A 47,103-nucleotide genomic window follows, 5' to 3' on the forward strand; every position below is an offset into this window, starting at 1 on the left:
GGCGGACCCGGTGAGGTCATCGGCGCGGTCGTCTCGGTCACGCTGTCGGTGATCGTGCACCTGTGCTTCTGGGTCACGCTCGTCTTCGTCGTGCTGGAGCGCGCCGGCGCCGACACCGGCGTGCGATGGAACGTGGACCAGCTTCCGGAGCCGACGGAGCACGGGGCCGCCCGCGCCGACGTGATCGCCTCGCTCGTGTTCCTCCTCGCCGGCATCGGCGCGATCGTGTGGGACGCGACGCTCGGATTCTTCCCGACCGGCGGCGACCCGATCCCGATCCTGGCGCCCGCGCTCTGGCCGGTGGGCATCGGCATCCTCCTCGCGCTCATGATCGCGGAGGCCGTCCTGGCCGTCGCCGTGTACGCGCGTCGGCGGTGGACCGTCGCCGCGGCCGTCGTGAACACCGTCCTCGCCGTCGCCTTCGCCGTGTGGGCCCTCACCCTGCTCCTGCAGGGCGAGCTCCTCAACCCGGCCTTCCTGGAGTTCGTGTTCACGGACAACGGGGTGGATGCCGACACGATGCGCGTGCTCACGGTGATCACCGGCGTCGGCCTCGTGGCCTTCCCGGCCTGGGACATCGTCGACGGGTGGATGAAGACGGCGCGTGCCCGGGGAATAGGCTGAAGACCGTGACCGATGCCTTCGTCTCCGACCTGTTCGATCCCGCCGAGTGGGAGCTGGCGCCCGGCGCCGAGCACTACACCGACATCACGGCGCACGTGAGCCGCGACGGCGGGGTCGCCCGCATCGCCTTCCACCGACCCGAGGTGCGCAACGCCTTCCGCCCGCACACGGTGGACGAGCTCTACCGGGCGCTCGACATCGCGCGACAGGACGCGCGGATCGGGGCGGTGCTGCTGACCGGAAACGGACCGAGCGCGAAGGACGGCGGCTGGGCGTTCTGCTCCGGCGGTGATCAGCGCATCCGCGGCCGCGACGGGTACAAATACTCGGACGCCGAGACCGCCGTCGTCAGCGGAGCGTCCGCGGCGGCTGTCGGGCGTCTGCACATCCTCGAGGTGCAGCGGCTCATCCGGTTCATGCCGAAGGTCGTCATCGCCGTGGTCCCCGGGTGGGCGGCGGGTGGCGGGCACTCGCTGCACGTGGTGTGCGACCTGACAATCGCGTCGGCCGAGCACGCGCGCTTCAAGCAGACGGATGCCGACGTCGGCAGCTTCGACGCGGGATACGGCTCCGCCTACATGGCCCGGCAGACGGGACAGAAGTTCGCGCGGGAGGTGTTCTTCCTCGCCGAGGAGTACTCGGCGCAGCGGGCCTACGAGGCGGGGGCCGTGAACCGCGTGGTGCCGCACGCCGAACTCGAGCGCGAGGCGCTGAAGATGGCGCGCACCGTGCTGACGAAGTCGCCGACGGCGATCCGGATGCTCAAGTTCGCCTTCAACGCCGTCGACGACGGGCTCGTCGGGCAGCAGGTGTTCGCGGGCGAGGCCACCCGCCTCGCGTACGGCACGGACGAGGCCGTGGAGGGGCGGGATTCGTTCCTCGAGAAGCGCGCCCCCGATTGGTCGTCCTTCCCCTGGCACTACTGAGCCGGAGAGACGATCGTGAACGCCCTCATCCCGACCGACGCGGAAGACACCGTGCTCCTGCGGGAGGCGCTGCTCCGAGCTCTCGACGAGGGACCGGCTCTCGGCTTCGGCATGCTCGCCGACGCTCCGGCGGAGGTGGACGACGGCATCGCCGCAGTGATCGCGACCTCCGGATCCAGCGGCGTCCCGAAGCGGGTGGCGCTGAGCGGCGAGGCCCTGCGGGCGAGTGCGGAGGCCACCGCCGCCCGGATCGGCAGCGGTCGCTGGCTGCTCGCCCTGCCGGCCGGCTACGTCGCGGGGCTGCAGGTGATGGTGCGCTCGATCCTCGCGGGCACGGAGCCGACCCGGATCGAGGGACGGTTCACACCGCGGGCGTTCGCCGAGGCCACGCGGAGCATGCGCCACGCCACGACCGCGGGCGTCCTCCCGGCCCTGTACACCTCCCTCGTCCCGGCGCAGATCGCGACGCTGCTCGACGCGAGCGCCGAGCCGGGTGTGCTCGCGGCGCTGCAGGCCTATGAGGCCATCCTCGTCGGGGGTCAGGCGCTCCCGGAGCCGCTGCGGGAGCGGGCGGCCGACCTCGGGGTCCGTCTCGTGCGGACCTACGGCTCGACGGAGACCAGCGGCGGCTGCGTGTACGACGGCGTCCCGCTCGACACCGTGAACGTCCGGGCGGTCGACGGCGAGCTGCGGATCGCCGGCCCCATGCTCGCGGAGGGCTATCTGGGCGACCCGGCGCTGACCGCGCGCACCTTCGCGCGGGACGAGCACGGCATCCGCTGGTACCGGACGGGCGACCTCGGGCTCCTCGAGGACGGCGTGGTGCGCGTGCACGGTCGCGCGGACAACGTGATCGTGTCGGGCGGCATCAACATCTCGCTCGACCGGGTGGAGCGCATCGTCCGCGCCGTGCCCGGGCTGCATCAGGCCGTGGTCGTGGCTGTCGACGACGAGCGCTGGGGGGAGGCCTCGGTCATCGTCGCGGCGCGCGGCGAGGCCCTGCGGCGCAGCGAGTCCGAGCAGCTCGCCCAGGCCAGGGAAGCGGTGGCCGGCGAGATCGGCGCGCACGCGCGTCCGTCCCGCCTGATCCTCGTGGACGAACTCGACGTCCTCTCCTCCGGCAAGCCCGACCGCGAGGCGATCCGCCGGATGGTCTCCGCGCTCTAGCCCGTCGACCCACCCCTTTCGCGCCGCCCCGGCCCTTTGCGGCCGTCCGGAAGGGGCCGGGACACACGGAAAGGGGTGGGTCGGCGGGAGTGCCAGACTGAGGGCATGGCCTCGTACACGCATGGACACCACGAATCCGTCCTCCGCTCGCACAGTGTGCGGGACATCGCGAACTCGGCGGCCTACCTTCGACCGCACCTCACGGCAGAGACCCGGCTCCTCGACGTGGGAGCGGGACCCGGATCGATCACGGTGGACTTCGCGGGGGTGGTCGCGCACGTCACGGCGACCGAGATCGACGACGCCGCGCTGTCCCTCTCCCGCGACCTCGCCAACGCGCGGGGCGTCACGAACATCACCTTCTCCGTCGAGGACGTGCACGCGCTGAGCTTCGCCGACGACTCCTTCGACGTCGTGCACGCGCACCAGGTGCTGCAGCACGTCGCCGATCCGGTGCAGGCACTGCGGGAGATGCGCCGCGTCGCGAAGCCCGGGGGACTCATCGCCGCCCGCGACGCCGACTACGCGGGCTTCCTGTGGTTCCCGGTCCTGCCGGAGCTCGACCGGTGGCTCGCGCTGTACCGCGCCGCCGCCCGGGCGAACGGCGGAGAGCCGGATGCCGGCCGCCGCCTCCTGGCCTGGGCACGCGCCGCGGGCTTCGAAGACGTCACGGCGACCGCGTCGACCTGGTGCTATGCGACGCCGTCCGAGCGCGCCTGGTGGGGCGGGATGTGGGCCGACCGCATCCTGGAGTCGGCGCTCGCCCGGCAGCTCGTGGACGAGGGGATGGCATCCGCGGCCGACCTGCAGGAGATCAGCGACGCCTGGAAGCGCTGGGCCGACGACGGCGACGGCTGGTTCCTCGTGCCGCATGGGGAGATCCTCGCCCGCACCTGACGGATACATCCCGCGACGGATGCCGCGCCCGAGCCGCTCGCGTAGCGTGGGGGAGTGATCCGTCCGCTGTCCCGTACCGGCCTCGTCCTCGACATCGTCGGGGCGGTGCTGCTGTTCGCGCTTCTGACGCCGCTCGGGGTCGTGTTCTATGCGCCCCAGCCGGACGTGGCCGGGTCTTCCGCGGTCAACGTCATCGGTCTGATCTCGTCGTCGGTGTTCCTGTTCGGCGGTGTCGCGATCGGTCGTCTGGCACCCGGTCTCGCGCTGGCCGCGGCCTGGGCCGGAGCCATCGTGCAGATGCTGGCCGGGTTCGGGCCGCTGCCGACCGACTTCGCGATCCTCCTCGTGCTGTACGCGACCTCCGCGTGGGGCACCCGCCGCGTGCTCTGGTGGGGGTTCGGATCGGTGATCGTCGGCGGCATCGTCGCCGCGCTGTACATGGTCGTCGTCGGGGGCGTCATGTTCGGCTCCGGCAGCGGCTGGGAGCTCGTGACCGGAGGCACCCTGCTCGTCGCGGCCTCCATCATGGCGCTGGGGTTCGCGTGGGTGTGCGGCCTCCTCTGGCGGGTCGTGCTGCGCAACCGGCGCACGCGTTCGGCGCAGCTGCAGGCCGAGGCCCTGGCCGCCGAGGAGCAGGAACGGGTGCGCATCGCGCGGGACATGCATGACGTCGTGGCCCACTCGCTCGCCGTCGTCATCGCCCAGGCCGACGGTGCCCGCTATGCCGCGGCGGTGAAGCCGGAGATCGCGACGGAGGCCCTCGGCACGATCGCGCAGACCGCCCGCGGAGCCCTGAGCGACGTGCGGATGCTCCTCACCCAGCTCCGTCATCGTCAGGGCGACGGTCCGCAGCCGACCCTCGCCGATCTCGAGACGCTGTTCGCCCAGGTGCGCCAGGCCGGCATCGAGCCGCGGGTCACGGTCGACCCCATGCCTCCGGGGGAGCCGCCGGGGGCCATCCAGCTCGCGGTCTACCGGATCCTCCAGGAGGCGCTGACGAACGCGATCCGCCACGGCGACGGCGCGGTGGACGTGCATCTCGCGTGGCTCCCGGATCGCGTCGACATCGAGGTCCGCAACACCGTCTCGCCCGAGTCGACGCCGGGGACCCCCGGGGGACACGGGCTCATCGGCATGCGCGAGCGGGCGCAGCTCGTGGGCGGTAGTCTGCAAGCCGAGCGCCGTGGTGCGCAGTTCATCGTCCAGAGCAGCCTTCCGATCGGAGCCCCGCAGTGATCAGAGTCGTGCTGGTGGACGACCAGGCGCTGTTCCGGGCGGGGATCCGCATGCTCGTGGCCTCCCAGCCGGACCTCGAGGTCGTGGGGGAGGCGGGCAACGGGCGCGAGGCTCTCGACGTGGTCGCCGCGACCCGGCCGGACGTGGTGCTCATGGACATCCGGATGCCGGTCATGGACGGGCTGACCGCGACCGCGGAGATCCTGTCCCGCCCGGAACCCCCGCGCATCGTCATGCTCACGACGTTCGACCTCGACGAGGCGGCGGCGCGGGCGATCCGGCAGGGGGCGAGCGGCTTCCTCCTCAAGGACGCCGATCCGGAGTTCCTGCTCGCCGCGATCCGGACCGTGCACGCGGGGTCGAGCGTGATCGCGGCCTCGGCGACCCGGGAGCTGTTCGAGCACTTCGCGGAGGCTCCGAAGCCCGTGCCGCCGCAGTACGCCGAGCTGACGGAGCGGGAGCGGGAGATCTTCGCGCTCGCCGCCCGGGGTCTGTCGAACGCCGAGATCGCCGCGCGGGAGTTCCTCAGCGAGGCCACGGTGAAGACCCACATCAGCCGCATCCTCACGAAGCTCGCGCTCCGCGACCGCGTGCAGCTCGTCGTGTTCGCTTTCGAGCACGGCCTCGCCTGACGCCGACCCACCCCTTTCCGTTCGACCCGGCCCCTTGCGGCGGTCCGTAGAGGGGTGGGAGGAACGCAAAGGGGTGGGTCGGGAGGACGCGGGATCATCCTCGCGATGTAGCGGGATGCTCCCGGGGGGCGACGCGACGAGCGGGAGTGCGGAAATAGCGTCGTGGACATGGAGATCACGACCACCGACCTCGGGCTCGCCGCCCGCGTCCAGCACCTGAAGAAGACCTACGGCTCGGGCGAGGGCACCGTCCGCGCGCTCGACGACGTGAGCGTCGGCATCCGCCGCGGACAGTTCACCGCCATCATGGGTCCGTCCGGCTCGGGCAAGTCCACCCTCATGCACATCATGGCCGGCCTCGACAGCCCGACGGAGGGGCGGGCGTGGATCGGCGACACCGAGATCACGGGTCTCGGCGACCTCGACCTGACCATCCTGCGCCGCCGCCGCGTCGGGTTCATCTTCCAGGCGTTCAACCTCGTCCCCACGCTCGACGCCCTCGGCAACATCCTGCTGCCGTTCGAGCTCGACGGCCGCCGCCCCAGCGCCATCGAGCGGGCACGGATCGACGGCCTCATCGAGACGCTCGGCCTCGGCAAGCGCCTCGGCCACCGGCCGCACCAGCTCTCGGGAGGGCAGCAGCAGCGCGTCGCCATCGCCAGGGCCCTCGCCACCGCCCCCGACCTCGTGTTCGCGGACGAGCCCACGGGCAACCTCGACTCCCAGACCGGACGGGAGGTGCTGCGCCTGCTCGCGGCCGCCAGCCGGGAGCACGGCCAGTCCATCGCGATGGTCACGCATGACGCGATCGCGGCGAGCCACGCCGACCGGGTGCTCTACCTCGGCGACGGCCGGATCGTGGCGGATCACCCGCGGCAGACCGCGGAGCAGATCTCGGCCTACATGCTCGCCGCGGAGGTGTCGGCATGACCGCGCTCGCCACGGTCGTCCCGGAGACGCGGACGACCGGACCCCGGCTGGCCTGGCTCCGCGACCGCGGCATGGGCGCGAGCGTCCTCGTCGCCGCGCTCTCGTCCGCGTTCGGCGTCTTCCTCGTCGAGATCACGGCCTACATCGGCGCCGTGCTCCAGGCCGATCCGTTCATCGGCGACAGCGGCACGCTCGCGGTCGTCGTCGCGATCCTGTCAGTGCTGCTCACCGCCGTCGCGATGTATGTGGCCGCGATCGTCACGGCGAACACGTTCTCGACGATCATCGCGGGCCGCACCCGGCAGATCGCGCTGATGCGTCTCATCGGGGCGACGGCTCGTGCGCAGCGGGCGGAGGTCGGCCGGCAGGGGCTCGTCGTCGGGCTCCTCGGCGCGGGGCTCGGCCTGCTCGCCGGACTCCTCCTCTCCGCGGCGGCCGTCCAGCTCGGCGGGCAGCTCGTCGCCACCTCGCCGTCGTCCTTCTCGCTCGCCCAGCCCGCTCTCGCCCTCCCGGCGATCGGCGTCGCGCTCACCACCTGGGCGGCCGCCTGGGTGGGGTCGCGTCGCGTGCTCGCGGTGACGCCGCTGCAGGCTCTGGGCGGTGCCGTCGAGCGCACCCGTGACGAGGTCTCCGGGCGCAAGGGTCGCCATGTCGGGGCCTGGGTGCTGCTGATCTCCGGCGCGGCTCTGCTCGCGGGCGGCGTCGTCCTCGGACTCGTCACACCGCTCGGTGTCGTGGTCGCGTTCTTCGGCGGCATCCTCTCCTTCACCGGGCTCGCCCTGGGATCCGTGCTGTTCATGCCGCCGGTGCTCCGCCTCGTGGGGCGCCTGTTCGGCTCGAGCGCGACCGCCCGACTCGCGGCCGAGAACGCCCTGCGGTACCCGGAGCGGTCGTCGCGGATGGCCATCGGCGTCGTCATGGGCGTGACCCTGGTGACGATGTTCGCGGTGGCGCTGGAGTCGTCGAAGCGCCTGATGACCAGCCAGACCACGGAGGAGATCCCGGCGGAGTTCTTCGCGCCGTACGACGCCTTCGCGGCCATCATGATGGTGCTCGTCGCCGTCTCGGCCGTGATCGCAGCCGTCGGCCTCGTCAACCTCCTCACCATCGGCGTCGTGCAGCGGCGCCGCGAGCTCGGACTGCTGCGCTCGATCGGTCTGTCCAACCGCCAGGTGCGCCGCATGGTGCTGCTGGAGGCGACGCACATCACGGTGGCGGCGACCCTCACCGGTCTCGTGCTCGGGGTGCTCTACGGGTGGATCGCGGCCCAGTCGCTGCTCGGCTCCGTTCCGGTCCTGCCGGAGTTCACGCCCGCCGGGCTGATCGCCCCGCAGGTGCCGTGGCTTCCCGTGGTGATCATCATCGCCGCGACCGCGCTGCTCACGCTCGTGGCCGCCGCGACGCCGACCCGGCTGGCGACCAGGGTGGCTCCGGTCGAGGCACTCGCGGCGGACTGACGGCTCTAGGCTGGACGGATGCCGTCGCCGTTCGATCAGTCCCCGTACCAGGTCCGACTCGACTGGGGGGTGTCCGGGCTCGCCCGTCTCGCCCCGGCCGACGTCGTCGTGGTGATCGACGTCCTCCGGTTCTCCTCGACGGTCGCCGATGCGGTGGCCGCGGGAGCGGAGATCGAGCTGGCCGGAGCGCTCGACTGGTCGCGGAACGGGGCGGCGGTGGCGGCCGCCGCCCCGACCGGGGCCACGGTCCTGCTGGGCTCGATCCGCAACGCCGGTGCCGTGGCCAGGGCCGTGCAGGTGGAGCAGGAACGCCGCCAGGGCCGCACCTCGGTCGCGCTCGTCCCGGCCGGCGAGCTCGATGCCGCGGGGGAGCTGCGCGTCGCCGTGGAGGACCAGCTCGGGGCCGGAGCGATCGCGGCGGCGCTCACCGATCTCGGCATCGACCACACGGCACCGGACGCCGCCGTGGCCGCAGAGGGCTTCCGCGCGCTGCGGCGTGCGCTGAAGCACCTGATCGGGGCCACGGGTTCCGGACGAGAGCTGCAGGCCGGGGTCTCCGCGACCGATCGCATCCGGGCCGCCGGACTGGTGCCGACCAGCACCGCGGACGCCGCCGTCCTGGACGCGGTGGACGCCGTCCCCGTTCTGCGCGGCGGGCGGTTCACGCGCTTCGAGTGAGCACGCGATCCGCGTAGGGTCGAGGAATGAGGTTCCTCCCCGCTCTCCTCGTCGACGCCGTCCTCGTCCTCGTCTTCGCCGCCATCGGTCGCGCCTCCCACCAGGAGGACCCGGCAGGGTTCCTCCTCACGGCGTGGCCGTTCCTCGTGGCCCTGCTGCTGGGGCACGCCGCTGCGCTGCTGCTCCCCGCACGGCCGCGGCGGCCGTGGTCGCTGCCGTGGGGCGCGGTGGTGTGGGTGGTGACGGTCGTCGTCGGCATGCTGCTGCGTCTGCTCAGCGGAGACACCGCGGAGGTGCCCTTCGTCATCGTGGCGACGCTCGTGCTCGGCGTGTTCCTGCTCGGCTGGCGGGGTCTCACCGCGCTCGTTCGTCGACGCCGCCGTCACCACGAGACCGCAGCCGAGACCGAGACGGAGTCCGGGCTGACCCCGTCGACCGAACCCGCGGCACATCGAGACGCGGCCGCCGGTCAGGCACCCTCGGACGCGGAGGAGGACGCCGCGCCTGCTGAGGAGGACGCCGCGCCGGCCGAGGAGGACGCCTCCGCGTCCGAAGAGCAGCCGCGCTCCGGCGGTTCAGCCGTCTGAGCAGGCGACCCCGCTCCCTCGGCCCTCAGCGCGGGGCCTGCGCGGCGAGGCGGGCGTCGGTCGTGATCTCGCGACGCGTCCAGGCGAAGAGGTGCTGGGCATCGAACGTGCGGGAGCAGCGGGCGCAGGACGTGGCCCGGCTCGGGCGGCGGTGTCGATACGTGACGTGACCGGCCGGGCAGCGGCCGACCCACGGAGCGAGCTCGACGGCGGTCTCCCCGCGGTGCGTCGTGCCGCCGACATAGCCCAGGTCGCGCGCCACGCGCTTCCAGGCGGGGCCATGGGCGGCCTGGTGTCCGGCGAGGGCGTGGGCCACCTCGTGCAGGAGCACCTGGTGGATCTCGTCGTCCTCGAAGCGGGCGGCGAGATACCGCGACACGGTGATGCGCTTGCGCGTGTAGTCGCACTGGCCGGCGCGACGCTTGGCATGGTCGAAGTCGAACGACCAGCTGTCGTCGAGATGCAACCGGATCAGTGCCTCGCCCCAGACCCGCACGCGGTCAAGTTCCGCCATGCGCTCAGGCTAAGGCATGCCGCGGACACTCGGGCGCAACGACGTCAGCCGGCGACGAGCTGCGCCGGACGACGGCGCTCCACGGCCTCGATGGCGAGGAGCACGGTCTCCAGCTCCCGGTCCTCCGCGCCGGACTCGCGCCGCAGGAACAGCGACTGCTTGAAGCTCTCCCGCGCGGTCTCGTAGTCCTCGGCGTCGTAGGCGTTCTTGCCGTGGTGCTGATAGGCGAAAGCGGCGATCGACAGCCAGCGCTGCCCCTCCGCCTCCGCGGCGCACGTGGCCAGCTCCTGCTCGGCGGCGGCGTATGCGCCCCGGTACTGCAGGATCGTCGCGTGCAGCACACGGGCGCGGAGCACGTCCTTGCGGGTACCGGCCATCCGGGCCTGCCGCACGGCTTCGTCGGCGAGCGCGAGGGCGTCGTCGAGGCGTCCCAGCACCTTCAGCAGCCAGACCCGCTCCAGCAGGGCGGGAAGGCTGCGCTGCTCCTCGATCTCGGCCAGGCGTGCCGCGCACTCGTCGAGATCGACCTGTTCGCGGAGGCTCTCCCGGTCGTATCCCCGGATCAAACTCATTGCTCTCCTTCCGCGCGTCCCCGCACCTGTCCCCGTCCAGTCTGCCTGCCGCTTCCGCGCTCCTCGGGGCGGCGCGCCCGATCAGCGCAGGAACAGCGAGGCATCGGGTCGCGGGGACGCGACGGCGTCGGCGTCCGTGACGATCCGGGCGCCCTGGAGGAAGGCGCGGGCCTCGTCCCCCTGGGCGATCTTCGCGGGATGCGGACCCGCGGCGAGCATCCGGGGCAGCCACTCCGTCGGGAGAGGGGCGGCGGATGCCGCGACCACGAGGTTGCCGAAGCGGCGGCCCTTGAGCACCTGGGTGTCGGCGAGGATCCCGATCTCCGGGAGCACCTCGGCGATGGTCGCGGCCTGTCGACGGGCGAACGCGAGACCGGGACCGTCGGCGACGTTGACGAGCAGGACGCCGCCGGGGGCGAGCAGCGCGGCGAGCTCCCGGTAGAACTCGACGCTCGTGAGGTGGGCGGGTGTCTGCGCGCCCGAGTACACATCCGAGACGACGAGGTCGCACGCGCCGTGCAGGGCCGCCGGAAGCTTCCGGACCCCTTCCCTCGCATCGCCGATGCGCAACCGGATGGCCGCCCCCTTCGGCAGGGGGAGGTGCTCGCGGACGAGCTGCACCAGCGGGGCCTCCAGTTCGATGACCTGCTGGCGCGACCCGGGGCGGGTCGCGTCGATGTAGCGGGGGATGGTGAGGGCCCCGGCGCCGAGGTGCACCGCGGTGAGCGACCCGGGGCGGAGTTGGTCGATCACCGCGCCCATCCGCACGATGTACTCGAAGTGCAGGTGCGTGGGGTCGTCGAGGTCGACGTGCGACTGCGGGGTGTCGTCCACGACGAGCTCGTAGCCGCTCGTGAACTCCGAGGGGACGATCCGGGCGAGGCCGCCATGGTCGAGGCGGGTCTGCGGGTGCTCGGCGTCCCGTGATCGCGTCCGTCCCATGCTGTCGAGCCTACGCCGGGGCGGTGGCGATCAGCGCTGGTTGCCCACCGCGCAGGTCTCCTGCTCGAGGGTCTGCCCCGACACCTCCGGCGGGAGCGTCGCGCGCGCGTCCGGCGTGGCGCTCGCCTCGGGAGTGGATTCCGACTCCGGCGTCTCCGGCGCCGTGGGCGCGGGGGTGACCAGCTCCACGCCGCGGTGCGTCGTCACGTCGCCGGTGAGCTGGAGCGGCTGTCCGGCCCGCACCGCGTCCCACAGCGCGGCCGCGGCCTCCTCGTCCGGCACGACCTTGTCGTCGTCGAACGGATCGGCGATGTTCGGGTACTGCACGAACACGAAGTCGCTGAAGTTCACATCCTTGAGGGCGAGTGCGAGCTGGGCCAGGCGCAGCGGGTCGGCGAGCTCGTCGCTGGGATCGATGTTGTCGGCGATGGCGTTCGTCAGTCGCAGCACCTTGGGGATGTCGGTCAGAGTGTCCTCGCTGAGCACCTTCTTGGCCAGCCGCGACATGTACTGCTGCTGGTTGGAGATGCGCGCGAGGTCGCTCTCGTCCCCCACGCCGTGCCGGGTGCGGATGAACTGGAGGGCCTCCACGCCCGAGACCGTCCGCAGGCCCGCCGGCCAGTCGATGCCGGTGTGGCGATCGCGGATGCCGTCGCCGGCGATGCAGACCTCGACGCCGCCGATCGCGTCGGTGACGGCCATGACGCCGTCGAAGCTGATCTTGGCGGCGAACTCGATGGGGATATCGCCCAGTTCGCTCACGGTCTTCGCGATGCAGGAGAGGCCGGCGTGCTCGAACAGCGCGTTCATCGACGCCTTCTCCATCGCGGACGCGACGGAGCCGTCCTCGCGGGTGCACTCGGGTACGGGGACGCCGAGGTCGCGGGGGAGGGAGACGACGGTCACGTTCCGGGGCGCCGCCGAGACGTGCACGAGGAGGTTGACGTCGTTGCGGCTCCGGCCGTCGGCTTCGGCGCAGCGTTCGTCGAAGAGCGCGGTCGCCTTCGGGCCGCACTCGTCCGTCCCCACGATGAGGATGCTGAACGCCTTGTCGTCCGGGTAGGCGCCGACCGTGGGCGGGTCGACCTGCGGGGCGCCCTCCAGGGTGACGGCGCCGTCGCCCACCCGGTTGAACACGTCCCACACGAGGAATCCCGCGACCGCCGCGGTGGAGACGAGGACGACGGCGAGCCCGATCCCGAGGCCCCGCAGGACCCGGGAGGTCCGGCCGCGCGTCGACGGCGGTGCGTGCCGGGGGAGCGGAGAGCGGTCGGCGTCTGATCCACGGCGGGGCATGCGGGGAGCCTACCCCGGAGGCCTGATGTTACGGGGGTATGACGATTCTGGGAGGAACTTGCAGGGAATTAGTTAGTCGTGAATACTTTTTCCTATCCCCGGTACGCACCCGATGCACACCTGGACTTTCAAAGAGGAGATCCCCCCATGCACAAGCGCATTCTTCCGGCGGTGGCGCTCGGCGCCGCTGCCACGATCGCTCTGGCCGGCTGCGCCGGCGGCAGCGGCGACAACGGCTCGACCAATGGCGAGGGCCAGGAGCTGACGGTCTGGATCATGAAGGGGACCAACCCCGACGCGACCGCCTTCTACGACAAGGTGTCGGACGCCTTCGAGGAGGAGACCGGCGCGAAGGTCACCATCGAGGAGATCCAGTGGGCCGACGCCCACGACCGCTTCGTCACCTCGATCGCCGGCGGCACCACCCCGGACATCGCCGAGACCGGCACCACCTGGACCGCGGAGTTCGCCGACGCCGGCGCGCTCCTCCCGCTCGACGAGTACGTCGACGCCGAGGACGGCCTGCGTGACGACCTCGTCGAGGGCCTCGCGGTCGCGGGCACCTACGAAGACGAGCTCTACGGCATGCCGTGGTACGCCGGTGTCCGCTCCATCGTCTACCGCACCGACGTCTTCGAGGAGCTCGGTCTCGAGGCTCCGAAGACCTGGGACGACATCGTCGCCGCCGGTGAGGCCATCAAGGCCGCCAAGCCCGACATGCTGCCCTTCCCCGTCGCGGGTGACGCCGAGTTCCAGGTCTACCCCTGGGTCTGGGGCGCCGGCGGCGAGATCGCCACGAAGGACGGCGACACCTGGACCAGCGAGCTCGACAGCGCCGAGTCGCAGGCCGGCATCGAGTTCTACACGGGCCTGGCCACCGAGCACGGCTTCTCGTCGGCCGGTGCGACCACGTGGAAGGAGACCGACCTCCGGGACGCCTTCACGCAGGGCAACGTCGCGATGATGCTCTCCGGCTCGTGGACGCCGAACGCGCTCATCGAGGCCAACCCCGAGCTCGAGGGCAAGATCGGCGCGGCCGTGATCCCCGGCCAGGACGGCGGCATCGCTCCGTCCGTGCTCGGCGGCTCGCACCTGTCGGTGTTCAACACCACGAAGAACGCCGACCTCGCGTGGGAGTTCGTCAAGCTCATGACCACCGGTGAGTTCGCCGAGCAGTGGTCCGACGAGACCGGCTACTTCCCGGGCGTCCAGTCCGCGATGGAGGAGGCCCTCGCCTCGACCGACCCGCTCGTCGCTCCGTTCGCCGAGCAGATGGTCGACGGCGGCGCGTCCGTCCCGGTCACGCCGAACTTCGGCGCCGTGCAGGCGAAGAAGACCACCAACGCCATGATCCAGGCCATCCTCAGCGGGCAGAAGGACGTCGCGACCGCGACGAAGGACGCCGCCGCCGAGATGACCGAACTGCTCAACCAGTAAGGAACCATTCCTTCCATGTCGATGGTGCAAGCGCCACTGCCGGCCACGAAGGCGGAGCCCTCCTCCGCCTCCGTGGCCGGCGGCCGGAAGCGTCGCGGTCTCTCGATCGTCACGGCCCGCCCCTGGCTCCTCCTCGCCCCCGGGCTGATCATCCTCGCGGGGCTCATGCTCTGGCCGCTCGTGCAGGTGTTCCTCTACTCGCTGCAGGACTACGGTCTGCGCGAGATCAACACCGGTGAGAGCAACTGGATCGGGCTGGCCAACTACGCCGAGGCGCTCACCAATCCGACCCTGTGGACGGTGGTGCTCCCCAACACGGTCGGCTTCGCCGCCGTCGCGGTGTTCACCACCGTCGCACTCGGAACCCTCGTGGCGCTGCTGCTGGCGCGCCTGGGTACCGTGTGGCGCACCATCGTCTCCAGCTGCATCATGGTCGCGTGGGCGATGCCCGCCGTGACCGGCACGTACGTCTGGACCTTCATCTTCGATGCCGACCGCGGCATCTTCAACAGCGTCCTGCAGGACCTCGGCCTCATCGACGGCCAGGTCAACTGGTTCACCAACCAGTGGTCGTTCTACGCGATCGTGCTGCTGAACGTCGTCCACCACGGCTTCCCGTTCGTGGCCATCACCGTGCTCGCCGGGCTCCTGGGCGTCTCGAAGGAGATGCTCGAGGCGGCGGCGCTCGACGGGGCCGGCGCGTGGCGCCGCTTCTGGAAGATCATCTTCCCGACGCTCAAGCCCGTCTTCTCCGTCGTCATCATCCTGTCGACGATCTGGGACTTCAAGGTCTTCGCGCAGGTGTACCTCATGCCCGGCGGCAGCGGCGGCAACCGTCAGGTGCTCAACCTCGGCGTGTGGTCGTACGTGGAGTCGTTCGGTCAGAACCGCTACGGATTCGGTGCCGCGCTCGCGGTGCTGTTGACCCTCGTCCTGATCGGCATCACGATCGTCTACATCCGCTCCCTCATGAAGGAGGACGAGCTGTGAACCCCCGCCCCAGGCTCCGGTCGCGGATCGGACTCGGCATCGGCGTCGCCGCCGTCCTCGTCTTCACGCTGTTCCCCGTCTACTGGATGGTCTCCAGCGCCTTCGACGCCAAGGCGTCCAGCGGCGGGCAGTCGCTCCTCCCGCAGGAGTTCACGTGGGACAACTTCGCCTTCGTGCTCACGGAGGGCGGCTTCGGCACGTACCTGCGCAACTCGGCGATCGTGGCCCTCGTCACGGTGCTCGTCAGCGCCATCGTCTGCCTGCTCGCGGCGGTCGCCGTCGCGCGCTTCCGCTTCAAGTTCCGCACCACGGTGCTGATGATGATCCTCGTGGTGCAGATGGTGCCGCTCGAGGCACTCGTCATCCCGCTGTTCCTCCAGGTGAAGAGCCTCGGTCTGCTCAACAGCATCATCGGCCTGATGGTCGTCTACGTGGCGCTGTCGCTCGCGTTCGGCATCTGGATGCTGCGCGGCTTCGTCGCGGCCGTCCCGGTCGAGCTCGAAGAGGCCGCCTACATCGACGGCGCGAGCTGGTGGCGGATGTTCCGCTCGATCCTCCTGCCGCTCGTGATGCCCGGTCTCGTCGCGACGAGCATCTTCAGCTTCATCACGGCGTGGAACGAGTTCATCTTCGCCATGACGATCCTCGGCGCGCAGACCGACCAGTACACGGTCTCGATCGGCCTCAAATCGTTCTTCGGCCTGTACTCCAACGACTGGGGCAGCATCATGGCCGCCTCGACGATCATCACCGTGCCCGTCATGATCTTCTTCGTCATCGTGCAGCGCCGGCTCTCCGCCGGCATGGTCGCGGGGGCGGTGAAGGGATGACCGACGAGCTCGAGCGCCTCGCGAACGGCGTGCTCTGGCCCGGATTCCTCGGCACCACGGCCCCCGCCTGGCTCGTGGAGGAGCTGCGCGACGGCCTGGCCGGTGTCGTGTACTTCGGCCAGAACGTCGGCGAGGGACTGCCCGCGCTGAGCGCGCAGATCCTGAACGCGAACCCGGACGCCCTGATCGGCGTCGACGAGGAGGGCGGCAGCGTCACGCGCCTGGAGTCCGGGAGCGGCTCCACCCTCCCCGGTGCCGCGCAGCTCGGCGCCCTCGACGACGTCGTCGCATCGGAGCGGACCGGGGCGGAACTCGCCCGCCGCGTGCGCGCCGTCGGGGCGAACGTCGTGCTCGGTCCGGTCGCCGACGTCAACACCGACCCGCGCAACCCCGTCATCGGCGTGCGCTCGTTCGGGTCCGAGGAGGCGCTGGTGACGCGTCACGTCGTCGCCACGGTCGACGGCATCCAAGACGGCGGGGCGGCCGCGTGCGTCAAGCACTTCCCCGGTCACGGCGACACCCACCTCGACTCCCACCACGCACTGCCCGAGATCGCGCTCGACGTGGCCGAGTACGAGCGCGTGCACCTCGAACCGTTCCGCGCCGCCGTGGAGGCGGGGGTGGACGCGATCATGACCGCGCACATCGTCGTCCCCGCGTGGGGCGCGCAGCCGGCCACCCTCAACCCGCGCGTGCTCGGCATGCTGCGGGAGTGGGGCTTCCAGGGCGTCATCATCACCGACGCGCTGGACATGGCCGCGATCCGCGAGACCGTCGGACTCGGCGGGGGCGCCGCCCTCGCTCTGGCCGCCGGCGCCGACCTGCTGTGCATCGGCAACCCGACCAACCCCGGCGAGGCCGCTCTTCCCGACCAGGACCGGCGCGACTTCCTCGCCGCCCGCGACGGGATCGTCGCCGCGCTGCGGGACGGCTCGCTCTCCCGGGAGCGCGTCGAGGAGGCCGCCGCGCGGGTGTCGGCTCTCGCGACCCGGCTGCGCACGAGCGCGACCTCGGACGAGGAGGCTGCCGCGTTCGACGCCGCCGAGATCGTCCGCCGGTCCGTGTCGCTCGCCGGCGATGCCCCCGAGGCCGCGGAGGCCCTGGCGGTGATCGATGCCCGCCGTCGCTCGACGCTCGCGGTCGACAGCGCCGCCTCGTACGTCGCGGAGGCGCTCGCGGGAGACGGCATCCGCGTGCGGCTCGACGTGGCCGCACGGCCCGTGGTCGAGCAGGACGCCGTGATCGACGAGGTCGCCGCGGCGACCGGCACGACGGTCGTCCTCGTGGATCGACCGGATGCGGAGCCGGCGCAGCGGGCGCTGATCGAGCGGACCGCGCTCCGGGACCCGGATGCGGTCGTGGTGAACGTCGGCCTGCCCGTGCAGGAGCCGCTGCCGCTGCCCACCGTCGAGGTCGGCGCGGCCAGCCGGCTCGGCGCCCAGACCGCGCGGGACGCGCTGCTCGGCCGCTTCCGGCCGCGACAGAGGACGACCGCCGCCGGTTGAGACGGGATCAGCGCATGGACGACGACGTTCTGGCCGTGGTGCGGCGCTCCCTCCCCAAGCTCAGCGCGGCGGAGGGACGCGTCGCCGAGAGGATCCTCGGCGACCCCACCCTCGTGGTGGACCTCGCGATCAACGATCTCGCGCAGCTCTGCCAGACCTCGCTGTCGACCGTCGCCCGCTTCGCGCAGTCGCTCGGCTACAGCGGCTACCGGGAGCTGAGGGTCGCCGTCGCGCGGGCGGTCACCCTGGCCCAGGCGCAGCAGGCCCGGTTCGGACTCGACTCCACGGCGATCGACCGCGACGACGGCCCGGCCGCGATCGCCGCGAAGCTCGCGGCCCAGGAGATCGACGCGATCGAGAAGACCGCCCGGGCTCTCGATGCGGACGCCCTCGACCGGGTCGCGCGGGCGGTGGTCGTGGCGCGGCACATCGACCTGTTCGGGCAGGCGGCGTCATCGCTGACGGCCCAGGACCTGCAGCTCAAGCTCTCCCGGATCGGCTGCTCCGTGACCCACTCGGCCGATCCGCATCTCGCGGTCACCGCGGCCGCATTGCGGTCCTCCGCGGATGTGGCGATCGCCTTCTCGCACGGCGGCGAGACGGCCGAGACGGTTCGTGCCCTGGAGGTCGCCCGGGCCGCGGGCGCCCTTGCGGTGGCCGTGACGAGCGCGGCCGACTCCCCGCTCGCGGCCCTCGCCGACGTCGTGCTCCTCAGCCAGGCCCAGGAGTCGCCGTTCCGGATGGCCGCCATGTCGAGCCGGATCGCGCAGCTCGCGCTCATCGACGTGCTGTTCGTGCGCATCGTGCAGCACCGGGGCGAGCACGTCGCGGTGTCCCTGCAGCGCACGCACGACGCGGTTCCGCCACGGCGCTGGCACCCCGCGGACTGAGCCGCCGCCTGCTCAGTCGACGTGGTCGCGCGTGCTGGCGATCGCGCGCGTCGCGATGCGGTGGGCGCGGGCCAGGCTCCCGTGCAGCGTCAGGCCGGTGAGGACGCCGGCGAGGAAGCCGGCGGCGAACGCGTCGCCCGCGCCGATCGTCTCCACGACCGGTGCATCGAGAGCCTCGCTGCCCACCCGGTCCGCGCCGTCGAACGCCACGGCGCCGGCGGGGTCGGTCACGACCAGGTAGCGCGGCTCGGGGAACAGCGCCCGCAGCTCGTCCGGTGCGCTCGTGCCGAACACGGCCTCGGCGTCGGGGCGGGTGCAGAACAGGACGTCGGCGCGGTGGGCGAGATCGGTGAGGACGGCGCGTCCCTCGTCCTCGCGGCCCCGCCACAGCGCGGGGCGCCAGTTCAGATCGAAGCTGACGAGACGGCCCGGTCCCGGCGCCGCGACCAGGGCCTCCTGGGCGGCGCGTGCGGAGGGCGAGAGCGCGGGCGTGATGCCGGAGGTGTGCACGAGGGCCGCTGCGGCGAGCAGGTCCACCGCCACGGGCGACTCCAGCGAGGCCGGCGACAGCGCCGCCGCGGCCGACCCGGCGCGGTAGTAGTGCATCGTCCCCTCCACGGCGCCGTCCGCCCGCGGGGAGAGCTCCTTGACGTAGAGGCCCGTCGGTGCGATCGGGTCGATCTCCACAGCCTGATCGTCGACGCCGTGCGCGCGGAGCTCGGCGGTGAGGAAGCGTCCGAAGCCGTCGTCACCGACGCGGGACACGACCGCGGTGCGGATGCCGGCGGAGGACAGCGCGATCGCGGTGTTCCATTCGGCCCCGGCGAGGGAGCGGTGGAACGTGCGGCAGGTCTCGAGCGGTCCGGCGGTGGCGGCGACGAGGGCGACCAGGCCCTCGCCCAGGCACACGACGCGGGGAGTGGTGTCCGGCACGTTCTGGACATTACCGGATCGAGGGCGGTGCCGCGTCGATACCGGATCGCAACCTCGGACTCTTGGCATCGGCCGGACCGCTGGGTACCTTCGAGGAATCACCGTCTCCGCGGCGACGATGCCCGGAGACGCGCAAGGAAGCGCCCGACAGGGAAGGTCATACACACATGCACCAGTCAGCCATGCCTCGGCGAGGACTCGCCGCCGTCACCGGAGCGACCATCGCCGCTCTCGCACTCGCCGGATGCGTCGCCAGCGAGCGCGGGGACAACGGGTCGGAAGGATCGGGTGACGTCGACGGCACCTTCGTCTTCGCCGCCTCGTCGGATCCCGCGAGCCTCGACCCGGCGTTCGCGCAGGACGGCGAGACCTTCCGCGTCTCCCGCCAGATCTTCGAGGGTCTGGTGGGCACGGAGCCCGGCACGGCCGACCCGGCGCCGCTGCTGGCGGAGTCGTGGGAGTCGTCCGAGGACGGCATGTCCCACACGTTCGCGCTGAAGGAGGGCGTGACCTTCCAGGACGGCACGCCGTTCAACGCCGAGGCCGTCTGCGCCAACTTCGACCGCTGGTACAACTGGACCGGTCTCGCCGCCTCCGAGGCCTTCGGGTACTACTACAACAAGCTCTTCAAGGGCTACGCCTCCAACCCGGAGGACGCGGTCTACAAGTCCTGCACGCCCGACGGCGAGAACTCCGTCACGATCGAGCTGAACAAGCCGTTCGCCGGCTTCATCGCCTCGCTGTCGCTCCCGGCCTTCGGCATGCAGAGCCCCTCGGCGATGCAGGAGTTCGGCGCGGACGAGGTCGGCGGCACCGCCGAGGCCCCGCAGCTGTCCGAGTACGCCATGGGCCACCCGGTCGGCACGGGCCCCTACCAGTTCGAGGAGTGGGCGCCGGGCGAGCAGGTCACGCTCAAGGCCTACGACGACTACTGGGGCGAGGCCGGACAGATCGACGAGATCATCTTCCGCACCATCGACGACCCGACGGCGCGTCGCCAGGCGCTCGAGTCGGGCTCCATCGACGGCTACGACCTCGTGGGCCCCGCCGACACGAAGGCGCTGGAGGAGGACGACTTCACCATGGTGTCGCGTCCCCCGTTCACGATCCTCTACCTCGCCTTCAACCAGGCGATCCCGGAGCTGCAGGACCCGAAGGTGCGCGAGGCGCTGTCCTACGCGATCGACAAGGACGCCCTGATCAGCCAGGTCCTCCCGGAGGGCACCGAGAAGGCGACGCAGTTCGTCCCGCCGGTGGTCAACGGCTACAACGACGAGGTCACGACCTACGACTACGACCCGGAGAAGGCCAAGGAGCTGCTCGCGGAGGCCGGCTACGACGAGGCGAACCCGCTGTCGCTGGACTTCAACTACCCGGTCAACGTCTCGCGTCCGTACATGCCGGACCCCGAGCAGATCTACACCGTCCTGTCCTCGCAGCTCTCGGAGGTCGGCGTGGAGACCACTCCGGTCTCCGAGGAGTGGGTCGAGTACCTCGACCGCACCACCGGCACTTCCGACCACGGCATCCACCTGCTGGGCTGGACCGGCGACTACAACGACACGGACAACTTCGTCGGTGTGTTCTTCGGCCAGCAGAGCTCGGAGTGGGGCTTCGACAACCCGGAGCTCTTCCAGGCGCTGACCGAGGCGCGCGGGGTCTCCAACCTCGACGACCAGACGGCGCTCTACGAGGACATCAACGAGATGGTCGCGGAGTTCATCCCGGGCGTCCCGCTCGCCCACCCGGCGCCGACGCTCGCCTTCGACCCGCGCGTCGAGAGCTACCCCGCCAGCCCGGTGAACGACGAGGTCTTCACGGACATCGTCCTCACGAAGTAGGCCTGACCATTTGATATGCCGAGCCCCGGTTCCGCCTCGCGGGACCGGGGCACGGCGTACCTTCTGATCGACGGAGAACTCTGTGCTGCGCACCATCGGCAGGCGACTGCTGTTCCTCATCCCCACCCTGTTCGGGCTCAGCATCCTGCTGTTCGCCTGGGTCAGGGCCCTCCCCGGCGGCCCCGCGGTCGCCCTCCTCGGCGAGAAGGCCACCCCCGAGGCCATCGCCAGGGTCAACGAGCTCTACGGCTTCAACAAGCCCCTCATCGAGCAGTACTTCATCTGGGTCACGCGCCTGCTGCAGGGCGACTTCGGCACGTCCATCCAGACCAACCGGGCGGTCACGGAGGAGTTCCTCCGCCGCTTCCCCGCGACGATCGAGCTGAGCGTCGCGGCGCTCATCTTCGCGGTGGGCGTCGGCATCCCGCTCGGGTACTGGGCGGCCCGCCGCCACGGCAAGTTCACCGACCACGCGTCGGTCGTGCTGAGCCTCATCGGGATCACGATCCCGGTCTTCTTCCTGGCCTTCATCCTCAAGTACGTCTTCGCCGTGCAGCTGGGGTGGCTCCCCTCGGACGGCCGGCAGGACCCCCGGATCGATGCCACCCATCCCACCGGCTTCTACGTCTGGGACGGCATCATCACGGGGGAGTTCGACGCCGCGTGGGATGCGATCCTCCATCTGATCCTCCCGGCGCTCGCGCTCGGCACCATCCCGCTCGCGATCATCGTCCGCATCACCAGGGCGAGCGTGCTGGAGGTGCAGAACGCCGACTACGTGCGGACGGGGCGGGCGAAGGGCGTGGGCTCCGGCACGCTGCGCAGCCGGTTCATCCTCCGCAACGCCATGCTCCCCGTCATCACGACGATCGGCCTGCAGACCGGACTCCTCATCTCGGGGGCGGTGCTCACCGAGACCGTGTTCGCCTTCCCCGGCATCGGATCGTTCCTCGCGCGCGCCATCTTCACGCGCGACTTCCCGGTGCTGCAGGGGTTCATCATCTTCATCGCGATCGCCTACGCCCTCATCAACCTGGCCGTGGACGTGTCGTACAGCCTCATCGATCCGAGAGTGAGGGTGCAGTGATGTCCTCCTCCCTCATCCGAAAGGAGGCGCTCGCATGAGCATCGCCCTCCCACCCGCACAGGGGCCGTCCGCCGAGAGCGGCGGCAGCATCGACACCGTCGCCATCGCCCAGGCCGACCTCAAGGAGAGCGGCGGCGGGTTCTGGCGCGACGTGCTCCGCCGGCTCCGCCGCAATCCGACGGCGTGGATCGGCGCCGTCATCGTGCTCCTCTTCCTCCTCGTCGCGGTGCTCGCGCCGGTCCTCGCTCCGTACCCCGAGACCGCGCTCCCCGGGGCGAAGGAGATCACGCCGACGCACATCCCCGGCCCGGGGGAGCTGCCGCAGTTCCCCCTCGGTCTGGACCGGTTCGGCGGCGACGTGCTGTCCAAGCTCATCTGGGGCGCTCAGGCGTCGCTGCTGATCGGCGTCGTCTCCACTGCGATGGGTCTCGTCGGCGGCATGATCCTCGGACTCCTCGCCGGCACGTTCGGAGGCTGGGTCGACACCGTCATCATGCGCGTCGTCGACATCATCCTCTCGGTGCCGAACCTCCTGCTGGCGGTGTCGATCGCCGCGATCCTCGGACAGACGCCGTACGCCGTGATGATCGCCATCGGGGCCTCCCAGGTGCCGATCTTCGCGCGCCTGCTGCGGGCGTCCATGCTCCAGCAGCGCTCCAGTGACTACGTGCTCTCGGCGCAGACGCTCGGCCTCGGCCGCGGCCGGATCACGATGTCGCACGTCCTCCCGAACGCGATCGGGCCCGTGATCGTGCAGGGCACCCTGACCCTCGCGACCGCCGTGATCGATGCGGCGGCGCTGTCGTTCCTCGGTCTCGGCGGCGGCGGCCCCGCGACGGCCGAGTGGGGTCGCATGCTCACGTACGCGCAGGCGGAGCTGGCGATCGCCCCGTGGCTGGCGTTCCTCCCCGGCATCTGCATCGCCGTCACCGCGCTCGGCTTCACCCTGCTCGGTGAGGCGCTGCGCGAGGCCATGGACCCGAGGACGAGGGCACGATGAACATCCGCGACGAGGGCGCCGTGCGCGCCGCGAAGGAGAACGGCATGGCGGACCAGCCCCTGCTGTCGGTCGAGGGCCTGGCGGTGGACTTCGCCACCATGGACGGCGTCGTGCACGCCGTCGAGGGCGTCGACCTCGAGATCCGTCCGGGGGAGACCGTGGCGATCGTCGGCGAGTCCGGCTCCGGCAAGTCGACCACCGCGATGGCGATCATCGGGCTGCTCGCAGGCGGAGGGAAGGTGGCCGCCGGCAGCATCAAGCTCGACGGACGCGACATCTCCCGTGCCTCCGAGAACGAGCTGCGATCGATCCGCGGACGGGACATCGGGCTCGTGCCGCAGGACCCCATGTCGAACCTCAATCCGGTTGCGAAGATCGGCACCCAGGTCGCCGAGACGCTGCTCGCCCACGGCCTCGCCACCCGGCAGAACGTGCAGTCCAAGGTCGTCGAGGCGCTGACCGCGGCCGGTCTTCCCGATCCGGAGCGTCGGGCCAAGCAGTACCCGCACGAGTTCTCCGGCGGCATGCGCCAGCGGGCGCTCATCGCCATCGGGCTGGCGTGCAAGCCGCGACTGCTCATCGCGGACGAGCCCACCAGTGCCCTGGACGTGACGGTGCAGCAGACCATCCTCGACCAGATCGGCGAGATGACGAGGGAGCTGGGCACCGCCGTGCTCCTCATCACGCACGACCTCGGGCTCGCCGCGGAGCGGGCCGAGCGCGTGATCGTGATGCACCGCGGCAAGGTCGTCGAGCAAGGGCCGGCGCGGCGGATCCTCGAGGACCCGCAGCACCCGTACACCCAGTCGCTCGTGAAGGCGGCGCCGTCGGTGGCGGTGGCCCGGCTTCGTCCTGAGGCCTTCGTCCGGGACGCTTCGACAGGCTCAGCGACCCACGAGGGGCCTGGGTCCCTGAGCTCGTCGAAGGGCAACATCGTCGAGATCGAGAACCTCACGAAGGTGTACCCCGTGCGCGGCAAGCACGAGGACTTCGTGGCCGTCGACGACGTCTCGCTCGCGATCCCGCGCGGGGAGACCGTCGCGATCGTGGGGGAGTCCGGATCGGGCAAGACCACGACCGCGCGCATGCTGCTCAAGGTCATCGAGCCCACGAGCGGCCTCATCCGCTATGAGGGCAAGGACATCTCGACGCTCAGTCGTGCGGAGACGAAGGACTTCCGGCAGCGGGTGCAGCCGATCTTCCAGGATCCGTACTCCAGCCTGAACCCCATGTTCACGATCGAGCGCCTGATCGCGGAGCCCCTGGAGTTCTACAAGCGGGGGAGCGGGGCCGACCGGCGCAAGCGCGTGCGGCAGCTCCTGGACGACGTCGCGCTGCCGCAGTCGATGCTGCGGCGCTACCCGTCCGAGCTCTCCGGCGGGCAGCGTCAGCGTGTGGCGATCGCGCGAGCGCTGGCACTGTCGCCGGATCTCATCGTGTGCGACGAGCCCGTGTCGGCGCTGGACGTGCTCGTGCAGGACCAGATCCTGCGGCTGCTGGGCGACCTCCAGCGCGAGTACGGCCTGAGCTACCTGTTCATCTCGCACGACCTCGCGGTGGTGCGGCTCATCAGCGACTACGTGTGCGTGATGAAGGACGGGAAGCTCGTGGAGGCCGCGTCGTCGGAGGAGATCTTCACGAATCCTCGCGACCCCTACACGCGCCGCCTCCTCGCCTCGATCCCCGGCAACGAGCTCAACATCGCGTCCTGACCCGAGACCCCGGTTTTGTGTCGAAACCCCGCCCTGCCTCCGCGGTGAGGGCGGGGTTTCGACGCGCAGGCGGGGTCTCGGCGGTCCCATTACCGCAGCATCGAAGATTGGTCAAGGATTGCGCTTGCCATGTCGCGAGATCGCGTCTATAGTTGGTAGTTGCGCTCGCTTCTCCCTGCCCTCATATGGTGGTCGGCATCTCGTGAGCTTCTGAGCGCACTCCACCTGACGACAAAGGAATCGAGAAGCCCTGCGGGGCTCACGGAGGTTATTCCCTTGGCTGCTGCTCCCAACGCATCCACATCCACCACCACCAAGAACGGACGCGGAGCTTCCCGTCTCTCGTTCGCCAAGATCTCCGACACGCTGACGGTCCCCGACCTTCTCGCCCTGCAGACCGAGTCCTTCGGTTGGCTGGTCGGCAACGACGCCTGGAAGGCGCGCGTGGCCGAGGCCAAGGCCGCCGGTCGCACCGACGTGAACGAGAACAGCGGTCTGGGCGAGATCTTCGAGGAGATCTCCCCGATCGAGGACCTCGGCGAGACGATGCAGCTGTCGTTCACGAACCCGTACCTCGAGCCCGAGAAGTACTCCATCGAGGAGTGCAAGGAGCGTGGCAAGACCTACGCGGCCCCGCTCTACGTCGAGGCCGAGTTTATGAACCACCTCACGGGTGAGATCAAGACCCAGACGGTCTTCATGGGCGACTTCCCGCTCCAGACCGACAAGGGCACGTTCATCATCAACGGCTCCGAGCGCGTCGTCGTCTCGCAGCTCGTGCGCTCGCCGGGTGTCTACTTCGACAAGACCCCCGACAAGACGAGTGACAAGGACATCGTCTCGGCGCGCGTCATCCCGAGCCGCGGTGCCTGGCTCGAGTTCGAGATCGACAAGCGCGACCAGGTCGGCGTCCGCGTCGACCGCAAGCGCAAGCAGTCCGTGACGGTCTTCCTCAAGGCGCTGGGCATGACCAGCGAGGAGATCCTCGAGGAGTTCGCCGGCTACACCTCCATCGAGGAGACGCTCGCGAAGGACACGATCGTCACCAAGGAAGACGCGCTGCGCGACATCTACCGCAAGCTGCGTCCGGGCGAGCAGGTGGCCGCCGAGGCCGCCCGCGCGCTGCTCGACAACTTCTACTTCAACCCGAAGCGCTACGACCTCGCCAAGGTCGGCCGGTACAAGATCAACCACAAGCTGGGTCTCGACACCCCGCTGACGGAGTCGGTGCTGACGGTGCAGGACATCGTCGCCACGATCAAGTACCTCGTGCGTCTGCACGCGGGCACCGAGGAGACCTTCGAGGGCATCCGCGGCGGCAAGAAGACCGAGATCCGCCTCGCGACCGACGACATCGACAACTTCGGCAACCGTCGCATCCGCGCGGTCGGCGAGCTGATCCAGAACCAGGTCCGCACGGGTCTGTCCCGCATGGAGCGCGTCGTCCGCGAGCGCATGACCACGCAGGACATCGAGGCCATCACGCCGCAGACCCTGATCAACGTGCGCCCCGTCGTCGCCGCGATCAAGGAGTTCTTCGGAACCTCGCAGCTGTCGCAGTTCATGGACCAGAACAACCCGCTCGCGGGTCTGACCAACAAGCGCCGTCTGTCGGCTCTCGGCCCCGGTGGTCTGAGCCGTGACCGCGCCGGCGTCGAGGTCCGCGACGTCCACCCCTCGCACTACGGCCGCATGTGCCCGATCGAGACGCCGGAAGGCCCGAACATCGGTCTGATCGGTGCGCTCGCGACCTTCGCGCGCATCAACTCGTTCGGCTTCATCGAGACCCCGTACCGTAAGGTCGTCGACGGTGTCGTGACCGACCAGATCGACTACCTGACCGCCTCCGAGGAGGTCGACTTCAACATCGCGCAGGCCAACGCGCCGCTCGATGCGAAGGGTCGCTTCCGCGAGAGCCACGTGCTCGCGCGCCCCAAGGGCGGCAGCGGCGAGGTCGACCTGTTCCTCCCGGAGGAGATCGGCTACATCGACGTCTCGCCGCGCCAGATGGTGTCGGTCGCGACCTCGCTCGTGCCCTTCCTCGAGCACGACGACGCGCAGCGCGCGCTCATGGGCGCCAACATGCAGCGTCAGGCCGTGCCGCTGCTGCGCAGCGATTCGCCGCTCGTCGGAACCGGTATGGAGGGCTACACGGCCATCGACGCCGGTGACGTGATCACCGCCGAGAAGGCCGGTGTCGTCTCCGAGGTCTCCGCGGACCGCGTCGTCGTCATGCTCGACGAGGGCGGCACGCAGGAGTACCACCTGCGCAAGTTCGACCGCTCGAACCAGGGCACCTCCTACAACCAGAAGGTCGTCGTCTCGGCCGGTGAGCGCGTCGAGGTCGGAGAGGTCATCGCCGATGGCCCCGCCACCGAGAACGGCGAGCTGGCCCTCGGGAAGAACCTCCTCGTCGCGTTCATGACGTGGGAGGGATACAACTTCGAGGACGCCATCATCCTGAGCCAGGACCTGGTGAAGGACGACACCCTCTCGTCGATCCACATCGAGGAGTACGAGGTCGACGCCCGCGACACGAAGCTCGGCAAGGAGGAGATCACCCGTGACCTCCCCAACGTCAGCCCGGAGCTGCTGAAGGACCTCGACGAGCGCGGCATCATCCGCATCGGCGCCGAGGTCCGCCCCGGCGACATCCTCGTCGGCAAGGTCACGCCGAAGGGTGAGACCGAGCTGTCGGCCGAGGAGCGTCTGCTCCGCGCGATCTTCAACGAGAAGAGCCGCGAGGTCCGCGACACGTCGCTGAAGGTGCCTCACGGTGAGCAGGGCACGATCATCGCGGTCAAGGAGTTCAACGCCGAGGACGGCGACGACGAGCTCGGCTCCGGCGTCAACCGCCGCGTCGTGGTCTACATCGCCCAGAAGCGCAAGATCACCGAGGGCGACAAGCTCGCCGGCCGCCACGGCAACAAGGGTGTCATCGCGAAGATCCTGCCCGTCGAGGACATGCCGTTCCTCGCGGACGGCACCCCGGTGGACATCGTCCTCAACCCGCTCGGCATCCCGGGTCGAATGAACTTCGGCCAGGTCCTCGAGACCCACCTCGGGTGGATCGCGAAGCAGGGCTGGAAGGTCGAGGGCACCCCGGAGTGGGCCGCCAAGCTGCCGCAGCAGGCGTTCGAGGCCGCGCCCGGCACCAAGGTCGCCACCCCGGTGTTCGACGGTGCCAGCGAGGAGGAGATCTCCGGTCTGCTCGACTCGACGCTCCCCACCCGTGACGGTCTCCGCCTGATCGACTCGAGCGGCAAGACGCAGCTGTTCGACGGCCGCTCCGGCGAGCCGTTCCCGGCGCCGATCTCCGTGGGCTACATGTACATCCTGAAGCTCCACCACCTGGTGGACGACAAGATCCACGCCCGCTCCACCGGTCCGTACTCGATGATCACCCAGCAGCCGCTCGGTGGTAAGGCGCAGTTCGGTGGACAGCGCTTCGGTGAGATGGAGGTGTGGGCCCTCGAGGCCTACGGTGCGGCGTACGCCCTCCAGGAGCTCCTCACGATCAAGTCCGACGACATCCTCGGCCGCGTCAAGGTGTACGAGGCCATCGTCAAGGGCGAGAACATCCAGGAGCCCGGCATCCCCGAGTCGTTCAAGGTGCTCATGAAGGAGATGCAGTCGCTCTGCCTGAACGTCGAGGTCCTCTCGGCCGACGGCACGCTGGTCAACCTCCGCGACACCGACGACGAGGCGTTCCGCGCCGCAGAGGAACTCGGTATCAACATCTCCAGCCGCTTCGAGGCCGCCTCGATCGACGAGATCTAATCCTTCGACGGGCTCAGCCGTCCCCGCGACGGCTGAGCCGGTCGAAGCCCAGACTTCTCAAAAAGAATTTCCGACACAGGAGAACTAGTGCTCGAGTCCACAACCTTCGATGAGCTTCGCATCGGCCTGGCGACCGCAGACCACATCCGCGCGTGGTCCTACGGCGAGGTCAAGAAGCCCGAAACCATCAACTACCGCACCCTCAAGCCGGAGAAGGACGGTCTCTTCGGAGAGCAGATCTTCGGCCCGTCCCGTGACTGGGAGTGCGCCTGCGGCAAGTACAAGCGCGTCCGCTTCAAGGGCATCGTCTGCGAGCGCTGCGGCGTGGAGGTCACCAAGAGCTCCGTCCGTCGTGAGCGCATGGGTCACATCGAGCTCGCCGCTCCCGTCACCCACATCTGGTACTTCAAGGGCGTGCCCTCGCGCCTCGGCTACCTGCTGGACATGGCGCCGAAGGACCTCGAGAAGGTCATCTACTTCGCCGCGTACATGGTCATCTCGGTCGACGAGGAGGCCCGTCACCGCGACCTGGGCACCCAGGAGAACAACATCCGTCTCGAGCTGAAGACGCTCGGCGACCGCCGCGACGCGAAGATCGCGGAGCGCCTGGCGAAGCTGGAGGAGGAGCTCGCGGCCCTCGAGGCCGAGGGTGCCAAGGCCGACGCCAAGAAGAAGGTCAAGGACGCCGCCGAGAAGGAGATGTCGCTCATCCGCAAGGGTGCCGACGAGGCGATCCTGAAGCTGGAGCGCGTGTGGGAGGACTTCCGCACGCTCGAGGTCGGTGCCCTGCGCCCGGAGGACGACGTCTTCCACGAGCTGCAGGACCGCTTCGGCCAGTACTTCGAGGCCTACATGGGGGCCGAGGCGATCCAGCGTCGCCTGGCCGCGTTCGACCTGGCCGCCGAGGCCGAGAGCCTGCACCTGCAGATCTCGGAGGGCAAGGGCCAGCGCAAGATCCGTGCGATCAAGCGCCTCAAGGTCGTCAACTCGTTCCTCGAGACCGGCATGAGCCCGGCCGCGATGGTGCTCGACGTCGTCCCGGTGATCCCGCCGGAGCTGCGTCCGATGGTCCAGCTCGACGGTGGCCGCTTCGCGACCTCCGACCTGAACGACCTGTACCGCCGCGTGATCAACCGCAACAACCGTCTCCGTCGCCTGATCGACCTCGGTGCCCCCGAGATCATCGTCAACAACGAGAAGCGGATGCTGCAGGAGGCCGTCGACGCGCTGTTCGACAACGGCCGCCGCGGTCGCCCGGTCACCGGTACCGGCAACCGCGCCCTGAAGTCCCTGAGCGACATGCTCAAGGGAAAGCAGGGTCGCTTCCGCCAGAACCTGCTCGGCAAGCGTGTCGACTACTCGGGCCGTTCGGTCATCGTCGTCGGCCCGCAGCTCAAGCTGCACCAGTGCGGTCTGCCCAAGCAGATGGCGCTCGAGCTCTTCAAGCCGTTCGTCATCAAGCGCCTGATCGACCTCGGTCACTCGCAGAACATCAAGGCCGCCAAGCGCGCCGTCGAGCGCACCCGTCCCGAGGTCTGGGACGTGCTCGAGGAGATCATCCGCGAGCGTCCAGTGCTGCTGAACCGTGCACCCACCCTGCACCGTCTCGGCATCCAGGCGTTCGAGCCGCAGCTCGTCGAGGGCAAGGCCATCCAGCTGCACCCGCTCGTCTGCGCGGCGTTCAACGCCGACTTCGACGGTGACCAGATGGCCGTGCACCTGCCGCTGTCGGTCGAGGCTCAGGCCGAGGCCCGCGTGCTCATGCTCGCGTCGAACAACATCCTGAAGCCGTCGGACGGCCGTCCGGTCACCCTGCCCTCGCAGGACATGATCATCGGTCTGCACCACCTGACGACGGTCAAGGCCGGCGCCAAGGGCGAGGGCCGTGCGTTCGGCTCCGTCGGCGAGGCGCAGCTCGCGTACGACGAGGGCACGCTCGACCTGCAGGCGAAGGTCCGCATCCGCATCCCGGGTCTGGCCTTCCTCGAGGGCGAGGCTCCCGAGGGCTACGAGAAGCACGGCCTGGTCGACGCTTCGCTGGGTCAGGCGATCTTCAACGACGCGCTGCCGAAGGGCTACCCCTTCGTCCGCGAGCAGGCCGACAAGGGCAAGCTGTCGCAGATCGTCAACAAGCTGGCCGAGGAGTACCCCAAGGTCGAGACGGCCGCCACGCTGGACCGCATCAAGGATGCCGGTTTCTACTGGGCGACCCGTTCGGGTGTGACCGTCGCGCTGAGCGACATCCTCACCCCGCCGAACAAGGCGGAGATCGTCGCGGGCTACGAGAAGCAGGCCGCGAAGGTCCAGTCCCAGTACGAGAAGGGCCTCACGACCGACGCCGAGCGTCGTCAGGAGCTCATCAAGATCTGGACCGAGGCGACCGACGAGGTGCAGGCCGCGATGAAGGCGCACTTCCCGGAGGACAACACCATCAACCGCATGGTGTCCTCTGGCGCTCGTGGTAACTGGCTGCAGATCCGGAACATCGCCGGTATGCGTGGCCTGGTGAACAACCCCAAGGGTGAGATCATCCCGCGTCCGATCATCTCCTCGTACCGCGAGGGTCTGTCGGTGGCGGAGTACTTCATCGCGACGCACGGTACCCGTAAGGGTCTGGCCGACACCGCTCTGCGTACCGCCGACTCGGGTTACCTGACCCGTCGTCTGGTGGACGTCTCGCAGGACGTCATCATCCGCGAAGAGGACTGCGGCACGTCGAAGGGCCTCGAACTCCCGATCGCCGCTCCGAACTCGCAGGGTGAGCTGGTGCGCGACGCGAACGTCGAGAACTCGGTGTTCGCCCGCACGCTGGCCTCCGACGTGGTGAACGCGTCGGGCGAGGTCCTGGCCGCGGCCGGCGACGACGTGGGCGACGTGCTCATCGACAAGCTGGTCGCCGCGGGCGTCGAGACCATCAAGGTCCGCTCGGTCCTGACCTGCGACTCCGCCGTCGGCGTGTGCGCGCAGTGCTACGGCCGTTCGCTCGCGACCGGCAAGACCGTCGACATCGGCGAGGCCGTCGGCATCATCGCGGCCCAGTCGATCGGTGAGCCCGGTACCCAGCTGACGATGCGTACCTTCCACACCGGTGGTTCGGCGTCGGCGGATGACATCACGCAGGGTCTGCCCCGTGTGCAGGAGCTGTTCGAGGCGCGTACCCCCAAGGGTGCATCGCCGATCGCGGAGGCCGACGGCCGCATCACGATCGACGAGACCGAGAAGGCCAAGAAGGTCATCCTCACGCCCGACAACGGCGACGAGCCCGTCGTCTACCCGGTGCTGAAGCGTGCCACCCTCCTCGTCGAGGACGGCCAGCACGTCTCGGTCGGTCAGCCCTTGCAGGTCGGCACGCTCGACCCCAAGGAGGTCATGCGCGTCATGGGTGCCCGCGAGGTGCAGAAGTACCTCGTCGGCGGTGTCCAGGGCGTCTACCGCTCGCAGGGTGTGCCGATCCACGACAAGCACATCGAGGTCATCGTCCGCCAGATGCTCCGCAAGGTCACCGTCGTCGACCACGCCGACACGACCCTGCTGCCGGGTGAGATGGTCGATCTGAAGCGCTACCAGCAGATCAACCGCGAGGCCGTGGCTGAGGGCAAGCGCCCCGCGTCCGGTCGCCCGGAGCTGATGGGTATCACGAAGGCGTCGCTCGCGACCGAGTCGTGGCTGTCCGCTGCGTCCTTCCAGGAGACGACCCGCGTGCTCACGCAGGCCGCCATGGAGGGCAAGCGCGACCCGCTGGTCGGTCTCAAGGAGAACGTCATCATCGGAAAGCTCATCCCCGCCGGAACCGGTCTCTCGAAGTACCGCGACGTCACGGTCGAGGCCACCGAGGAAGCCAAGAGCGAGCGCTACCCGAACCGGATCTTCGCATCCGACGGCGCGTACGCGGACGGCGACTTCGGCTACGTCGACTTCGACGCGTTCTCGACGGACGACATCACCCCCGGTACCTACAACTGAGGTGTGACTGAGTGAACGAAGGCCCCGGGGTTCTCCCCGGGGCCTTCGTCGTCCCTCGGCGCGGTCGGGGTGTGCACAGCTTCGGAGATCCGGCGCGGCGCGCCGCCGGTGGGGCTCATCCATCGGGGTGTCGGGTGTCATCTCCGAAGCTGTGACCGGGGCGGGCGCGGTAGGGTCGGCGAGTGACCACTGAGACTTCCCCCGGCGGCGCGGCCGTCGTCATCGGAGACGCCCTGATCGACGAGATCCGGGATGAGGCCGGCGTCCGCGAGTTCGTCGGCGGAGCCGCCTTGAACGTCGCGGTGGGGCTGCGCCGGCTCGGAATCCCCACGACGCTCATCGCGATGGTGGGGGAGGACGTCGCCGGCGCGCACATCCGCGAGTACCTGGCCGATCACGGCGTGCGGCTGATCGCGAGCGCGGCACCGCACGGGTCGTCGCGGGCCGTCGTCACCCGAGCTGCGAACGGCGAGCCGAGCTATGTCTTCAACCGCGCGGCCCAGGAGCGGACCGTCCGGTACTCGGACGAGGCGAGAGCCGCCATCGGCGACGCGGACATCGTCGCGGTCAGCTGCTTCCCCTTCGATGCCCCCGAGGAGGTCGACGCCCTCGCCGCCGCGGTGGAGGGCGCGCGGCTCGCGATCGACCCGAACCCGCGCACCGGGATGCTGTCCGACCGCGAGGAGTTCGTTCGCGGCTTCGAGCGGCTGGCCGCGCGGGCGGACCTGGTGAAGGTCGGCGCCGACGATGCCGACGTGCTCTATGACGGCGACCTCGACACCCTGCGCGCGCGGCTCCGGGACCTCGACGTCACGGCGGTGCTGGCGACGGCCGGAGCGGACGGCGCCGTGCTCGAATCGGACGCCGGGTCGGTCTCGGCCCCCATCTCGGCGCTGCCGGGTCGGGTGGTCGATACCGTGGGCGCGGGGGACGCGACGCTCGCCGCCGTCGCCGCCGGACTGGTGGACGGGGCCCCGAAGGCGGTCGAAGGATGGTCCGCCCTGCTCGAGCGCGCGATGGATGTGGCCGCCGCGACCTGCCGCGCCGAGGGCGGGCTGCTGCGCACACCGGAGTCGCTGGCCGCCGCCGACCGCGGCGTGCACGGGAGCTGACGCCTCGATTTCTCGCGCCCGCATCCGGCAGGTATGATTGTTCTTCGTGCCCCCGGTTGGCTGTTCAAGTCGGACGGGTGCGCTCTGGCGAGTTACCCAAGTGGCCAAAGGGATCTGACTGTAAATCAGCCGTCTTCGACTTCGGGGGTTCGAATCCCTCACTCGCCACCACGGAAGCCCCCGCTCGCGGGGGCTTCTCCCGTTCCCGGCCTCACCTCCGCGCCGAGTTCCTAGACTGGAGCGATGCGACCTCTCACCGAAGCCGACGTCCGGGCCTCGTTCGTGAACGCGGACGCCGACGAGCTGCGCGTCATGGAGATGCCGCACGACTTCCTCCTCGTGGACTGGGACTACCTCGACTTCTTCGCCTGGCGCGACCCGAGCGCCGGCAAGCGCGGCTACGTCCTCATCCCGCACGAGGGACGCGTGGTCGGCGTGGTGCTGCGGGCGTCGGAACCAGGGCGCGGGCGCTCGGGCATGTGCAACATCTGCCACACGATGCAGCCGGGCAACCAGGTGGCGCTGTTCGCGGCGCGACGCACGGGAGAGGCGGGGGAGCGCGGCGACTCGGTCGGCACCTACATCTGCGCCGATCTGTCCTGCCACGAGAACGTGCGCCTGGCGCATCCGCTCGCACCGAACGAGATCCGGGCGGCGGGACAGGTCGACTTCCGGCTCGATGGCACCCGGCGACGGATGGAGCGGTTCGTGGCGCGCGTCTGGGAGGGCGCCTGAGCGCGGCTAGCCTGGAGGCATCCGCCTGTGCTCGAAGGAGAAGCCATGAGTGATGCCATCCTGTTCGCCGTCGACGAGGGGCTGGCGCGGCTCACGCTCAACCGTCCGACCCGCCTCAACGCCTTCAACGCCGATCTGGCGTACGCCTGGCGGGATGCGACCGTCGAGGCGACGTCGCGCGACGACGTGCAGGCCATCCTCATCGACGCGGCGGGACCGGCGTTCTGCGCGGGCGGTGACGTGATCGACATGGCGACGACCATGGGGTCGTCCGGGGCGGAGATCACCGCGCTGGCGGAGGTCATCAACACGGGGATCCGCGCGCTCACGGAGTCGAGCGTGCCCGTGGTCGCCGCGGCGCACGGGACGACGGCCGGTGGCGGACTCGGCATCCTGCTTGCCACGGACTACGCGGTGGTGGGCTCGCGGTCGCAGCTCGGGAGCCTGTACGCGAACATCGGCCTCACGCCCGACCTCTCCGTGTCGGCGCAGCTCGCGCGGGCCGTGGGTCAGCGCCGTGCCCTCCAGCTCGTGCTGCAGGACCGGCTGCTCACGGCCGCGGAGGCCCTCGACTGGGGTCTGGTGGCCGAGGTCGTGGAGGGCGAGGACGGCAGGACGGAGGCCGACCGGGTCCGTGCGCGGGCCGAGGAGGTCGCGCGGTTCTGGCTCGCCGGGGCCGCCGACGCATACGGGCAGGCCAAGCGGCTGGTGCGGTCGCAGCCGGAGCGCACCTTCGCCGAGCAGCTGAGCGAGGAGGCCCGGTCCATCGGCGCCGCCCTGGAGACCCCGGACGCACAGGCGCGGGTCGCGGCCTTCGCGGCGGCCTCCGCGAAGAAGGCCGGCTGACCCTTCCTCCCCAGACCGCGGTCGGTCCCCGATCTCCTTCGCACTCGAGGGAAGCCGGAACAAGCGGGCCCGCGCGTGGCAGGATGAAGGCATCGCCGCTCGACGAGAGGATCCCCATGTCCCATCCGGACACCGCCCGGCTGCAGCCGCAGGGTGACAAGAAGAACTTGTCGCTGCTCATCAGGGGCTCGCTGTGGGTCGCGATCGGCGCCCTCATCGCCGCGGCTCTGGTCTGCGTCGTGTGGGTCCTGGTCGGTGATCAGAACGGCCTCATCGGTCGCGCCTTCCTCACGATCCTCCTGCTCGCCGCCTTCGCCGGGATCGCCATCCTCGAGGCGGGCCTCGCGCCGAACCGGCCGGACTGGCTCCAGCTCGCGAGCATGGTCTCCTGGGTCATCGCGCTCCTCGTCGGCCTCGTGAAGATCTGGCTCCCGGAAGACGGGCTCTACTTCGGCGCGGAGCGCTTCTTCCAGCTGCTGCTCGTGATCGGGATCCTGCAGCTCGCACTGCTCCATGTGCGGCTCTTCACCCGTGCCGCGCAGCGCCATGTCACGACCTTCACGAAGGTGATCCACATCGTGACGATCGTCTTCCTCGGCGCCCTCGTCGCCCTGCTGGTCTTCTTCCTCGCGTTCCCCAACACCTTCGATTACACCGAGCTGTACTGGCGCATCGTCGTCGCCCTCACGATCCTCGTCGCCGTCGGCACCACGCTCATTCCGCTGCTCAACGCCCTGTTCGCGCCGAAGAAGGCTCCTGCCGCCCTGCCGGTCGCCTCCGCACCGTCCTGGCCGACCTACGCCGACGGGATCACGCCCCTCCCGGTCCTTCCGGACGGGAGCCCGGACTGGAATGCGTTCTACACGGGGTACCCCTCGACGGCTCCCCAGGCCCTGGGTCAGGCGCCCGCCGCGGGGTTCCCCGTGGCGACCCCGCCCCTGGCGCCGACGGCTCCGGCCCTTCCGGACTTCGCGGCGCCTCCCGCTCCTGGCCCTGTGCCTCCCGCGCCCGACCTGCCGGCGCCGCCGCAGCCGGCGTCCCCCTCGTCGGCACCTGCGCAGCCGGCGCCGCCGCAGCCCGCTCCGCCCACCCAGGGTGAGCCCCCGGCCTTCCCGCCGCCGCCGCCCGCACCCTCGCACCCGGCGCCGTGATCGACGCTCTCGAGCTCAGCGCGCTGGCGACGGAGATCGCCGAGGAGGCGGGTGCGCTCGCCCGTACCCGACGCCGGGAGGGCGTCCGGCTCGCGGCGACCAAGTCGACGCTCGCCGACATCGTGACCGAGGCTGACCGCGAGGTGGAGGCGCTCATCCGCGAGCGACTGCGCGCGGCGCGGCCGGCGGACGGTTTCCTCGGCGAGGAGTCGGGGGCGGCCTCCGGCGACAGCGGCATCACGTGGGTGGTCGACCCCATCGACGGCACGGTGAACTACGCCTACGGCATCCCCGCGTACAACGTGAGCATCGCGGCCGTCAGTGGTCCTCCGGAGCCCGACGCATGGGAGGCACTGGCCGCCGCCGTGCACGCTCCCGCCATCGGCGAGACCTTCACGGCCGCTCGCGGGCACGGTGCCTGGTCGGACGGCGTCCGGCTCGCGGTGACCGCGGTGACCGTCGCCGGGGCACTCCTGGCGACCGGGTTCGGCTATGACCCGGCGACGCACGACGGCGACCTCGCGACGGTCCGCCGGGTGATGCCCATCGCCCGGGATCTCCGCCGTATGGGTTCGGCGGCCCTGGACCTGGCCTACGTGGCGGCGGGCCGACTGGACGGATACTTCGAGCGCGGCCTCAAACCGTGGGATCACGCGGCGGGTGCCCTGCTCGTCCAGGAAGCGGGTGGGCGCGTGAGCCGGATCGACCGGGAATCGCCGCGGCCCTTCCTGATCGCGGGTGGCGTGACCGTGCACGACCGACTCCGGGATATCCTCGATGAGAAAAACCCTGACCGATCCATGGCTTTCACAGGAGGATCGGGGTAGTGTTTACCCGATCGTTACTTTCACCACCCGAAGGTGAGAGTTGTCATTGCGCCCCCGAGCATCACGAACGACCGAGAGATTAGCTTTGCCCTTCGAGAACCCCCAGGCTGCCGCTGCGCCCACGCGCCGGTCCAGCCGCCCTCGCACTGCGGCCTCCGAGGCCTCGGCGAGCGGGTCGACGGCACCCCTCGCTGACGCGGAGACCGTGATCGCCCTCGCTGCTGTCATCCCCCTGTCCCGTCGCGCCGCGCGTCAGCGCCAGGCCGAGGTGCCCCCGGTGCCGGTCGCACCCGAGGAGCCCTTCATCGCCGCGGCTGCACCCGCCATTGCCGATGTCCCCGCGGTGCCCGTCGTCGCCGAGATCGTCGAGAAGTCCGAAGACACGGTCCCGGTCGAGGACATCGCCCCGGCATCCGAGCCCTTCGTCGCCGAGGCTGACGCCGAGGGCGACGCCTTCGAGCGCGCCTCCCGCGCCTTCCGTGAGACCGGCTCCATCCCGACGCCGTCGGCGTCCCGCCGTTCGGCTTTCGTCGCGAACGCCGCATCGCAGACCGCGCCGAACATCGGCACCGCCGGCCTCGCGGCCGTCGGTCCTCGCCGCACCCGCCGCATCCGCAAGACCCTCGCCGCCGGTGCCACCGTCGGCGCGATGGGGCTCGCCGGACTCCTGGCCGTGTCCATGACCCTGCCCGCGGAGGCCGTCGCGGCCGCCCAGGGCGGATCGCTCGCCTCGACGTCCCTCGTCACGGCGGCTGCCGCCGATGCGGCAGGCTCGGCGGACGACGAGATCCAGGCCTTCGTCGCGCCGTCGGGCGTGCAGAACGAGCCGCTCTCGCGCGCCGACAACTTCAGCACGGTCTCGCTCGTCGAGGTCGCGGCCGAGCAGGGCATCAACTACTCCGGCGAGATCTTCACGAACGACCCGGACGCCGCCATCCAGTGGCCGTTCCTCGTCGGAGTGGGCATGAGCTACGGCTACGGCATGCGCAGCGGCCGCCTCCACGAGGGCATCGACTTCGTGCCGGGCAACGGTGCGCCCATCCAGGCGATCGCCGACGGCACCGTCCGCATCGCGACCGAGCAGGGCGCCGCCTACGGTGTCACGGTCTACATCGACCACGTCATCGACGGCTCGGTCATCACGAGCCACTACTCGCACATGCAGTACGGCTCGCTGCAGGTGAAGGCGGGCGACAAGGTCAAGGTCGGCGACATCGTCGGCAAGACCGGTAACACCGGCCGCTCCTACGGGGCGCACCTGCACTTCGAGCTCATCGTGAACGGGACGACCATCGACCCGATGCCGTGGCTCAAGAAGAACGCCGGACGCACGTCGCTCACCTCGGAGGAGTGACCGTCTCGATTTCATGAGGACGCCACAGTGATGGTATTCTCGTGTGGTTGCCCCGCGAGGGGCAGCACGCCCCGATAGCTCAGTGGCAGAGCACTTCCATGGTAAGGAAGGGGTCGTCAGTTCAATCCTGACTCGGGGCTCGGAGTTCGCATCTGCGATGCGGATGCCGTGCGGCAGGGTAGCTCAGTTGGTGAGAGCGCACGACTCATAATCGTGAGGTCGCGGGTTCAAGCCCCGCTCCTGCTACAGAATGAAACCCCCGGAACCTTCCGGGGGTTTTGTCGTCTCCGGCCACCGTGCCGGGATACCGTCCTCACCCCGCGCGGAGCGTCCTAGAGTGTGTGACGCGTCGGCCTCCCGGCCGGCCACCGAGATGGCGGGCATCGAGGGACGAGGTCTGTCGTGTCTGCGCCCGATCGCCGTGCAAGCATCGTGTTCCGGGACGCCCGGCGTGCCCTGGAGGAAGCCGTCGCGGGCGGGCGCGGTCATTCCCTCGGGCTCGAAACACTCGCGCCGCACGAGTCCTGGGACGTGCTGGTCGCCGAAGGGTACGGGCGGGCGCTGCTGACCGGCGCCCTCGCCGGAGCACTCGCCGGGCTGCTGCGGCACGGCGTGAGCGTCGCCGACGTGCTGAGCTGTCCTGCTGTCCCTCTCGGGGTCGAACTCGGGCCGACCTCCCTTCGACTCGTCAGGGGATGGCTCGCGGACGGCGTGGCCGAGATGGATGATGCCGTCGTATCACGGACGATGGTGGCCGGCGTGGCCGATGATCTCATCGGTGCCTCCGACGCGGCCCTGGCCGTCGGCGATGCGCACCGGGTGGCCGTGCTGGTCTTCGGGATCGCGGCGGTCGGCACGCACACAGTCCGGCGCGCGGTGTGATCCGGGCGGTCAGCTCTGCCGAGCGAAGGTGTCGGGGGCGGAGGCTCCGACCCGACCGCGAATGAAGATCATCAGCACGAGGCCGGCGACGATCACGACGATGTTGCCGAGTCCCGCGATGGCTGTCAGCCCACCCTCGGCGGGGTGCAGCGTCTGCAGGAAGATGCTCGGGTCGGTGCTGGCGTGCAGGAGGATCGGGGCGAGGATGGTCCGGGTGACGCGGAGCGCGAGGTACATGCAGATGCCGAAAGCGAAGGTGTACACGAGCTGGAAGAGGGTCGGGAACAGGTCCTGTCCGGTCAGCAGGTTGCCCGAGTGCAGCCCGGCGAAGATCGCCGCAGAGATCACCGCGACGACGAGCTCGCGCGCCCCCGCGTCGCGCATCATCTTCACGACGAGGCCGCGGGTGAGGACCTCTTCCGCGAAGCCGATGGCGAGTCCCGCGAGCAGCCAGGTCGCAACCACATCCAACCCGACGCTGCCGTAGTCGATCGTGAGGAAGCGGAGGACGTTGAACAGCAGGACCGCGACGATCGCGATCCACATCCATCCCGCTCCCCGGATCGGCTGGCGCCCGAACACGGGGCGCCACCACCCGACCGAGGCGATGAACCCGATGAGCAGGAGACCCCCGACGAGGATCGGAAGGACGTCGTAGACGAGGACGCCGGCTGCGCTGGCCGGGTCGTCGACCTGCGCGGCCAGCGGGAGGAAGGCGAGCGAGAACAGCTGATAGAGGCCGTAGTACACCGCCGCGAGCAGGAGGGCGCGCCACCAGCCTCCGCGATCCCAGAAGCGCTGCCAGGCGGAACGGTGCGGTGCGGCGTCGATCACGGGTGCTCCTCGAAGGGGGATGGCGGGCACCTCCAGTGTGACGGCTCCGCCCGCCCGGCGCGGGCGCCGGGCGGCGACACGCCGTGTCAACCCCCTCGGCCCCGGCAGCCCGCCCGCTCAGACTGGCCGTCCGGATCCCCAACGTCAGGAGGCGCCATGTCCGACACGTCGAACAGCCAGGAGAACCAGGAGGAGATCGAGGCCATCGGCGTCGACCCCGACTTCGTCACCACCGACCACGACCCCGAGCCCGACGAGCTTCCGGCGACGGGCGGCGGGGAGGACGACGACGACGTCGACGTCGCCGACCTCCCCTAGCGCGGGCTACCCGCCTGTGGGCGCCGAGCCGGTCTCTCCCGGCTCGGCGTCCGTGCGTGCGGCATGGACCCGCCCGGCCGTGCGGAGCTCCGCCTCCAGGCGTTCGGCCTCCTCGCCGCTGATCGCCTCACCGCGGGCCACGAGACCGGCCTGATCCGACAGCGGGATCTGCTTGAGGAACAGCGACAGGATGAGCGCGAGCGCGATGAACGGCACGAGGTACCAGAACACCGGGGCGAGCGCGTCCGCGTACGCCGTGACGATGCCGTCGCGCACCTCGTCCGGCAGACTGTTCAGTGTGGCGGGGTCGATCGTTGACGCGGCCTGGGACGCGGCCTCGGGGGATGCCCCGGCGCCGGCGAACACACCGAGGAGGTTCTCCGTCAGCCGCGTGGTGAAGATCGTGCCGAACACCGCGGTCCCCAGCGAGGCGCCGACCTCGCGGAAGTAGTTGTTCGTGCTCGTGGCGGTGCCGATCTCGCCTGCCGGGACGGCGTTCTGCACGACGAGCACGACGACCTGCATGATGAGGCCGAGCCCGGCGCCGAAGACGAACAGGAACGCGCAGATCAGCCAGATCGGCGTCTCCGCCGACAGGGTGGTCATGGCGACCATCGCGATGCCGGTGATGATGGTGCCGAGGATCGGGTAGATCTTGTACTTCCCGGTCTTCGAGATCGCGATGCCGGAGAAGATCGAGGTCCCCATGAGGCCCACCATCATCGGGATCATCAGCAGCCCCGACGCGGCGGCGGACGTTCCGGACGACATCTGCAGGAATGTCGGGACGAAGCCGATCGCCGCGAACATGCCGATGCCGAGGACGAGGCCGATCGCGGTGGCGTTCACGAAGATCGGGTTGCGGAAGAGGCTGAGCGGGATGATCGGGTCCTGCACGCGCGACTCGGTGATGACGAACGCCGTCGCCGACACCACGAGGCCGGCGCCCCAGGCCCAGGTCGCCAGGGAATCCCAGCCGAACGCGGCGTCGCCGCCGAAGTCGGTGAAGAAGATGAGGCACGTCGTGGCAGCGGACAGGAAGAGCACGCCGAGGATGTCGATCGGCTTCTCCGCCTTCTTGCTGGGGAGCTTCAGCGCTACGAGGGCGATGAGGAACGCCGCGATGCCGACCGGGATGTTGATGTAGAACGCCCACTGCCAGGTCATGTGGTCGACGAAGAAGCCGCCGAGGAGCGGTCCGGCGACCGCGGAGAGGCCGAACACCGCACCGAGCGGGCCCATGTACTTGCCGCGCTCGTTGGCCGGCACGATGTCGGCGATGATCGCCTGCGAGAGGATCATGAGCCCGCCGCCGCCGAGACCCTGGAGGGCGCGGAAGACGACGAACATCCAGAAGTCCGACGCGAAAGCGCAGCCGACCGAGGCGAGCGTGAACAGGGCGATGGCGACGAGGAACAGCGACCGCCTGCCCAGCACGTCGCCGAACTTGCCGTAGATCGGCATGACGATGGTGGTGGCGAGCAGGTAGGCCGTGGTGATCCACACCTGATGGTCGACGCCGCCGAGCTGGCCGACGATGGTGGGCATCGCGGTCGACACGATCGTCTGGTCGAGGCTCGCGAGCAGCATGCCCGCGATCAGGGCGCTGAAGATGATCCAGATGCGGCGCTTCGTCAGGAGGAAGGGCGCATCCGCGGTGGCGGTGGCGGACATCAGTGGGCTTTCTGTGAAGGGGAGTAGAGGTCGCGCGCGAGGCGCAGCCGGCGGGTGATGAGGTCGGCGAACGGTTCGGTGGAGTGGTGGTGCAGCAGCTGCTCCATGCACAGGCGCACGAGCGCGCCGACGGAGTGGACGAGCACCTCCGCGCGCAGCTCCGCGTCCGGCTCCGCGCCGATGCGGCGGGCCACGAGGGCGATGTCGCGGCGCTCGTGCTTCTCCTGCTGCTCGAAGGCGGCCCGCAGCAGCCGCGGCTCCTGCTCGATGACGGCGAACAGCTCCGCGGCGTGCTCGATGGGATCGAAGAGGGCGAACCGCTCGATGGTGAGCTGCACGAAGTCGTCCAGGAGATCGCCCTCGCGGTCGAGGAAGGCCGCTTCGAGCTCCTCCTGGCGGGAGTCGATGACGGCGAAGCCGAAGACCGCGTTCTCCTTGCTCTCGAAGTAGTTGAAGAACGTGCGCCGCGAGACCCCGGCGTCGGCGCACAGCTCCTCGACGGTGAAGCCCGCGAAGCCCCGCTCGGTGGTCAAGCGGCGCGCGGCTTCGGTGAGCGCGCGCGTGGTCCGACGCTTGCGCTGCTCCCGGGTGGACTCTGCACTGTTCTCCATAAAGTGCAACTTTGCACTCTGAACCTTGGAGTGCACTGAGAGGTGCTGCCGAGAGGCGAGCCGAAATTCGTTCGGAGAAGTTTGTGACATTCTGTGCTCCCCGACCGTCTTAGTGGTGTCGTGAGAACACGGCCCGCGCGGGAACCGCGTGGTCACACGGATGAAGGAGCTCGAGATGGCGAACGTGACTGGGGGCACCCAGCCCAAGGCTCAGGTCGTTCCGGCGTCGCAGGGGGCGGCGGGGAAGACCACGATCGAGGATGCGGTGGTCGCGAAGATCGCCGGCATCGCGGCACGAGAGGTGGACGGGGTCTACGCGCTCGGCGGCGGCGCCGCACGCATGATGGGCGCCATCCGCGACGCCCTCAACACGACCGACCTCGCGCAGGGGATCAGCGTCGAGGTGGGCGAGACGCAGGTGGCCGTCGACGTGACGATCGTGGCGGAGTACCCGGTGTCCCTGCAGAAGGTGGCCGACCAGGTGCGGGCCGCGATCCACCGGGCCATGGTGGAGCTGGTGGGCATGGAGGTCGCCGAGGTGAACGTGACCGTCAACGACGTGCACATCCCCTCCGAGGACGACGACGAGGCTCCGGAGGCGCGAGTCCAGTGAACGCCTCGGTGATCGGCGGAGCTGCGGCGACGGTGCTCGCGCTGACCTGGATCGTCTGGGGGTTCTGGGCGTTCCTGCTCGTCACCCTCGCGATGCTCGTCGGTGCGGTCGTCGGCCGCATCGTCGACGGTCGCCTGGACGTGCGGGCGCTCGCCGACGTGGTGCGCGGGCGGCGATCGTCCTCATGAGCGTCGCAGTGACGGACGGGCCGACGACCGTGGCGGGGGCCACGGTCGTCGAGGCCCGGGCGCTGCATCGGCTCGCGCTGGGGATCGTCCGCGATGTCGCCGGAGTCGGCGCGGGAGACGCGAGCGTCGACCTCGCCGACAGCCGCGGCGACCTGCGGGTCTCCGTGGCGGTCCCGGTCGTCCTGGGGAGCCGCGGGGGCGGTCCCGTGGCGGTCCGCGCCGACGCCGTGCGCGACGCGGTCGTCCGCGGCATGCGCGAGCTGGCGGCCCGCCGCGTGGGAGCGGTGGACGTGCGTTTCACCGGAGTCCGGCGTGAGGACGAGAGGAGAGTGGCATGACTGCGAACACGACGACGTCGCGGCGACTGCTTCGTCGAGAGGCGAGGGCGACGCGCCGGGGCCCGGCGATCGCGCTCGCGGTCGTCCTCGCGGTGCTCCTCCTCGCTCTGCTGGGCGCGATGGTCGCCGGGACTCTCGACGCGGGGTTCCGCGCGCAGGTCACCGGATGGCTCACGCCCGTCACGGCTTCCGCCGCGGCGCCTGCGGTGATGATCGCCGCCGGGGCCGTGCTCGTGGTCGTGGCGCTGCTCCTCCTCGGACTCGCCGTGCTTCCCGGTCGGCGGGCCCGCCGCACGCGGCTCGCCGCACGGGCCGCGCTCGTGATCGACGACGGGGTGCTCGCCGACGCCATCGCCGACGGCACCGCGCGCCGGATCGGCGTGCCACGCGGCCAGGTGCGCGTGACCGTCGGACGACGCACGGTGCTGATCCGGGTCACGCCCACGAGCGGGGTCCCGGTGGATGCGGCCGCCGCGGGAGACGCGGCCCTGCGCGTGCTGGACGAGACCGGATTCCGGCTCTCGCCGCGGGTGCAGGTGGCGCGGGAAGGAGTGATCGCATGACGTCGGCAGGGACCGTCGCGAACCGGATCGTCCTCCTCGGAGGAGCCGCGATGCTTCTGGGCGGGGGCGTCGTCCTCCTCGCTGCGGGACTGCGGGGCGCGGGGGCGCTTCCGGCCCCCGCCGAGGATGTGCTCGCCCAGGCCGACGGTGTCGTGGCGTGGTCGGGGGCCTGGGGCCCCGACATCCCCGGTGCGGGCTTCGTGCCGGTGTGGGCGCTCGCGGGGCTCGCCGCCGCGGTGCTGCTCGTCGTCCTCCTCCTCGCGTTCCTGCTCACCCGCAGGCCGCGGCGGGAGCGCACCCTTCTCCGGCTCGCCGGTGAGGGCGGCACGACCACCGTCGACCGAAGTGTGGCGGAGCAGCTGCTCGCAGCCCCCCTCGCCGATCGAGCGGACGTGCTGGCCGCCCGGGTGACGAGCCGGAAGGCCGGCCGCGAGATCGCTCTCGGCCTCGTGGTCACTCCACGCCCCGGCGCGGCCCTGGGGCAGGTGCTCGCCGCCGCCGATGCGGTCGTGCAGGAGTGGGACGCCGTCACCGGGACGCGGATGCCGGTCGTCGTGCACATCGCGGACCGCGGCTGGCGGGAGCTCTTCCGCTCCCGACAGCGGATGCGCCGTTCGCTGGTGGCCGGACAGAGCACGGCGGCGCGTGAGCCGCACAGCACACAGACATCGACCCCGACCGTCGGGGTCGTGTGAGGAAAGGAGGCGCCATGAGCGCGGAGGACAAGATCAAGGCCGCAGCCGAGAAGGTCGCAGGCAAGGCCAAGGAGGTCGTCGGCGAGGTCACGAACAACGACAAGCTCGTCGCCGAGGGCAAGGCCGAGCAGGCCAACGGCGATGTCAGGAACGCGGCCGAGGATGTCAAGGACACGTTCACCAAGTGACGGAAGGGGAGGAGGCGCCCGGAGGGGCGTCTCCTCCGCTCGCGCGCAGAGGGTCGATCCGATCCGATGCGGCGCGGGCTCCGAACGTCCGGGGAACCGTGAACGAGGGGTGGGGGAATGGCAGCCGATCACTGGGGTGAGGCGCTGGAGCAGGCCGGGGACCGTATCGTCGCCGGCCGCGCGATGGACGGCGACGTCGCCGCGTTCGCGGTGCTCGTGCGCAGGTACACGCCGATGATGAGGGCCTACACGCAGCGGATGCTCAACGCGTCGGCGGAGGTCGACGACATCGTGCAGGACGCATTCGTGACGGCATGGCAGCGGTTCGGTGAGCTGGAGGACCCCGCGAAGGTCAAGAGCTGGCTCATGCGGATCGTGAGCCGCAAGGCGGTGGACCGGCTGCGCCGGACGCGTCCCGCGCTCGACGTGGACGAGATCGACCGACCGGCGCCGCCGCAGGCATCGCCCCATGCGGTCGTCGAGGCGAGAGCGGGCGTCGAGGCCCTCGGCGCGGCCCTGCGCGAACTCCCGGAGGCCCAGCGCGAATGCTGGGTGCTGCGGGAGCTGGCCGGCTACAGCTACGACGAGATCGCCGAGGAGCTCGGCATCCCCGTCAGCACGGTGCGCGGACTGCTGTCCCGCGCGCGACGGTTCCTGATCACACGGATGGAGGCGTGGCGATGACCGATCACCACGAGGACGACCAGCTGCGCCGCCTCGGCCTGGAGCCCGCCGACCTCGACGGGCACACGATCGAGGAGCTCAGCGACTACTTGGACTCCGGCCGCACCCCGCGGAATCCCGCCATCGAGGAGTCGCCGGGGTGCCAGCTCGCGCTCGATGCCCTGGAGAGGCTGCGCGGGCTGGGCAGCGCCCTGATGGATGAGGATGTCTCCTCCGCGCCTGCCGCGGACGAGAGCTGGGTGGAGAGGATCCTCAGCGGCATCGCGATGGACGCCCAGGCGGGGCGCCGCATCCCCTTCGCCTCCGATGATCCGGACGTGGAGCTGGCGATCACCGAAGGCGCCGTGCGCGGACTGGTCCGTGCCGCGGAGGAGGCCGTCCCCGGCGTGCTGGTCGGCCGGTGCCGGCTGGAGGGCGATGTCACAGAGCCCGGAGCGCCGGTGCGGGTGGCGATCGACGCGAGCGTGCGCCTCGGCGACCCTCTCCGTCGCGTCGCCGACCGGCTGCGCGCGGAGGTGGAGGCCCGGCTGCGTCGTCATACCGAGCTGCAGGTCGTGGCCATCGATGTCGCGATCACCGACGTCAGGGAGGGGGCATGATGACCGGCACCGAGCTGTCGAAGGAGGAGCGCGCGGGTCTCGCGCTCCGGATCGAGGCGGCGCTGCGCGCCTGCTCCGGGGTGCGCGGCGTATACCGATCGGGCTCCCTCGTCTCCAACCTCCTGCGTGCGGGTGCGTCGGCGTGGGGGAACGAGCGCGGAGTCGAACCGATCGTGTCCGTCGCCGCCGGAGCGGACGGCGTGGCGGTGGAGGCGGCGATCGGCGTCGACGGGCGGGTGCGCAGCGTCGCGACGCTGCGGCATGCCCGTGACGCCGTGGACGCGGTGCTGCGGGCCGAAGGCCTGCGCCGCGGGAGGCTCACGCTCACCGTCGCCTACGTGCAGAGCGCCGTGGAGCCGGAGCCGGGGGAGGGGGGGGGGGGGGCGTCAGGGGGGGGTGCCCTGGTGCGCAAAGGGGAGAGGGAGTGGTCAAAAAGAAGGCGGTCGGCGCGCACTTGCGCGGTCG

The 47,103-nt window shown here is 70.4% G+C and carries 46 protein-coding genes and 3 tRNA genes (1 of these 49 running past the window's edge); 41 read left to right on the forward strand and 8 right to left on the reverse strand.

The features are described from left to right. The 10 genes from ACFU8V_RS05750 to ACFU8V_RS05795 form a co-directional block, all read left to right on the forward strand. Nucleotides 1-624 carry the 3' portion of a permease prefix domain 1-containing protein gene (locus ACFU8V_RS05750; RefSeq protein WP_378869700.1) on the forward strand. 336 nt of this gene lie to the left of the window's left edge, so only the last 624 of its 960 coding nucleotides appear in the window; its start codon lies off the left edge, out of view; its stop codon occupies nt 622-624. Between the two features lie 5 nt (nt 625-629). Continuing rightward, nucleotides 630-1,550 carry a 1,4-dihydroxy-2-naphthoyl-CoA synthase gene (locus ACFU8V_RS05755; RefSeq protein WP_085603789.1) on the forward strand — a complete coding sequence of 307 codons (921 nt, stop codon included), beginning with the start codon at nt 630-632 and terminating at the stop codon, nt 1,548-1,550. Between the two features lie 15 nt (nt 1,551-1,565). Continuing rightward, complete coding sequence (locus ACFU8V_RS05760) at nt 1,566-2,717, forward strand: AMP-binding protein (protein WP_085603787.1); 1,152 nt, start codon at nt 1,566-1,568, stop codon at nt 2,715-2,717. A 105-nt stretch (nt 2,718-2,822) separates the two neighbouring features. Beyond that, entirely contained in the window at nt 2,823-3,614 is a 792-nt protein-coding gene (locus ACFU8V_RS05765; RefSeq protein WP_378869704.1) for a class I SAM-dependent methyltransferase, read from the forward strand. A gap of 54 nt (nt 3,615-3,668) precedes the next feature. Next, complete coding sequence (locus ACFU8V_RS05770; protein ID WP_126894026.1) at nt 3,669-4,850, forward strand: sensor histidine kinase; 1,182 nt, start codon at nt 3,669-3,671, stop codon at nt 4,848-4,850. After that, the gene (locus ACFU8V_RS05775) at nt 4,847-5,482 is read left to right on the forward strand and encodes a response regulator transcription factor (protein ID WP_025104430.1); all 636 of its coding nucleotides are present in this window, start codon (nt 4,847-4,849) and stop codon (nt 5,480-5,482) included. Before ACFU8V_RS05770 ends, ACFU8V_RS05775 begins: the two co-directional genes overlap by 4 nt. A gap of 168 nt (nt 5,483-5,650) precedes the next feature. Next, nucleotides 5,651-6,412 (forward strand): ABC transporter ATP-binding protein, encoded by a 762-nt coding sequence (locus ACFU8V_RS05780; protein ID WP_025104429.1) that lies wholly within the window; start codon nt 5,651-5,653, stop codon nt 6,410-6,412. After that, the gene (locus ACFU8V_RS05785; RefSeq protein ID WP_378869709.1) at nt 6,409-7,869 is read left to right on the forward strand and encodes an FtsX-like permease family protein; all 1,461 of its coding nucleotides are present in this window, start codon (nt 6,409-6,411) and stop codon (nt 7,867-7,869) included. The genes ACFU8V_RS05780 and ACFU8V_RS05785 overlap by 4 nt, the downstream gene beginning before the upstream one ends. Nucleotides 7,870-7,887: 18 nt before the next feature. After that, nucleotides 7,888-8,547 (forward strand): 2-phosphosulfolactate phosphatase, encoded by a 660-nt coding sequence (locus ACFU8V_RS05790; RefSeq protein ID WP_025104427.1) that lies wholly within the window; start codon nt 7,888-7,890, stop codon nt 8,545-8,547. Nucleotides 8,548-8,573: 26 nt separating this feature from the next. Further along, entirely contained in the window at nt 8,574-9,134 is a 561-nt protein-coding gene (locus ACFU8V_RS05795) for a DUF3054 domain-containing protein (RefSeq protein ID WP_025104426.1), read from the forward strand. A 25-nt stretch (nt 9,135-9,159) separates the two neighbouring features. On the opposite strand, the gene ACFU8V_RS05800 is transcribed toward ACFU8V_RS05795, so the two are convergent. From ACFU8V_RS05800 to ACFU8V_RS05815, 4 genes are all read right to left on the reverse strand, one after another. After that, nucleotides 9,160-9,648, reverse strand: a complete 489-nt coding sequence (locus tag ACFU8V_RS05800) for a SprT-like domain-containing protein (protein WP_025104425.1) — start codon at nt 9,646-9,648, stop codon at nt 9,160-9,162. Between the two features lie 44 nt (nt 9,649-9,692). Then, complete coding sequence (locus tag ACFU8V_RS05805; RefSeq protein ID WP_025104424.1) at nt 9,693-10,220, reverse strand: hypothetical protein; 528 nt, start codon at nt 10,218-10,220, stop codon at nt 9,693-9,695. 81 nt (nt 10,221-10,301) lie between these two features. Then, complete coding sequence (locus ACFU8V_RS05810) at nt 10,302-11,162, reverse strand: spermidine synthase (protein WP_126894030.1); 861 nt, start codon at nt 11,160-11,162, stop codon at nt 10,302-10,304. A 30-nt stretch (nt 11,163-11,192) separates the two neighbouring features. Next, entirely contained in the window at nt 11,193-12,458 is a 1,266-nt protein-coding gene (locus ACFU8V_RS05815) for an LCP family protein (protein ID WP_126894031.1), read from the reverse strand. Nucleotides 12,459-12,605: 147 nt separating this feature from the next. Here ACFU8V_RS05815 and ACFU8V_RS05820 point away from each other — a divergent pair, with 147 nt between their 5' ends. Genes ACFU8V_RS05820 through ACFU8V_RS05840 form a run of 5 tightly spaced genes read left to right on the forward strand, consistent with a single transcriptional unit; the run spans nt 12,606 to nt 18,110 of the window. After that, entirely contained in the window at nt 12,606-13,895 is a 1,290-nt protein-coding gene (locus tag ACFU8V_RS05820) for a sugar ABC transporter substrate-binding protein (RefSeq protein WP_025104421.1), read from the forward strand. A 15-nt stretch (nt 13,896-13,910) separates the two neighbouring features. Beyond that, on the forward strand, nt 13,911-14,885 hold the full coding sequence (locus tag ACFU8V_RS05825) for a carbohydrate ABC transporter permease (RefSeq protein ID WP_025104420.1): 975 nt from the start codon (nt 13,911-13,913) through the stop codon (nt 14,883-14,885). Beyond that, the gene (locus ACFU8V_RS05830) at nt 14,882-15,715 is read left to right on the forward strand and encodes a carbohydrate ABC transporter permease (RefSeq protein WP_025104419.1); all 834 of its coding nucleotides are present in this window, start codon (nt 14,882-14,884) and stop codon (nt 15,713-15,715) included. The genes ACFU8V_RS05825 and ACFU8V_RS05830 overlap by 4 nt, the downstream gene beginning before the upstream one ends. Next, nucleotides 15,712-17,220 carry a glycoside hydrolase family 3 protein gene (locus ACFU8V_RS05835; RefSeq protein WP_025104418.1) on the forward strand — a complete coding sequence of 503 codons (1,509 nt, stop codon included), beginning with the start codon at nt 15,712-15,714 and terminating at the stop codon, nt 17,218-17,220. Before ACFU8V_RS05830 ends, ACFU8V_RS05835 begins: the two co-directional genes overlap by 4 nt. 14 nt (nt 17,221-17,234) lie before the next feature. Beyond that, nucleotides 17,235-18,110 (forward strand): MurR/RpiR family transcriptional regulator, encoded by an 876-nt coding sequence (locus tag ACFU8V_RS05840; protein WP_249521705.1) that lies wholly within the window; start codon nt 17,235-17,237, stop codon nt 18,108-18,110. Nucleotides 18,111-18,122: 12 nt separating this feature from the next. On the opposite strand, the gene ACFU8V_RS05845 is transcribed toward ACFU8V_RS05840, so the two are convergent. Continuing rightward, a complete protein-coding gene (locus ACFU8V_RS05845; RefSeq protein ID WP_366216350.1) occupies nt 18,123-19,043 on the reverse strand; it encodes a sugar kinase in 921 nt (306 codons plus the stop codon). A gap of 167 nt (nt 19,044-19,210) precedes the next feature. On the opposite strand from ACFU8V_RS05845, the gene ACFU8V_RS05850 reads away from it, so the two are divergent. The 16 genes from ACFU8V_RS05850 (at nt 19,211) to ACFU8V_RS05925 (ending at nt 39,333) form a co-directional block, all read left to right on the forward strand. Continuing rightward, nucleotides 19,211-20,884 (forward strand): ABC transporter substrate-binding protein, encoded by a 1,674-nt coding sequence (locus tag ACFU8V_RS05850; RefSeq protein ID WP_025104415.1) that lies wholly within the window; start codon nt 19,211-19,213, stop codon nt 20,882-20,884. Nucleotides 20,885-20,966: 82 nt separating this feature from the next. Next, complete coding sequence (locus ACFU8V_RS05855; RefSeq protein ID WP_366216352.1) at nt 20,967-21,971, forward strand: ABC transporter permease; 1,005 nt, start codon at nt 20,967-20,969, stop codon at nt 21,969-21,971. Between the two features lie 34 nt (nt 21,972-22,005). Beyond that, nucleotides 22,006-22,971 carry an ABC transporter permease gene (locus tag ACFU8V_RS05860; protein ID WP_378869720.1) on the forward strand — a complete coding sequence of 322 codons (966 nt, stop codon included), beginning with the start codon at nt 22,006-22,008 and terminating at the stop codon, nt 22,969-22,971. After that, nucleotides 22,968-24,683, forward strand: a complete 1,716-nt coding sequence (locus tag ACFU8V_RS05865; protein WP_303708474.1) for an ABC transporter ATP-binding protein — start codon at nt 22,968-22,970, stop codon at nt 24,681-24,683. The genes ACFU8V_RS05860 and ACFU8V_RS05865 overlap by 4 nt, the downstream gene beginning before the upstream one ends. 276 nt (nt 24,684-24,959) lie before the next feature. Continuing rightward, complete coding sequence (locus ACFU8V_RS05870) at nt 24,960-28,463, forward strand: DNA-directed RNA polymerase subunit beta (protein ID WP_025104411.1); 3,504 nt, start codon at nt 24,960-24,962, stop codon at nt 28,461-28,463. Nucleotides 28,464-28,550: 87 nt separating this feature from the next. Further along, nucleotides 28,551-32,426, forward strand: coding sequence for a DNA-directed RNA polymerase subunit beta' (gene rpoC, locus ACFU8V_RS05875; RefSeq protein WP_025104410.1), 3,876 nt, complete (start codon nt 28,551-28,553; stop codon nt 32,424-32,426). Nucleotides 32,427-32,608: 182 nt separating this feature from the next. Then, nucleotides 32,609-33,538, forward strand: coding sequence for a PfkB family carbohydrate kinase (locus ACFU8V_RS05880; protein WP_378869725.1), 930 nt, complete (start codon nt 32,609-32,611; stop codon nt 33,536-33,538). A gap of 86 nt (nt 33,539-33,624) precedes the next feature. Beyond that, nucleotides 33,625-33,709 (forward strand) — tRNA-Tyr (locus ACFU8V_RS05885). A 72-nt stretch (nt 33,710-33,781) separates the two neighbouring features. Further along, complete coding sequence (locus ACFU8V_RS05890) at nt 33,782-34,273, forward strand: FBP domain-containing protein (protein WP_025104408.1); 492 nt, start codon at nt 33,782-33,784, stop codon at nt 34,271-34,273. A gap of 45 nt (nt 34,274-34,318) precedes the next feature. After that, entirely contained in the window at nt 34,319-35,119 is an 801-nt protein-coding gene (locus ACFU8V_RS05895) for an enoyl-CoA hydratase/isomerase family protein (protein ID WP_378869728.1), read from the forward strand. 116 nt (nt 35,120-35,235) lie between these two features. Continuing rightward, a complete protein-coding gene (locus ACFU8V_RS05900; protein ID WP_378869731.1) occupies nt 35,236-36,270 on the forward strand; it encodes a hypothetical protein in 1,035 nt (344 codons plus the stop codon). Further along, nucleotides 36,270-37,097 (forward strand): inositol monophosphatase family protein, encoded by an 828-nt coding sequence (locus tag ACFU8V_RS05905; RefSeq protein ID WP_378871798.1) that lies wholly within the window; start codon nt 36,270-36,272, stop codon nt 37,095-37,097. Before ACFU8V_RS05900 ends, ACFU8V_RS05905 begins: the two co-directional genes overlap by 1 nt. A gap of 205 nt (nt 37,098-37,302) precedes the next feature. Next, entirely contained in the window at nt 37,303-38,451 is a 1,149-nt protein-coding gene (locus tag ACFU8V_RS05910; protein ID WP_231729399.1) for a M23 family metallopeptidase, read from the forward strand. A gap of 68 nt (nt 38,452-38,519) precedes the next feature. Beyond that, nucleotides 38,520-38,591 (forward strand) — tRNA-Thr (locus ACFU8V_RS05915). Nucleotides 38,592-38,623: 32 nt separating this feature from the next. Then, nucleotides 38,624-38,697, forward strand: a tRNA-Met gene (locus tag ACFU8V_RS05920). A gap of 156 nt (nt 38,698-38,853) precedes the next feature. Continuing rightward, nucleotides 38,854-39,333: a hypothetical protein gene (locus tag ACFU8V_RS05925; protein WP_378869735.1), complete on the forward strand. Its 480-nt coding sequence runs from the start codon at nt 38,854-38,856 to the stop codon at nt 39,331-39,333. A 9-nt stretch (nt 39,334-39,342) separates the two neighbouring features. Here the strand turns inward: ACFU8V_RS05925 and ACFU8V_RS05930 are convergent, their stop codons facing one another. Then, nucleotides 39,343-40,167, reverse strand: a complete 825-nt coding sequence (locus ACFU8V_RS05930; protein ID WP_378869738.1) for a CPBP family intramembrane glutamic endopeptidase — start codon at nt 40,165-40,167, stop codon at nt 39,343-39,345. A 156-nt stretch (nt 40,168-40,323) separates the two neighbouring features. Between ACFU8V_RS05930 and ACFU8V_RS05935 the strand changes: the two genes are divergently transcribed. Further along, entirely contained in the window at nt 40,324-40,485 is a 162-nt protein-coding gene (locus tag ACFU8V_RS05935; protein ID WP_153245006.1) for a hypothetical protein, read from the forward strand. A 6-nt stretch (nt 40,486-40,491) separates the two neighbouring features. Here ACFU8V_RS05935 and ACFU8V_RS05940 read toward each other — a convergent pair whose 3' ends face one another. Together ACFU8V_RS05940 and ACFU8V_RS05945 are read right to left on the reverse strand one after the other, a co-directional pair. Next, on the reverse strand, nt 40,492-42,159 hold the full coding sequence (locus tag ACFU8V_RS05940) for an MDR family MFS transporter (RefSeq protein ID WP_378869742.1): 1,668 nt from the start codon (nt 42,157-42,159) through the stop codon (nt 40,492-40,494). Beyond that, a complete protein-coding gene (locus ACFU8V_RS05945; RefSeq protein ID WP_025104400.1) occupies nt 42,159-42,770 on the reverse strand; it encodes a TetR family transcriptional regulator in 612 nt (203 codons plus the stop codon). Before ACFU8V_RS05945 ends, ACFU8V_RS05940 begins: the two co-directional genes overlap by 1 nt. Before the next feature lie 175 nt (nt 42,771-42,945). Here ACFU8V_RS05945 and ACFU8V_RS05950 point away from each other — a divergent pair, with 175 nt between their 5' ends. The 9 genes from ACFU8V_RS05950 to ACFU8V_RS05990 form a co-directional block, all read left to right on the forward strand. Further along, nucleotides 42,946-43,383 carry an Asp23/Gls24 family envelope stress response protein gene (locus ACFU8V_RS05950; RefSeq protein WP_025104399.1) on the forward strand — a complete coding sequence of 146 codons (438 nt, stop codon included), beginning with the start codon at nt 42,946-42,948 and terminating at the stop codon, nt 43,381-43,383. Beyond that, entirely contained in the window at nt 43,380-43,571 is a 192-nt protein-coding gene (locus ACFU8V_RS05955; protein WP_025104398.1) for a DUF2273 domain-containing protein, read from the forward strand. The genes ACFU8V_RS05950 and ACFU8V_RS05955 overlap by 4 nt, the downstream gene beginning before the upstream one ends. Further along, complete coding sequence (locus ACFU8V_RS05960; protein WP_029989602.1) at nt 43,568-43,909, forward strand: hypothetical protein; 342 nt, start codon at nt 43,568-43,570, stop codon at nt 43,907-43,909. Before ACFU8V_RS05955 ends, ACFU8V_RS05960 begins: the two co-directional genes overlap by 4 nt. Further along, nucleotides 43,906-44,472 carry a hypothetical protein gene (locus tag ACFU8V_RS05965; protein ID WP_025104396.1) on the forward strand — a complete coding sequence of 189 codons (567 nt, stop codon included), beginning with the start codon at nt 43,906-43,908 and terminating at the stop codon, nt 44,470-44,472. Before ACFU8V_RS05960 ends, ACFU8V_RS05965 begins: the two co-directional genes overlap by 4 nt. Continuing rightward, nucleotides 44,469-45,167 carry a hypothetical protein gene (locus ACFU8V_RS05970; RefSeq protein ID WP_378869748.1) on the forward strand — a complete coding sequence of 233 codons (699 nt, stop codon included), beginning with the start codon at nt 44,469-44,471 and terminating at the stop codon, nt 45,165-45,167. Before ACFU8V_RS05965 ends, ACFU8V_RS05970 begins: the two co-directional genes overlap by 4 nt. A 14-nt stretch (nt 45,168-45,181) precedes the next feature. Further along, nucleotides 45,182-45,355: a CsbD family protein gene (locus tag ACFU8V_RS05975; RefSeq protein WP_378869751.1), complete on the forward strand. Its 174-nt coding sequence runs from the start codon at nt 45,182-45,184 to the stop codon at nt 45,353-45,355. A 117-nt stretch (nt 45,356-45,472) separates the two neighbouring features. After that, a complete protein-coding gene (locus tag ACFU8V_RS05980; protein ID WP_085603738.1) occupies nt 45,473-46,039 on the forward strand; it encodes an RNA polymerase sigma factor in 567 nt (188 codons plus the stop codon). Further along, on the forward strand, nt 46,036-46,638 hold the full coding sequence (locus ACFU8V_RS05985) for an Asp23/Gls24 family envelope stress response protein (protein WP_085604120.1): 603 nt from the start codon (nt 46,036-46,038) through the stop codon (nt 46,636-46,638). Before ACFU8V_RS05980 ends, ACFU8V_RS05985 begins: the two co-directional genes overlap by 4 nt. Further along, nucleotides 46,635-47,103: hypothetical protein (locus ACFU8V_RS05990; RefSeq protein ID WP_378869755.1), on the forward strand; the 469-nt coding region annotated here is incomplete at its 3' end. The genes ACFU8V_RS05985 and ACFU8V_RS05990, both read left to right, overlap by 4 nt.

This window comes from Microbacterium sp. NPDC057658, from assembly GCF_042799975.1.
Taxonomy (GTDB): domain Bacteria; phylum Actinomycetota; class Actinomycetes; order Actinomycetales; family Microbacteriaceae; genus Microbacterium.

Excerpts from the sequence above, each read along its gene's own strand:
- ACFU8V_RS05765 (WP_378869704.1), top strand. The coding sequence starts at position 2,823 with ATGGCCTCGTACACGCATGGACACCACGAATCCGTCCTCCGCTCGCAC.
- ACFU8V_RS05780 (WP_025104429.1), top strand. The coding sequence starts at position 5,651 with ATGGAGATCACGACCACCGACCTCGGGCTCGCCGCCCGCGTCCAGCAC.
- ACFU8V_RS05785 (WP_378869709.1), top strand. The coding sequence starts at position 6,409 with ATGACCGCGCTCGCCACGGTCGTCCCGGAGACGCGGACGACCGGACCC.
- ACFU8V_RS05790 (WP_025104427.1), top strand. The coding sequence starts at position 7,888 with ATGCCGTCGCCGTTCGATCAGTCCCCGTACCAGGTCCGACTCGACTGG.
- ACFU8V_RS05795 (WP_025104426.1), top strand. The coding sequence starts at position 8,574 with ATGAGGTTCCTCCCCGCTCTCCTCGTCGACGCCGTCCTCGTCCTCGTC.
- ACFU8V_RS05800 (WP_025104425.1), bottom strand. The coding sequence starts at position 9,648 with ATGGCGGAACTTGACCGCGTGCGGGTCTGGGGCGAGGCACTGATCCGG.
- ACFU8V_RS05805 (WP_025104424.1), bottom strand. The coding sequence starts at position 10,220 with ATGAGTTTGATCCGGGGATACGACCGGGAGAGCCTCCGCGAACAGGTC.
- ACFU8V_RS05810 (WP_126894030.1), bottom strand. The coding sequence starts at position 11,162 with ATGGGACGGACGCGATCACGGGACGCCGAGCACCCGCAGACCCGCCTC.
- ACFU8V_RS05815 (WP_126894031.1), bottom strand. The coding sequence starts at position 12,458 with ATGCCCCGCCGTGGATCAGACGCCGACCGCTCTCCGCTCCCCCGGCAC.
- ACFU8V_RS05820 (WP_025104421.1), top strand. The coding sequence starts at position 12,606 with ATGCACAAGCGCATTCTTCCGGCGGTGGCGCTCGGCGCCGCTGCCACG.
- ACFU8V_RS05825 (WP_025104420.1), top strand. The coding sequence starts at position 13,911 with ATGTCGATGGTGCAAGCGCCACTGCCGGCCACGAAGGCGGAGCCCTCC.
- ACFU8V_RS05835 (WP_025104418.1), top strand. The coding sequence starts at position 15,712 with ATGACCGACGAGCTCGAGCGCCTCGCGAACGGCGTGCTCTGGCCCGGA.
- ACFU8V_RS05840 (WP_249521705.1), top strand. The coding sequence starts at position 17,235 with ATGGACGACGACGTTCTGGCCGTGGTGCGGCGCTCCCTCCCCAAGCTC.
- ACFU8V_RS05850 (WP_025104415.1), top strand. The coding sequence starts at position 19,211 with ATGCACCAGTCAGCCATGCCTCGGCGAGGACTCGCCGCCGTCACCGGA.
- ACFU8V_RS05860 (WP_378869720.1), top strand. The coding sequence starts at position 22,006 with ATGAGCATCGCCCTCCCACCCGCACAGGGGCCGTCCGCCGAGAGCGGC.
- ACFU8V_RS05865 (WP_303708474.1), top strand. The coding sequence starts at position 22,968 with ATGAACATCCGCGACGAGGGCGCCGTGCGCGCCGCGAAGGAGAACGGC.
- ACFU8V_RS05890 (WP_025104408.1), top strand. The coding sequence starts at position 33,782 with ATGCGACCTCTCACCGAAGCCGACGTCCGGGCCTCGTTCGTGAACGCG.
- ACFU8V_RS05895 (WP_378869728.1), top strand. The coding sequence starts at position 34,319 with ATGAGTGATGCCATCCTGTTCGCCGTCGACGAGGGGCTGGCGCGGCTC.
- ACFU8V_RS05900 (WP_378869731.1), top strand. The coding sequence starts at position 35,236 with ATGTCCCATCCGGACACCGCCCGGCTGCAGCCGCAGGGTGACAAGAAG.
- ACFU8V_RS05935 (WP_153245006.1), top strand. The coding sequence starts at position 40,324 with ATGTCCGACACGTCGAACAGCCAGGAGAACCAGGAGGAGATCGAGGCC.
- ACFU8V_RS05940 (WP_378869742.1), bottom strand. The coding sequence starts at position 42,159 with ATGTCCGCCACCGCCACCGCGGATGCGCCCTTCCTCCTGACGAAGCGC.
- ACFU8V_RS05945 (WP_025104400.1), bottom strand. The coding sequence starts at position 42,770 with ATGGAGAACAGTGCAGAGTCCACCCGGGAGCAGCGCAAGCGTCGGACC.
- ACFU8V_RS05950 (WP_025104399.1), top strand. The coding sequence starts at position 42,946 with ATGGCGAACGTGACTGGGGGCACCCAGCCCAAGGCTCAGGTCGTTCCG.
- ACFU8V_RS05960 (WP_029989602.1), top strand. The coding sequence starts at position 43,568 with ATGAGCGTCGCAGTGACGGACGGGCCGACGACCGTGGCGGGGGCCACG.
- ACFU8V_RS05965 (WP_025104396.1), top strand. The coding sequence starts at position 43,906 with ATGACTGCGAACACGACGACGTCGCGGCGACTGCTTCGTCGAGAGGCG.
- ACFU8V_RS05970 (WP_378869748.1), top strand. The coding sequence starts at position 44,469 with ATGACGTCGGCAGGGACCGTCGCGAACCGGATCGTCCTCCTCGGAGGA.
- ACFU8V_RS05975 (WP_378869751.1), top strand. The coding sequence starts at position 45,182 with ATGAGCGCGGAGGACAAGATCAAGGCCGCAGCCGAGAAGGTCGCAGGC.
- ACFU8V_RS05980 (WP_085603738.1), top strand. The coding sequence starts at position 45,473 with ATGGCAGCCGATCACTGGGGTGAGGCGCTGGAGCAGGCCGGGGACCGT.
- ACFU8V_RS05985 (WP_085604120.1), top strand. The coding sequence starts at position 46,036 with ATGACCGATCACCACGAGGACGACCAGCTGCGCCGCCTCGGCCTGGAG.